42 protein-coding genes and 3 pseudogenes (1 of these 45 cut by a window edge) are annotated in these 57,671 nt (G+C 58.8%); 26 read left to right on the forward strand and 19 right to left on the reverse strand.

What is annotated here, in order from left to right; translation table 11 throughout:
* The 5 genes from ACZ1J6_RS25490 to ACZ1J6_RS25510 form a co-directional block, all read left to right on the forward strand.
* Positions 1–696, forward strand: partial view of a LysR family transcriptional regulator gene (locus ACZ1J6_RS25490; RefSeq protein ID WP_465128502.1) — the 3' portion only. The gene continues 267 nt to the left of window position 1, outside the view; the window shows 696 of its 963 coding nt (coding positions 268–963); its start codon lies beyond the left edge, outside the window; its stop codon occupies positions 694–696.
* A gap of 154 nt (positions 697–850) precedes the next feature.
* Positions 851–1,717, forward strand: coding sequence for a phytanoyl-CoA dioxygenase family protein (locus ACZ1J6_RS25495; protein WP_465128503.1), 867 nt, complete (start codon positions 851–853; stop codon positions 1,715–1,717).
* Complete coding sequence (locus ACZ1J6_RS25500; RefSeq protein WP_465128504.1) at positions 1,714–2,295, forward strand: cupin domain-containing protein; 582 nt, start codon at positions 1,714–1,716, stop codon at positions 2,293–2,295. Before ACZ1J6_RS25495 ends, ACZ1J6_RS25500 begins: the two co-directional genes overlap by 4 nt.
* 30 nt (positions 2,296–2,325) lie before the next feature.
* Complete coding sequence (locus ACZ1J6_RS25505; RefSeq protein WP_465128505.1) at positions 2,326–3,711, forward strand: MFS transporter; 1,386 nt, start codon at positions 2,326–2,328, stop codon at positions 3,709–3,711.
* Positions 3,712–3,890: 179 nt separating this feature from the next.
* Complete coding sequence (locus tag ACZ1J6_RS25510; protein WP_465128506.1) at positions 3,891–6,245, forward strand: TonB-dependent receptor; 2,355 nt, start codon at positions 3,891–3,893, stop codon at positions 6,243–6,245.
* A 73-nt stretch (positions 6,246–6,318) separates the two neighbouring features.
* Here ACZ1J6_RS25510 and ACZ1J6_RS25515 read toward each other — a convergent pair whose 3' ends face one another.
* Complete coding sequence (locus tag ACZ1J6_RS25515) at positions 6,319–7,803, reverse strand: flavin monoamine oxidase family protein (RefSeq protein ID WP_465128507.1); 1,485 nt, start codon at positions 7,801–7,803, stop codon at positions 6,319–6,321.
* Positions 7,804–7,884: 81 nt separating this feature from the next.
* Positions 7,885–10,197, reverse strand: a complete 2,313-nt coding sequence (locus ACZ1J6_RS25520; RefSeq protein WP_465128508.1) for a TonB-dependent receptor — start codon at positions 10,195–10,197, stop codon at positions 7,885–7,887.
* Between the two features lie 783 nt (positions 10,198–10,980).
* Here ACZ1J6_RS25520 and ACZ1J6_RS25525 point away from each other — a divergent pair.
* Together ACZ1J6_RS25525 and ACZ1J6_RS25530 are read left to right on the forward strand one after the other, a co-directional pair.
* Complete coding sequence (locus tag ACZ1J6_RS25525; RefSeq protein ID WP_465128509.1) at positions 10,981–13,119, forward strand: TonB-dependent receptor; 2,139 nt, start codon at positions 10,981–10,983, stop codon at positions 13,117–13,119.
* 372 nt (positions 13,120–13,491) lie between these two features.
* Positions 13,492–13,620, forward strand: coding sequence for a hypothetical protein (locus tag ACZ1J6_RS25530; RefSeq protein WP_465128510.1), 129 nt, complete (start codon positions 13,492–13,494; stop codon positions 13,618–13,620).
* A gap of 449 nt (positions 13,621–14,069) precedes the next feature.
* Here ACZ1J6_RS25530 and ACZ1J6_RS25535 read toward each other — a convergent pair whose 3' ends face one another.
* On the reverse strand, positions 14,070–15,293 hold the full coding sequence (locus tag ACZ1J6_RS25535; RefSeq protein ID WP_465128511.1) for a hybrid sensor histidine kinase/response regulator: 1,224 nt from the start codon (positions 15,291–15,293) through the stop codon (positions 14,070–14,072).
* Positions 15,294–15,928: 635 nt separating this feature from the next.
* Positions 15,929–17,815: a molecular chaperone HtpG gene (htpG, locus tag ACZ1J6_RS25540; protein WP_465128512.1), complete on the reverse strand. Its 1,887-nt coding sequence runs from the start codon at positions 17,813–17,815 to the stop codon at positions 15,929–15,931.
* A 222-nt stretch (positions 17,816–18,037) separates the two neighbouring features.
* On the opposite strand from htpG, the gene ACZ1J6_RS25545 reads away from it, so the two are divergent.
* Positions 18,038–19,252, forward strand: a complete 1,215-nt coding sequence (locus tag ACZ1J6_RS25545) for a DUF2252 family protein (RefSeq protein WP_465128860.1) — start codon at positions 18,038–18,040, stop codon at positions 19,250–19,252.
* 35 nt (positions 19,253–19,287) lie between these two features.
* Here the strand turns inward: ACZ1J6_RS25545 and ACZ1J6_RS25550 are convergent, their stop codons facing one another.
* Positions 19,288–21,144 carry an AsmA family protein gene (locus tag ACZ1J6_RS25550; RefSeq protein WP_465128513.1) on the reverse strand — a complete coding sequence of 619 codons (1,857 nt, stop codon included), beginning with the start codon at positions 21,142–21,144 and terminating at the stop codon, positions 19,288–19,290.
* 460 nt (positions 21,145–21,604) lie between these two features.
* Between ACZ1J6_RS25550 and ACZ1J6_RS25555 the strand changes: the two genes are divergently transcribed.
* Positions 21,605–23,146: an ArnT family glycosyltransferase gene (locus ACZ1J6_RS25555; protein ID WP_465128514.1), complete on the forward strand. Its 1,542-nt coding sequence runs from the start codon at positions 21,605–21,607 to the stop codon at positions 23,144–23,146.
* 27 nt (positions 23,147–23,173) lie between these two features.
* Here the strand turns inward: ACZ1J6_RS25555 and ACZ1J6_RS25560 are convergent.
* Both ACZ1J6_RS25560 and ACZ1J6_RS25565 read right to left on the reverse strand, forming a co-directional pair.
* Positions 23,174–23,380 (reverse strand): annotated as a pseudogene (locus tag ACZ1J6_RS25560) (transposase); the annotation flags it as partial.
* Between the two features lie 542 nt (positions 23,381–23,922).
* On the reverse strand, positions 23,923–24,279 hold the full coding sequence (locus ACZ1J6_RS25565; protein ID WP_465128515.1) for a hypothetical protein: 357 nt from the start codon (positions 24,277–24,279) through the stop codon (positions 23,923–23,925).
* A gap of 1,427 nt (positions 24,280–25,706) precedes the next feature.
* Here ACZ1J6_RS25565 and ACZ1J6_RS25570 point away from each other — a divergent pair.
* Both ACZ1J6_RS25570 and ACZ1J6_RS25575 read left to right on the forward strand, forming a co-directional pair.
* A complete protein-coding gene (locus ACZ1J6_RS25570) occupies positions 25,707–26,429 on the forward strand; it encodes a YegP family protein (RefSeq protein ID WP_465128516.1) in 723 nt (240 codons plus the stop codon).
* Positions 26,430–27,128: 699 nt separating this feature from the next.
* Positions 27,129–27,305, forward strand: a complete 177-nt coding sequence (locus ACZ1J6_RS25575; protein ID WP_165921562.1) for a hypothetical protein — start codon at positions 27,129–27,131, stop codon at positions 27,303–27,305.
* A 369-nt stretch (positions 27,306–27,674) separates the two neighbouring features.
* Here ACZ1J6_RS25575 and uraH read toward each other — a convergent pair whose 3' ends face one another.
* Both uraH and ACZ1J6_RS25585 read right to left on the reverse strand, forming a co-directional pair.
* Positions 27,675–28,073 (reverse strand): hydroxyisourate hydrolase, encoded by a 399-nt coding sequence (gene uraH / locus ACZ1J6_RS25580; protein WP_132270120.1) that lies wholly within the window; start codon positions 28,071–28,073, stop codon positions 27,675–27,677.
* A 282-nt stretch (positions 28,074–28,355) separates the two neighbouring features.
* A complete protein-coding gene (locus ACZ1J6_RS25585; protein WP_465128517.1) occupies positions 28,356–29,828 on the reverse strand; it encodes a phytoene desaturase in 1,473 nt (490 codons plus the stop codon).
* Positions 29,829–29,960: 132 nt separating this feature from the next.
* Here ACZ1J6_RS25585 and ispH point away from each other — a divergent pair, with 132 nt between their 5' ends.
* Complete coding sequence (gene ispH / locus ACZ1J6_RS25590) at positions 29,961–31,832, forward strand: 4-hydroxy-3-methylbut-2-enyl diphosphate reductase (protein WP_465128518.1); 1,872 nt, start codon at positions 29,961–29,963, stop codon at positions 31,830–31,832.
* 101 nt (positions 31,833–31,933) lie between these two features.
* Here ispH and ACZ1J6_RS25595 read toward each other — a convergent pair whose 3' ends face one another.
* Positions 31,934–32,512 carry a PAS domain-containing protein gene (locus ACZ1J6_RS25595; RefSeq protein ID WP_465128861.1) on the reverse strand — a complete coding sequence of 193 codons (579 nt, stop codon included), beginning with the start codon at positions 32,510–32,512 and terminating at the stop codon, positions 31,934–31,936.
* A gap of 519 nt (positions 32,513–33,031) precedes the next feature.
* On the opposite strand from ACZ1J6_RS25595, the gene ACZ1J6_RS25600 reads away from it, so the two are divergent.
* From ACZ1J6_RS25600 to ACZ1J6_RS25610, 3 genes are all read left to right on the forward strand, one after another.
* Positions 33,032–33,217 carry a DUF6771 family protein gene (locus tag ACZ1J6_RS25600; RefSeq protein WP_132270126.1) on the forward strand — a complete coding sequence of 62 codons (186 nt, stop codon included), beginning with the start codon at positions 33,032–33,034 and terminating at the stop codon, positions 33,215–33,217.
* A 667-nt stretch (positions 33,218–33,884) separates the two neighbouring features.
* On the forward strand, positions 33,885–34,094 hold the full coding sequence (locus ACZ1J6_RS25605; protein ID WP_465128519.1) for a hypothetical protein: 210 nt from the start codon (positions 33,885–33,887) through the stop codon (positions 34,092–34,094).
* 269 nt (positions 34,095–34,363) lie between these two features.
* Positions 34,364–34,660 (forward strand): hypothetical protein, encoded by a 297-nt coding sequence (locus ACZ1J6_RS25610; RefSeq protein WP_465128520.1) that lies wholly within the window; start codon positions 34,364–34,366, stop codon positions 34,658–34,660.
* A gap of 255 nt (positions 34,661–34,915) precedes the next feature.
* Here ACZ1J6_RS25610 and ACZ1J6_RS25615 read toward each other — a convergent pair whose 3' ends face one another.
* The 4 genes and pseudogenes from ACZ1J6_RS25615 to ACZ1J6_RS25630 all read right to left on the reverse strand — a co-directional run.
* A complete protein-coding gene (locus ACZ1J6_RS25615; RefSeq protein WP_132270128.1) occupies positions 34,916–35,284 on the reverse strand; it encodes a hypothetical protein in 369 nt (122 codons plus the stop codon).
* Between the two features lie 519 nt (positions 35,285–35,803).
* Positions 35,804–36,694 (reverse strand): annotated as a pseudogene (locus ACZ1J6_RS25620) (IS256 family transposase); the annotation flags it as partial.
* 293 nt (positions 36,695–36,987) lie between these two features.
* Positions 36,988–38,151 (reverse strand): IS110 family RNA-guided transposase, encoded by a 1,164-nt coding sequence (locus ACZ1J6_RS25625; RefSeq protein ID WP_465128521.1) that lies wholly within the window; start codon positions 38,149–38,151, stop codon positions 36,988–36,990.
* A gap of 78 nt (positions 38,152–38,229) precedes the next feature.
* Positions 38,230–38,452, reverse strand: a pseudogene (locus tag ACZ1J6_RS25630) (transposase); the annotation flags it as partial.
* Between the two features lie 82 nt (positions 38,453–38,534).
* Between ACZ1J6_RS25630 and tnpA the strand changes: the two are divergent.
* The 3 genes from tnpA (at position 38,535) to tnpC (ending at position 40,972) form a co-directional block, all read left to right on the forward strand.
* On the forward strand, positions 38,535–38,894 hold the full coding sequence (gene tnpA / locus ACZ1J6_RS25635; protein ID WP_465128522.1) for an IS66-like element accessory protein TnpA: 360 nt from the start codon (positions 38,535–38,537) through the stop codon (positions 38,892–38,894).
* A complete protein-coding gene (gene tnpB / locus ACZ1J6_RS25640; protein WP_429278417.1) occupies positions 38,891–39,238 on the forward strand; it encodes an IS66 family insertion sequence element accessory protein TnpB in 348 nt (115 codons plus the stop codon). Before tnpA ends, tnpB begins: the two co-directional genes overlap by 4 nt.
* 87 nt (positions 39,239–39,325) lie before the next feature.
* On the forward strand, positions 39,326–40,972 hold the full coding sequence (gene tnpC, locus ACZ1J6_RS25645) for an IS66 family transposase (protein WP_465128523.1): 1,647 nt from the start codon (positions 39,326–39,328) through the stop codon (positions 40,970–40,972).
* A 4-nt stretch (positions 40,973–40,976) separates the two neighbouring features.
* On the opposite strand, the gene ACZ1J6_RS25650 is transcribed toward tnpC, so the two are convergent.
* Together ACZ1J6_RS25650 and ACZ1J6_RS25655 are read right to left on the reverse strand one after the other, a co-directional pair.
* The gene (locus ACZ1J6_RS25650) at positions 40,977–41,237 is read right to left on the reverse strand and encodes a DUF6429 family protein (RefSeq protein ID WP_465128524.1); all 261 of its coding nucleotides are present in this window, start codon (positions 41,235–41,237) and stop codon (positions 40,977–40,979) included.
* 30 nt (positions 41,238–41,267) lie between these two features.
* Complete coding sequence (locus ACZ1J6_RS25655; RefSeq protein ID WP_465128870.1) at positions 41,268–41,417, reverse strand: hypothetical protein; 150 nt, start codon at positions 41,415–41,417, stop codon at positions 41,268–41,270.
* Positions 41,418–42,383: 966 nt separating this feature from the next.
* Between ACZ1J6_RS25655 and ACZ1J6_RS25660 the strand changes: the two genes are divergently transcribed.
* Entirely contained in the window at positions 42,384–42,692 is a 309-nt protein-coding gene (locus ACZ1J6_RS25660; RefSeq protein WP_465128525.1) for a hypothetical protein, read from the forward strand.
* Between the two features lie 452 nt (positions 42,693–43,144).
* Here the strand turns inward: ACZ1J6_RS25660 and sciP are convergent, their stop codons facing one another.
* Positions 43,145–43,453: a CtrA inhibitor SciP gene (sciP, locus tag ACZ1J6_RS25665; protein ID WP_132270138.1), complete on the reverse strand. Its 309-nt coding sequence runs from the start codon at positions 43,451–43,453 to the stop codon at positions 43,145–43,147.
* Positions 43,454–43,886: 433 nt separating this feature from the next.
* Between sciP and ACZ1J6_RS25670 the strand changes: the two genes are divergently transcribed.
* Entirely contained in the window at positions 43,887–44,075 is a 189-nt protein-coding gene (locus ACZ1J6_RS25670) for a hypothetical protein (RefSeq protein WP_465128526.1), read from the forward strand.
* A gap of 762 nt (positions 44,076–44,837) precedes the next feature.
* Positions 44,838–45,410, forward strand: coding sequence for an opacity protein (locus tag ACZ1J6_RS25675; RefSeq protein ID WP_465128862.1), 573 nt, complete (start codon positions 44,838–44,840; stop codon positions 45,408–45,410).
* A 2,012-nt stretch (positions 45,411–47,422) separates the two neighbouring features.
* Here the strand turns inward: ACZ1J6_RS25675 and ACZ1J6_RS25680 are convergent.
* A complete protein-coding gene (locus ACZ1J6_RS25680) occupies positions 47,423–48,343 on the reverse strand; it encodes an NAD(P)/FAD-dependent oxidoreductase (RefSeq protein ID WP_465128527.1) in 921 nt (306 codons plus the stop codon).
* A 388-nt stretch (positions 48,344–48,731) separates the two neighbouring features.
* On the opposite strand from ACZ1J6_RS25680, the gene ACZ1J6_RS25685 reads away from it, so the two are divergent.
* Positions 48,732–48,998 (forward strand): GlsB/YeaQ/YmgE family stress response membrane protein, encoded by a 267-nt coding sequence (locus ACZ1J6_RS25685; RefSeq protein WP_132270146.1) that lies wholly within the window; start codon positions 48,732–48,734, stop codon positions 48,996–48,998.
* A 608-nt stretch (positions 48,999–49,606) separates the two neighbouring features.
* Positions 49,607–49,981 (forward strand): Crp/Fnr family transcriptional regulator, encoded by a 375-nt coding sequence (locus ACZ1J6_RS25690; protein WP_243654480.1) that lies wholly within the window; start codon positions 49,607–49,609, stop codon positions 49,979–49,981.
* Between the two features lie 1,195 nt (positions 49,982–51,176).
* Here the strand turns inward: ACZ1J6_RS25690 and ACZ1J6_RS25695 are convergent.
* Positions 51,177–52,550 (reverse strand): replication protein RepA, encoded by a 1,374-nt coding sequence (locus tag ACZ1J6_RS25695; RefSeq protein ID WP_465128528.1) that lies wholly within the window; start codon positions 52,548–52,550, stop codon positions 51,177–51,179.
* Positions 52,551–53,263: 713 nt separating this feature from the next.
* Here ACZ1J6_RS25695 and ACZ1J6_RS25700 point away from each other — a divergent pair.
* The 3 genes from ACZ1J6_RS25700 to ACZ1J6_RS25710 all read left to right on the forward strand — a co-directional run bounded on the left by ACZ1J6_RS25700 (position 53,264) and on the right by ACZ1J6_RS25710 (position 57,461).
* On the forward strand, positions 53,264–54,445 hold the full coding sequence (locus ACZ1J6_RS25700; protein WP_279388353.1) for an AAA family ATPase: 1,182 nt from the start codon (positions 53,264–53,266) through the stop codon (positions 54,443–54,445).
* Positions 54,446–54,880: 435 nt separating this feature from the next.
* Positions 54,881–55,036, forward strand: coding sequence for a hypothetical protein (locus ACZ1J6_RS25705; RefSeq protein WP_465128529.1), 156 nt, complete (start codon positions 54,881–54,883; stop codon positions 55,034–55,036).
* Between the two features lie 1,408 nt (positions 55,037–56,444).
* Positions 56,445–57,461, forward strand: coding sequence for a ParB/RepB/Spo0J family partition protein (locus tag ACZ1J6_RS25710; RefSeq protein WP_132270555.1), 1,017 nt, complete (start codon positions 56,445–56,447; stop codon positions 57,459–57,461).
* The last annotated feature ends 210 nt before the right edge of the window (positions 57,462–57,671 follow it).

Raw genomic sequence — 57,671 nt, forward strand, 5'->3', positions numbered from 1 at the left:
GTGATCGTAATCGGCGTCCACCCGGTGCTGCTCAACAGCCAGTTCGCCCACACCATCGCCGCTTTTCGCGAGCGCGAGCCCGCCGTTACCCTGCGCGTGGTGGAAGCCTATAGCGCCGACCTCATCGCCCGCCTGCAACGCGGCGAACTGGACTTAGCCTTCTCTGCCGCGCCCCCCGAGGACGAGGAGGCCGACGAAATCGCCTTCGAGCCGCTGCTGCGCCAGTATTATTCGATCTTCGCCCGCCCCGATCACGCGATCTTCGAACAGATCGAAAGCGGCGGGCCGATCACCGAACACGCTTGGGCGCAGGCAGACGCGCCCAATGTCGGCGCGCGGCAGGTGACCGCCAGCAGCGGCGATCGCAATACCAACATAGTGCTGGAACTGCTCGCGCGCTTCGGAATGACCGAGAACATGGTGGCGATCCGTTCCGCCTCGATGCACCTGATCCGCCGGATGGTCATTGACGGCGGCCTGCTGGGCATGGTCCCTGAAAGCCAGTTCGCCACTGAATTGCAGGGCGGCACCGTGCGTCAGGTGCCCGGCTCCAACATCGAGGGTCCGCCGCTCGGCCTGCTGTGGATTGATGGCTGCTACGAGACACTGGCCATGCGCCGGCTGAAATCACTGCTGCGCACGATGCAAGTTCCCGATCATCCCAAGGCGCTGCCCGCCCCAAAGATCGCGGCATGATGGCCGCTACTGCCCGGGTGATAGAGGTGCTCTATCACAGGTCAAAATTAGTTCTCTGTTTCGCTTTGACAAGCCCAAGCAACATGCCGCCACTGGCTGCGCTGGGTTCCAGTCGCTCACCGTGGCCCCTTTTTTCCTCTCTGCGAGTCCGGCGATGAACAAGCATCCCCTCAACCCCATCACGCCCGAGCATATCGAGACCTATCGCCGCGACGGCGTGGTCTGCCTGCGCCAGATGTTCGACGCGGAATGGATCGAGCGTCTCCAGCAAGCCGCGCTCGAAGTCTCAGCTGATCCCGCAGCTCACGGCCTTACCGGCCCCTCGCACGGCGCCATGATCTCGGTTTCGCACCTCTGGCACAAGCCAGGCACATTCCGCGACTTCGCCTTCAACTCGCCCGCGGGGGAGATCGTGGGCCGCGTGATCGAGGCGGACAACGTACAGATGTTTCACGATCACCTGTTCCGCAAGCCACCGCAATCCCCCGCGATCATGCAGTGGCATGCCGATCACCTCTGGCCCTTCACCGGCACCATGATCCCCAACCTGTGGGTTGCATTGTCGCCGGTGAACGAGGAGAACGGCCGGATCGAATTCGTCGCGGGCTATCACCGCTTCTGCATCGACACGGGCTCTCGCTTTGGCCCGGCCGGAGACGGCACCTTCCGCTTCCCAGACTTCGAAGCCGAGCGCGGCAATCCGGATTTCCCGTTCCGTTTCGTCACCTGGGATCTCCAGCCGGGCGACGCTGTGCTGTTCCATGTAGATATCCCGCACTTTTCCAAGGGCAACGATTCCGATACGCTCGCCCGCACCGGCCTTGCCATGCGGATGATCGGCGACGACTGCTACTGGTGCCCGCGCGAAGGGCTGATGCCGGTCCACGGCATGGACCTGATGAGCCAGCCCGACGGTGTTCATCCCGAGCCCGGCGAACTGCTGCCGCTCATCTGGCACCGCCCGGACGACGAACCCCGCGCCTTTACGCCGCGCCCCGCCCCAGCGGCACGGGCAGCATGACCTTCGATCCCGGCAAGCGCGAATTCCTTGGCGGCGCGGCGCTGTTCGCGGCGCTGGGGATCGCCGGACCGGCGGTGGCGGGCAAGACTCCCAGTATTCTGGTCGAGCCTATCCCGGGCCCGAACCTGCCGATGGAATTTCCCGGCAGCGGCGGTACGGTTCCTTGGCTGAAGCGGGTTTTTCACCTCTATTCCGGCCCTGACGGGCTGACCCGGGCCGAACAACTTGAAGTGGTGGAGCCGCGCGGCCAGGCCATCGCTACTCTGCTGCGCCGCACCGCCGCGCGCGTCACCCTGGGCGGATCGCAGCCCGGTGCCGGTTTCGGCTTCCACGTCGCCAGCCAGCCGACCCTGCTGATCCCGATCTTCGGGTCGATGACGATCGGCCTTCATGACGGCACAGAATACGAATTGCGCCACGGCGACCTCGCCTATGCCGAGGACTGCAGCGGCAAAGGCCATATTTCGAAAGCCGGGCCGGATGGCTCGTTCATGGTCGCGGTGCAGCTTCCTGGCGATGGCTGCCCCCTGTCCGGCAGTTCCGACATGAAGAAAATCTGGTCCGACCAAGCCCGCTGAGCCCATAGCCCCTCGCTTGAAGGAAGACGCGTGAAGAAGACTGCATATCTCGGCTGGGCGATCGGCTCCTTCACCTCCTCGGCGCTGGTCAGCGCCGTGGGCTTGCTGCACTTGCGGTTCATGACGGATTCGCTCGGCCTCGCCATCGGGCTGGCGGGAATGCTAACCGTCCTTTCCAAGATCTACGATGCCGCTTGCGACCCGCTGATGGGCCACATCGGCGACCGCACCCACACCCGTTTCGGCAAGTACCGCCCCTATTTGCTGGGCGGCGGGCTGATGGCCGGGCTTTCCATGGTCATGCTGTTCAACGTGCCTGCGGCGCTTTCGGGCACGGGGCTCTGGGTTTGGGTGGGCATGACGCTGCTGTTCTTCTCCACCGCCTATACCTTGTTCCGCATTCCCTATCTGGCGCTGGGACGGGCGATCACCTCCAACTTTCAGGAACGCTCGAAGCTGATGACCTTCAGCGTCTACGGCTCCTCGCTCGGCAACATGGCCGCGACCGCCGCGGCGCCGTTCCTGCTTTCGCGCATTGGCAGCGACCGTGCCGGACACGGCATAGTGGCGATCGTGCTGGGCGTGCTCATCGCCCTTGGCGGGGCGGCCTCCTTCGCGCTGCTGCGCGAAGGCGAAGCGGCGCACAGCACGCCTTCGGGCAACGGCTCCCTGCGCGAGGCCGTAGATGCCCTGCGCCGCAACCGGCCGTTCCTCTGCCTGATCGGCTTTAAGCTCGTACTGTTCTCGGGCCTTACCGTTCACATGGCGGCGATCCCCTTCTACACGCGCCACGTCCTGGGCGTGGCCGACAGCACGCTGGGTTCCATCTTCCTCGTGCAGACGCTGGCGATGATGGGCTCCCAATACCTGTGGGTACGCCTTGCCGCGCGCCACGGCCGCCGCAACGCGCTGCTCGGCGCAAGCGCGCTTTGCGCCCTGGCCTATTTCAGCTGGCTCTTTGTTCCCGCTGCCCGGCCCGAACCCTTCGTCCATCTCTGCGCGCTGGTTTCCGGCATGGCCACCGGCGGCATCTTCCTCGGCCTCTACACCGTGCTGACCGACACGATGGACTATTCGCGCCAGGCACAGGGAGACAGCCGCGCCGGGATGCTCGCAGGCGTCTTCGTCATGGTCGAGAAAGGCACTGCAGCCTTCGGAACCTTCGTGTTCAGCATGACCATGGCCTGGGTCGGGTTCGTGTCCTCCAACGGCAACGGCGCGGATACGCAGTCCCCCAGCGTGCGGCTTGGGATCATCGTGGCGCTCTCCGTCGTACCCTCGCTCGCCGCGGTAGCCGCAGGCCTCATCATGCTGCGCTATCGGCTCCCCGGCGAGGCTGCATCCGAACAGTTCCCGAACGCCGCGCAGACGCCCGAAGCATCCAAATTAATTGTCCTGAAAAACACTGCAGCCTGAAAGTAATAATACAAGTTCCAATACCTTGGAGAGTGGGCGCGCCTAGCCCCACCACCTAAAGTCGTCTCCGCGATATTCTATTTATCCGTACATCGGATAGGATAAATACTTCAGACGAATACTCATCTGACTGCGACAGCATGCCCCCTCAAGAACAGAAAACATGAGGGAAAGTGTCCATGACCAGCGATTTGAAACGAAAAGTATTGACGACCAGCCTGATCGCCACCGCCGCCATGCTGGCGACGCTCCCCGCGCAGGCCCAGCAGGCCAATGACGCAGAGAGCGGCAATACCATCGTCGTCACCGCCAAGAACCGCAAGGAAAGCCTTCAGGACGTCCCGCTGGCGATCACCGCGCTAAGCGATCAGGATCTCGCCGGTGCCCAGATCCGCGACGCGCGCGACCTTCAGAAGATCACGCCGAACCTCAGCCTTTTCGCCGGCTCAGGGCGGAACGACCCCTCAGCCTATTCACTGCGCGGCCTCGCTCCCAATACTTCGGACGAGCGCTATCAGGGCATCTCGATCTTTATCGACGGCGTGGCCTTGTCCGGGCAGCTCGCCTCACTCGATCTGGAGAACCTCCAACGCGTCGAGATCATCAAGGGTCCACAGAGCGCCACCTTCGGCCGCGCGACTTATAGCGGCGCGATCAACTACGTCACCGCTGATCCCTCGGGCGACGCCGTGACCGGTTTCGCCAAGGCACGTGGCAGCCTCACCAACAACGCGCCGGACGCCAGCTACTACTTCGGCGGCACCCTCGCCGCCCCGATCGTCAAGGATGCGCTGTGGTTCTCCGTTTCCGGCTCGCTGATGCAAAACGGCGCCTTCGGGAAGTCGGTTGACGACAGCACCCCGATAGGGCGCGAGCGCACGCAAGTCGCCTCCGGCACTTTGTTCTTCAAGCCGGACGACAGCTTCTCGATCAAGCTGCGCGGCATGTACCAGCACGACCGCGATTCCCCGCCGGCACAAGCGGTGCAGCACCCGCGCGAATGGCTGGCGGCCGGCGTCGCGGTGGCGCCTTTCGCGCGCGGCAACGGCGCGTTCTTCCCCGCCTCCCTGCCGAACGGCGACCTTGACACCATCGGTACGCAGGGCGCCACCGGCTACGGACGCGACCGCTACTTCGCCAGCGCCGTCATCGCCAAGACCTTCGGCGACTACGAGCTGAGCTACCGCGGCGGTTACTTCAAGGAATCGCGCTGGGCCAATGTCGCCACCGTTCCCCGCGCGGTACAGCCCGGACAGGACCCGGTGTTCGGCGACTTGATAACCAACGGCACCGTGACCGTGCGCACCTCGGTGCTCGGCACCTTCCCCTCGACCGAGACTTTCGAGAACACAAGCCACCAGTTCATGTTACTCTCGCCCGGAAGTAACCCGTTCCGCTGGCGTGCGGGGCTCTATTACTTCTGGGAGAATGATCTCTCGGCCTTCTCTGGCTACGGCACCACCGCCAATCCCAAGGGCATGACCCGCAACGACCACCTCACCAACATGGCGGTGCTGGGCGGGTTCGACTGGGACATCACCGAGGCGCTGACTCTAAGCGGCGAAGGACGCTACGCCCGCGAGAAAGTGTCCTCCCCCGCCTGCCCGACTTGCGTGTTTTATCCGACCACGGTCGATTACAACAACATCTCTAAAGACTTCAGCCCGCGGATCACCTTGAGCTACAAGGTCACAGGTGAGAACATGGTCTATGCGCTGTTCTCCAAAGGCGTAAAAAGCGCGCGGTACAGCTTCGTGAATGTCGGCGGAGACTATGTCGGGCTCGCCGCAGAACCGGAGAAATTGTTCAACTACGAAATCGGCAGCAAGAACACCTTCTTCGGCGGCCGCCTGAACCTCAACCTCGCCGCGTTCTATGACGAAGTGAAGGACCAGCAGCTCGTCTCCACGCAAGAACGCACGGTCAACGGCAACATCGTCAACATCGCCACGGTGGGCAATGTCGGCGCCTCGAAGATACTCGGTTTCGAAGGCGAGGCGAGCCTCCGGTTAACGCCCCGCCTGACTCTGCGCGGCTCGGTCGGCTATGCTCACCAGGAGTTCACGACCAAGACCCCGCTCATTATCAGCACCAGTTCAACTTACGGCTTCCCCGCCAGCGCAGACAACTCGATCGTGCTCGACGGGCTCACTCAGGCTAACGTGCCGGACTGGAACGGCTTCATCGGCGGCGAATACAAGTTACCGGAAATGGGCGGTTTTTCGCCCAGCTTTCGCCTGGACGGCGCCTATCGCGGCAGCTGGTATGCCAATCTTGCAAATACCGTGAAAGGCCGCTCGGCCTGGACCGTGGACGGACGGATCAACTTCGCCAGCGATGCCATCGACTTCTCGCTGTTCGGTCGCAACATTCTCAACAACCAGCGCCCGACCGGCTCCGGCCTCGCCGGGGCCACCGCGACCTGCATTTTCGTGGAACGCGACACCGCCACCTATGGCTCCAACCAGCAGTGCCTCTATGCCTCGGTGCCCCGTCCGGCCGAATGGGGCATGGAAGCCATCCTACGCTTCTAATCCGGCCCACAACAAAAAGGCCCGGCAGGCACATCGCCTGCCGGGCCTTTTGCCGTTTCGTCACGCGCGAAAATCAGTCCCGCGCGCCGATCTCCACGGCAACGCGTTCACCGCTTTCCATCGCGGATTCCATGCCAAAATCGAGCCTCCGCGTATGCTCGCCCGCAAAGTGCATGACCTGCCAGGGATCGGTCATCTTGCGGGCAAAGCCGTTGACTTGGCCTGGCGCTAGGCTGAACCCGCAGCCGAGTTGGTTGGTATCGCGCATCCAGTCCTTGTAGGCGGCCAACCGCAGGAGCCCTTTCGCAGCTGGTCGGAGGCGGACGATCTCGTTCTGGATGAAGGCTTCCGCCTCGGCATGCTCCATCTTCGCGATGGCCTGCGCGACAAGGCCAACCATGACCACCATCGCCCGGTGGCGCCCCTCTCCGCTATGATTATCAATCGCCCAGAACATCCCGATCGGACCATCGGTGGAAAACGAGGGCGGCAGTCCGTCTTCCTTCCAGAACGGCTTCTCGGCCGTGAGGTACATGCGGGCGGTATTGGCATAGGGCATCGCAGAAATCGCCTGCCTTTGCAGGGGATTGTCCTTCCTCGCCACGATTTCGACACGGCGCAGCACCGAGAACGGAACGGCGGAAATCACGAACCGCGCCGAAAGGGCGCTGCCATCCGCGCAAGTCACGGTGGCGCCGCTGTCCGTCATCTCGATCCGCGCCACCTTGCGTCCGAGGCGGATGGCGTCACCCAGCTTCGCCGCCATGGCCAGCGGCAGCTGCTGGCAGCCACCCACGATGTTGTTGGTGGAGGCAAGGCCGTCGATCATGTTGTGGTCGTTGGCCTCCCCGAAAGGATGGTCCCGCGCCTGCGGGGCCGGCGACTGGCCCGTCCGGCGATCGACGCCCCCCCGCGTCTCCTCCTGCCACATGCGCAGCATCGAGGTTTCGTCAATGCCGATGCCAGGCGCCGAAAACCTTGCGAGTTCGATCGCCGCCTCGCTGTAGCCGTTACGCTTCATCAGTTCGCGCAGCGAGATGTCGTACTTGGAAAAGCGCGGATCGAGCCAGTCGTCCACTTCCTTGAGCGGGTTGAACTTCGCGGTGACGGCCTGTCCCATCAGGATCGGGTTGATCTTGCGCTCATCTCCGACGGTGCGGTTGAGCGGGTTCGAGTCCCACGTCTTGGGGTCGATCCAGGTGTCCTGGATATGACCGCCGAACGAAAGCAGGTCGCGGTCTTCCGAAACAAGCTTGAGCCCGTAGCGCTGGCAGGCGTCCAGCACACGGGCATAGCTGCGGCCGATCTGGCTGGCACCCACGTCGATGGGGCCGTCCACCGTCTGCACGGTCTGTACGCGCCCGCCAACCCGGTCGGACGCTTCGAGGATGAGCACGTTCATCCCCATCTCGCGCAGTAGCTCGGCCGAATGCAGGCCGGAAAGGCCCGCGCCGATAATGACGACATCGGCCTTCTCCGCAGCGAAGGCCATGCGCGGAAGCGCCAGCGTGGCAGCGCCCAGAGCGCCCGCGCCCAGAATCTTACGGCGAGTGAACATGAAAACTGTCTCCAGTCTGAAAAGGAAGTTTGGAACGGCCGTTGCCGGACGGACCAGCCATCCGGCAACGGCTGCCTGTCATCAGAAGCCCAGCTTGAGCTGCACGCCTGCGGTCCGCAGATCGGGCAGGCCGACAAGTACGGCGTTGTAGCGAGCCAGCGAATAGCCCGGCGCGATCGCCCAGTTATCGTCGATGCTGGTATAGGCCTTGTTGTTGAAGGCGTTGTTCACGAATAGCTCGATCGAGGCCTTCCCACGCGAAAGGCCGGTGCGCAGGTTTACCAGATGGCGGTCCTGCGTCTTGATGAGGTTCGCCTGGTCGGACCAAACGCCCGACTTGAAGCTGTAGTCCGCCCGCGCGAACCAGCCGGCATCGTCAATCCCGCGCAGGTCCCCGCCAAACTGCACGCCCAGGTTCGCAGACCACTTGGAGGTACGCGCCATGTCCTTGCCGCTGAAGTCGGTGATACCGGAATAGGCGGTTACGGAAGGATTGACGAAGCTGTTTATGTCCGTGCCCGTATAGGCGCCCGCCGCATCGATGGTGACGAGATCGCCCAGCCGCAGATGCGTCTCCCCCTCAAGCCCGAAAAGATTGGTGGAACCGGAGTTGGCAACGCCGGTGAACAGGGTGCCGTCGTCGAGCAGGAACGAATAGGACGTGATCTGCTTGCGCCATTTCGCGTAATAGCCAGCCGCCGTATAAGTCAGCCTGCCGTTCAGCGCCTTGCCCTTCACGCCCAGTTCGTAGTTGGTCAGCTTCTCCGGCTGCACCGTGAGCGGTACGCCCTGCTGCGCCGCCAGCGCCCGATCCCCCGAGTCCGTCGTCGAGGCCAGCAAGAAGGCGTTGAACTGCGACGGGTTCACCCCGCGCGAATAGGAGGCGTAGACCATCAAGTCCGGGTCGATCTGGAAGTTGGCGATCACGCGCGGCGTGAAGTTGCGGAACTTGTCCGAAGCCAGCTTGCTACCCGCCGTATAAGTGCCCGCCGGAACATAGATAGAATCAGCGATAGACAGGTTACTGTTGGCGTAAGTGGCGATCCGGTCGCTCTGGTAGCGGCCCTCCGCGCTTATCGAGAAGCGATCGGTAATGTCGTAAGTGAGGCCTGCGAAAATACCCAGGGTCTCGCTCTCGTTGCGTCCGGTGGTGCCGGGGCGGCCGCCGTAGATAGGCGTGCCGCTGCCCACCCGGTTCCACGCTTCGAGATAGCTCACCCCGGCCACGCCGTGAACGGCGCCGAAATCGTAATTTACCCGGCCTTCCGCCGAGTAGTCATGCATCTCGCGCTCAATCAGGTAGGGAAAGTCGTAATAGGCGGTGTTCCAGTAGCTCGTGCCGGTGAAGGACGAACTGTCGAACCCGTCGAGATCGACCAGAGTGCTCCATTTCTCCTCGTTGTGCCCAGCCAGCAGCGAGATCGAGAAATGGTCGTCGATCTCGTAGTCGGCGGTAAGGTGCGCGTGGATGGAATTGCGCAGCAGACCATAGTGATCGACCGTTTCGCCGCTTGAAAGCAGGCGTCCGGTGGGATTTTCGAGCCAATTGCTGAGCTGGCTGGTGAAGCTGGTGTTGGCGCTCACCGGATTAACAAGTCCTGGCGCGGTGCCGCAGATGAAGGCATAGCCGCCCGGCGTCGTGCAATTGCTCTGGCTGCTCTGGATCAGGGTGCCGCCCGGCGTCTTGATGTCCGTCGCCACGAGCCGGGTCTGCGCTGAGGGGCCGTCCTCGTCGCGCGTCCACATACCGAACGCCTTGACGGTGAGCCGGTCGCTCGGTTTGGCGACGAGCAGGAGGCTCGCGCTGCGCGTCGATTCATCGCCCAGCGTGCCGCCGTCATAGCGGTTCTTCCACGATCCGCCCTTGTCGAACGCATCCGCGGTTATCCGGAATGTCAGCACGTCGCCGATGATCGGGCCTTCGACCGAGCCGCGCAGGCGCCAATTGTCGCGCGTGCCGATCATTCCCGTCAATTGCCCGTGCCACTCGCCACCCGGCTCCTTGTTCACGAAGTTGATCGCACCGGCAAAGGTATTGCGGCCGAAATAGGCACTTTGCGGCCCCTTGAGGATCTCGATCCGTTCGGGATCGCTGATCGAAGTGAACGGCGAAGGCGAGGCGACCGGAACCCCGTCGATGAACATCGAGGTCGTCGTCGCATTGGTCGTCACCGGGGTGAAGCCGCGCAGCGAGATCTGCTGGAAGGAGCGGTCGGCATGACCGGAAGAGCTGTTGTTGATGTTGATGCCCGGCGTCGAACTCGCCAGCGACTGTATCGAGACGATGCCCTTGGCCTCCAGCGTTTCCGAAGTCATCGCGGTCACCGTGACCGGCGTTTTTAGCAGGCTCTCCTCCCGTTTGCGTGCAGTGACGACGATGTCGCCAGGAGCCATTTCCCCGGCCCCCGAGGTGGCCTGCGCCGGTGCGGACTGCCCGGATGCCGACTGGGCGAGGGCCGACTGGGCAAAGCCCGGAATAGCGCCACATGCGAGCGCAGTGGAAATCGCCGTCGTGAATCGTAAAATGTGACTGTTTCTGATCATGGTAGCCCCTCGATGTTGTCCGGACCGCGCGCTCTCACGGCGCGTACCCGAAGAAGTTCCCTGTCGAACATCGACATGCGGGAGGGACTGACCCGAACAGGTCAGGAGTTTCGTTCCAGACGAGCTTCCATCGAAAAAAGAACGGAACCGCTGGGAGGAAACCCTCCTTGGCATGTCCCAGTCTTCAAAGGTCGGAGTACTTGCGTATCCGGCTGCGGGGTGAACCGCTTCGCAAGCTGCTTCGTCGTAACGATCGAGCGCTTGTCCATGCCCATGAGGTTTACTTTTTCACCGTCGCATCGGCGCTGATTCTGCACCCTGTTCGCCTGTCGGATGAGGGGGTGAAAAAAATTTGTCCCACCGTGAACTCATGCGCGGATCGTCATGGACCTTGACGATCAATCGCGACATTCAGGTGCTGCACCGCTTCATGTCCGACCATCGGTGATCCGCATGGATAGCGATCGTCGCAGGGCATTCCTGCTGCATCCCGGCCCTGTCGGGAATTGCAGGAAGACATCGCAGGCAGGGGAACACCCGCCCGCGGCCCGGGAAGTAGGTGCCGCACCAAGCCGACGCAGAGCGGTCCGGTGACGCAAAGCAAGGTTCAGGGTTCAAATCGGAGTTTTTCAAATGAAGAAGTCTGTCATGCGGGTGCTGCTAGTCGCAACGGCACTCACAACGCTTCCTGCCGTATCCATGGCGCAGCAGGCACCGCAAACAGGGCCGGATCATGACGCTCCCCAACAGGGCTTCGGAGACATCGTGGTCAGCGCCCAGCGTATCGACCAGCGGCTTCAGGACGTTCCGGTCTCGGTAACCGCCATCACCGCAGAGGAGATCGAGACGCGTCAGGTGCTCTCCCCTACCGATATCGGCCGACTCGCCCCCAACGTGAACCTGAGTTCGGTGACCGGCGGCAGCGCCGGCCTCACTGCCTATATCCGCGGTGGCGGCGTGACGGACGGCGGCTACATCATGTCGGAACCGGAAGTCGCACTTTACGTGAACGACGTCTACAATGCCCGCATGCAGGCCGCCCTTCTCGACTTCGCCGAGATCGAGCGGATCGAGGTGCTGCGCGGCCCGCAAGGCGTGCTATATGGCCGCAATGCGGCGGCGGGCGCGATCAACATCATTACCAAGCAGCCCGCCGATACGCTGACCGGCAATGTGCAGGTCGGCTACGGCACCTGGAACGAACGCCGCGTGAAGGGCTACCTTTCCGTTCCCCTCAGCAAGGACGGCAAGTGGGCCTTCTCACTCAACGGCATCGTCCGCGCGCGCGACGGCGGCCGCCAGTACAATGCCACGCTGGACCGGGAGGTCGGCAAGGAAGACTTCCAGGGCGGTCAGTTCGATCTCGCCTACAAGGGGGACGTCGTCAAAGGCCGGCTCAATCTGTTCTATGTTCATCTCAACAGCGACGGCCAGTGGGCCAGCAACACCGTCACTGGCGAAAACGGCACGATCGTGCCGCTCTCCGGCTCATACCGCACCGTGCTCTCGCCCTTCCCGTCCTATACCACCGTCACACAGAAGGGGGGATCGCTGCGCCTTTCCGCCGATTATCCGGGCGGCACCATCACCTCGATCACCGCCTATTCGCGCCTGAACGACAGCTGGGGAGAGGACTTTTCCGGCGGAGTCTATCCTTCGATGATCGGCAGCAACGGTGACACGCCGATCTCGCTGTTCGAACGCGAGAGCCGCTCCAAGTCATGGCAGGCCAGCCAGGAAACACAGTTCGCCGGTTCGGTGGCGGACGATCTGGTGAACTATGTCGTCGGACTCTACTACTTCCACGAGCAGGGCGATCAGGACATGAACTCCACGATCTTTTTCGCCCCCTCGACCACCCGGTTCCATGCCGAAACGAATGCCTGGGCAGGCTACGGTCAGTTCACTTTCAACGTGACGGACAAGCTCGCGCTGGTGGCTGGCGGCCGGTATACACTGGAAGACAAGAGCCTGGACGCGACGCTGGCCGGCACGCCAGCGATAAGCCGCGACCACTACGAGAAGTTCACGCCCAAACTCGGCGTCAACTTCAAGCTTTCGCCCGACATGCTGCTCTATGCCTCCTACACCGTCGGCTTCAAGTCGGGCGGCTATAACGGCCTCGCCTCCACCGCCGTGCAACTGGCGACCGCCTATCGCCCGGAGACCACGAAAGCCTGGGAGGCAGGAGTAAAGGCCGATATCGGCCGCACCATTCGCGGCTCCATTGCCGGCTTCGTCAACAAGATCACGGACCGTCAGGAAACTGTGAACCTCAATGACGGCGGCTTCCTTGTCGAGAACTACAACGTAAGGATTTCCGGCATTGAGGCCGAACTGGCCTGGCGCCCGCTCACTGGTTTCCAGATATGGGGCAACGGCTCGATCAACCGGGGCAAATACCTCTCCACCGACTCCACCGTCGGTTCGCTGATCGGCAAGAACCCGCCTTCGCTGCCCAAATACCAAGGCACCATCGGCGTGGACTACTCCCTGCAGGTCGGTCCGGGTACTGCCAAACTCGGCGCCGACGCCGCCTTCCGCGGCCAGTACTTCTCGACGCCGGACAATCTGGAGGTCGGCCATGTAAAGGCGACCCAGCTGTTCAACGCCTATGCGGGATACGACGTGGGACCGTGGAACTTCCAGATCGCCGGTAAAAACTTGTTCAACCAGACCTACTGGACGACCGGCTTCGGCTTTTCAGTGATCAACCCCCGCATAATGGCCAATCCCCGCACGGTCCTTGGTACGGCAAAATACAGTTTCTAAAAAAGAGGCGCCTGTCGCTTTACACGTACAAATTAGGTGACAGGCGAAGAACACCACCTCGCGGTAGGAATGGATAACCCCTTCAGCCGACTGATAACTATGCCGACCAATTCCGTTAGGAGGCGTGAACAAATTCCACGCCGCCTAACGGAATTGGCACCACTCACGTTATAGTCTCATATTGGGAGCCCGTGAGTGGTGAGTGGTAAGCGTTCAGCTTCACCCTTCAATCCGTATCTGGCCGCCATTCTGCAGATAGAAAGTAGCCATATTCCCGGATCATTACATAGTCGCCGTACGACTTTCGAATAGTTTTGGCATCTCTCGTGTCCCTGCCTGCCGTATAGCCATGAAGTCTGGCGCGGTTGGCTGATGATCGCCGCCCAGCTCTATTTCCTTGTCCCGCCCATGCTGGCCCGCCGCAAGGAGCTGCCGCTCGCGGAAAAGCTGAATGATAGCTTCTGCACACCGATGAGCCCGGAAACGAGGCCAATTTACTGACCGGGGCTTGACCGGCGCTGCCGGCCTTGCCGGTATTGTCGGGCTCGGGTAGTGGCGGGAGGATTCCATTGCTTCTGCCGTTATCTCGACCGACATTATCAGCGACGGCGTGACGGGGCTTCGCTCGTCGAGCGCCGAACTGGTCGAGGGCTCGCCGAGGGCCTTGTCGAGCCCCAAACTTTCGCCAGATGCATTGAAGCTGGAGGAGCGGCTTTGCAGCGACTTGCCGCAAGCCAACGTTCGGCTCAGTGAAACCGGGCGCCTGATCAGGGCAGAGGGACACGGCGTTCGCCCCCGGCGGAACGCCGGCATCCACGCGGCTAAAGGCCCCGGGAAAAAGAACGATCCTGGCGCCTGGCGCAACTCAGCTTCATCCCCCCTGCCCAGCAATCATCCACTGACGGAACCGCCAGAGATATACCAGGCCTGGCTCCGAAGCTGGCAAATACTTACGCCGCAGGATCGACCGCAATCAAGGGATGCTTGGGCAAGGTCAGAATGAAGTTGGCACCCTTGCCCTCCCCCTCGCTTATAACCGAAATCGTTCCGCCATGCTGATCCACCAAGTGCCTCACCAGCGCCAATCCGAGGCCCAAGCCTCCCTGCAAGCTAGAGCCAGCGCGTTCGATTTGCGCGAATTTTTCAAAGATGCGCGACTGCATGGCTGGAGGAATGCCCACACCGTCGTCACTTACCGAGATGCTGTAAGCTTCGCCGGCATCCTGGATACTCAGCGAAAGGTTGCCGCCGGTCGGCGTGTACTTGGCTGCGTTGACGAGGAGGTTTGCCAGCACCTGGGCTAGTCTTGAAAAGTCCCCTGTCATCTCCAGCGGCCGATCCGGAATATCGAGCATCAGGCGGTGGCCTCCAGCCCTCACGGCATGCCCGCTGCCCTCGAGCGCGAGTGCGGCGACATCTCGCAGATCTAGCGGAGCCAATCGCAGGGCAAACTTACCCTCCTTGATCCGAGAGACATCGAGCAGGTCCTCGACCAGACGTCCAAGGTGAGAGACCATGCGCCGCATCTGCGAACGGATCTCGCGCGAGCCTTCCTCGGTGCGCGGCCGGTCGAGCAGATCGAGGCCGCTCATTAAAGCGGCTACCGGATTGCGCAGTTCATGCGCGAGAATAGCGAGGAACTGATCTTTGGCGTCGTCGGCCTCGGCCAAAGCCACGGCGATATCAGCCAGTCCGTCGCGCTCAGCCGCAACGTTGCGGCGTTGAAGGAAGAGATCGACAAAGACCTGTACTTTGCTCCGTAGTACATCGGGCTGAACGGGTTTGAGGATGAAGTCGACTGCGCCTGCCTCATACCCGCGAAACTGACGCCGACTGTCGGCGTCACCAGCGGTCAAGAAAATAATCGGCACCTGGCGCGTACGCTCGGTGCCTCGCATGAGCTCGGCCAGTTCAAAGCCATTCATTCCTGGCATCTGCACGTCCAGCAGTGCCAAGGCAAATTCATGTTCCAGCAGCAGCTCCAAAGCTTCTTCCCCGCTACTGGCCTTGCGGATTACAACATCGTCTCGCTTCAGCATTGCCTCTAGGGCGACCAGATTGGCGGGGACATCATCGACTGCCAGAATATGGGCAATCGTTTGCATCGACCCTTTCAATGCATCTGCCGGATTTGCAAACCCCTCGACTATCGCTGTTTTTACGTCCTGCTGCACTTATAATTGTTCCGCGCTTTATGCTCGAGATTGAGATGCCTGATTGGCTAGTGTCTCGAAGGCCCCCGCACCGATATAGGATGGACTGGCTTCGCGCAAATGCAGAGCTTTTGCTGGTCGCAGCAAGCGGCAGGAACCGGGCTAGCTCCTCATGGTGCGGGAGGATGCATCTTTGCACGGCCACAAGGGTCGCGGCCTGTGTTTGTCGTCGGGACCCCGAAGCTATTGGCGCTCTATCCATCCGGCGGCGCATGCGATCAAGGCCACGGCGGTTTCACGCTCGCATAGGCTATGTCTCAGCTCGCAGATCGCCAGTGAAGATGCTGCCATTTGCCGGAAAGGCCTAGATCCGTGCGCCGGGCACGCGCCGGAGATCTGGCCCGATTTCGCGCAGGGGCAGCGCTCAAAACGTGTTGAGGCAAGTTTCTTTCCGGGGGTGTGCATCCGAGCGAGGCCGGATGTGAGGCAATTTCCTGCAGCACCATATTCACTTCGCCCGGGCGCCGGGCGCCCGAGTGTTACATCCGGCCATGGCCAGGATCCGCTTTGCGTCTTCTCGCGTTGCCGGCTGCCATTTTACGTGCGCCGAACGCCAGGCGGACAAACGAGGGGAGCCAGACGGCTCCCCTCCCTCGTTAGCCCAGGGTTCTGGTCATCAGGCGCTCGAGTCGCTGCGCGAACGCTCGCGGATCGGCCGGCGCCTCGCCTTCCGCGATCCGTGCTTCGTCCAGCAGGAGAAACGCAAGGTCACGCCGTTCATCGGCGCCAGCGTCCGTCCGCGCGAGTTTCGCGATCAAGGCATGACCTGCGTTGACCTCGAGCACGGGCTTCGCCCTCTCGGGTGCCCGGCCTGCCGAGGCCAACATCTTCTCAAGCTGGAGATCCATTGCGTTGTCAGGTGCAACTATGCAGACGGCACTGGTGGTGAGGCGGTCCGAAACGCGCACATCGGACACCTGGTCTCCCAAAGCTTCCTTCGCAAAGGCAATGAAACCGGCAAGGTCTTCGCCAATATCCTCAGGCTCGCTGCTGCCCTGCGCCAGGGGAATGAGGCTAAGATCGGCCGCGCCCTGGGTAACTGACTTGAACGGCTTGCCCTTGTAGTCCGCGCCCATCGTTGTCCAGAAGCTGTCGACCTGGTCGGGCAAAAGCAGGACTTCGATGCCGCGCGCCTTGAAGCCTTCGAGCTGCGGGGAATTCGCGATCCGCTCAATATCATTGCCCACCGCGTAGAAAATCGCTGTCTGGTTTTCCTTCAGCGAACCGACGTAGTCCTCCAGCGAACGCCATTGGCCCTCCGAGGCGGTAGTCTTGAAACGGGCGAGACCAAGCAGCGTCTCGCGCCGCGCGAAATCCTCGTACAGCCCTTCCTTCAGCACGGATCCGAAATTGTCCCAGATTGCCTGGTAGCGCTCGGGCTCGGCAGCGGCGAGCTTCTCGAGTTCGGACAGGACTCGATTGCTTACCCCCTTCTGGATTGCAGCCAGGACCGGACTGTCCTGAATCATCTCGCGCGACATATTGAGGGGAAGATCGGCGGAATCAACAAGTCCTCGCACGAAGCGAAGATAGCGGGGCAGGATCTCCGCCTCGTCCGTAATGAACACCCGGCGCACGTAAAGTTTGATGCGTCCGCCTCGATCGGCGTCGAACAGATCGAACGGCTTGCTCTCCGGAATGAAGGTCAACACTGAATATTCGTGCCGGCCTTCGGCACGGTAGTGAAGTGTCAAAGCCGGCTTGTCGAACTGACCCGCCGCGCTGCGGTAGAAATCGATGTAGTCTTCCTCGCTGATCTCCGACCTGGACTTCGTCCATAGCGCTGCACCATCCGCGACCTGGGCTGCTTCCTCCTCGCTCCCGGCTTCTTCGATGAAGATGGGAACCGGAACGTGGCCGGACTGGGCCTTGACGATCCGCTCGATGTTGTAACGCTCTGCATAGGTCGCTGCGTCCTCGAGAAGATGCAGCGTCACCCGCGTCCCTCGCGTCGGAGCCCGTGCAGGATCTGCCGGTGCGATAGTGTAAGTGCCAAGGCCATCGGAAGACCAAGTGGCCGCTTGGGTTTCACCCGCTCGGCGTGATACCACCTCGACCTTGTCTGCCACCATGAAGGCAGAGTAGAAACCGACACCGAACTGGCCGATGAGTTGCTGCCCTTCAGCGCCCTTTTCTGCAGAAAGTCGGTCCATGAAAGCCTTGGTACCGGAGCGCGCGATGGTGCCGAGCGTCTCGCCCATGTCGGCGGCGGTCATGCCGATGCCGTTGTCCGCAATCGTCAGCGTGCCTGCTTCCTTGTCGAGCGTCACGGTGATCCGCGGCTGCGGATCTTCTCCAAGAAGCAATGGCTCCGCGATCGCTTCGTAGCGCAGCTTCTCGCACGCATCGGCAGCGTTCGAGATCAGCTCGCGCAGGAAAACGTCCCGGTCCGAGTAAACCGAATGAACCATCATGTGCAGGAGCTTGGAAACGTCCGCCTCAAAGGCGCGGGTTTCAGGGGCGATAGCTGAATCTGTGGTCATCGTATCCTTAGCTCGCATGTTTAAGACTTGCCCGCGCCAGATGGATCGAACGCTGCTCTCGTTCAAGGGGCGCTCGGTTATGCTGTTGCCAGGGGCCGAGGTCTCCGTGATTACCTGCGATCGGCGGCGTGCGTTCGGACTGCCGCCTTGAGTCAGCCGGGGATGAGCTAAATATCCCAGGTTCTCCAGCCGGCTCTGAGGCGAGCGGAACTAGCGGTTTTGTTGCTCGTTCATTGCGCGATGAAGAATTTTGACCCAGCACAACGCCTTTCCATCCTGCACGCCCGCAGGGATCTGAAGATGGCCCGCTCTGCACATGCATACGTTCGAGGAAACACGCTGCGGTTCTATGAATGGCTGGCGGACACAGCGTCTGCACGGGTCATTCCCGAAGGGCCACCGGTGTGGATCTGCGGCGACTGCCACCTCGGCAATCTGGGCCCGATCGCTGACGGCAAAGGCAAGGTCGCCATCCAGATCCGCGACCTCGATCAAGCGGTGATCGGCAATCCCGCCCACGATCTGATCCGTCTGGGTCTTTCGCTGGCAACCGCTGCGCGCGGTTCGGACCTCCCAGGCGTGATCACGGCGCGAATGATGGAAGAGATGATCGAAGGCTATGAACGCGCCTTTGTATCCCCTGACGATGAAGGAATGGTGTGCGAAGAGGAGCCGGAAGTCGTCCGCACGGTCCGCCGCCGTGCCATCAGTCGCAAGTGGCGGCATCTCGCGAAGGAGCGCCTGGAGGATGTCGAGCCGGCCATTCCGATCGGCAAGCGTTTCTGGCCGCTAGACGACAATGAGCGGGACGCTTTGCGCGAGATCGTGATCCACCCGCCAGTCAGCCGCATGATACTCTCGCTCGACCGCAAGGGAGAGGACCGTAAGCCGTTCATGGCGGATGCGGCTTACTGGATGAAAGGATGTAGTTCGCTCGGGCTGCTTCGGTTCGCCGCAATTGTCGGGCTCAAGGGGCGCGATACTATCGATTATTCGCTGATCGATCTCAAGGAAGCAGTCGATCCTATCGCTCCCGCGGCGCCCGGTGCAACGATGCCAAGCGAACCGGCCCAGCGCGTGCTTGCGGCAGCTCTTGCGCTTTCACCCCATCTCGGTGAGCGTATGGCCACGGCGCGGCTGCTTGGTCATTCGATGTTCGTCAGGGAGTTGATGCCGCAAGACCTCAAGATCGAGGTCGAGCAGTTCTCGCGGACCGAGGCGCAGAAGGCGGCACGCTATCTCGCGCATGTCGTGGGCAAGGCCCATGCGCGCCAGATGGACGATGGGGTGCGCAGCGATTGGCTGCATGTTTTGAGAAAAGGTCGTTTTTCGGGTCTTGATGCGCCGTCTTGGCTCTGGCGTTCCGTTGTCGAACTCGCCGCCCGCCATGAGGCAGGTTACCTTGAGCATTGCCGGGTCTACGCTTTGGCCAACTGAAGGGCCACTCCCAGGTCCGCGATACAGTTGGCCGTCTACTTTGCCAGTGCCGCGCGGATCAGGCTGCTACAATCGGCATCGGGCGCTATAGGCCCGGATTTTCCGCTGATCGCGCGCCCGATCATCTTGACGATTGCCCCCACCGATTTGGACTGCTTGGGCACGATGATCTCAGGATCACGGATCGTTCCGCTCACATTGATCGGGCCTGGAAAACGCAGCCCGGCATCGGTCTTGGGTGTGCCCTCCAAGGTGAGGGCAAGGCGCTCGTCGGGGAACGTAACCGTGCCGGTTCCACGCGATTGGCTTACGCTGGTATCGATCAGCAAGGGATTGGCAGTTCCTCGCCCGCCGCGCATATCCAGCTTGAGAATGCCGCAGCGCAAGGACGAACGGCCGGCATCGCTGCCCAGTATTCCTTTGCCGATATCGAAGCCGATCAAAGCGGCGATCTTGGAGGGAAGCGATCCCGATTTTGCCGCCAACCCGATCGAGCCATCGGCATTTCCCACCACTTCCCGGATCGTGCTGCCACTTCCCTCCAACCGAACCCGCCCGTCTATTCGTCCGGTCACCTCCGCGCTTCCCCCGCCTGCGAGCGCGGAAATGTCGCTGTGCTTCAAGTCGAGGGAGAGCGTCACGCGCGGGACTGGCCTGCCGTCTCTCTGATCGACGATCGCCTTGCCGGTGATCTCCCCGGTTTTCATGCCGATACGTAGCGGCTCGACTGTCAACAACCGGTTGTCCAAGGTCAGGACGGCCGAGAGATCGGTGATTGAGGATGGGCGTCGTCCGCCGACCACACGATCGATGTTGACCGCGATACGGCCATCGGTTTTGTCAATTTTCCGGATATTGACCCGCGTGTTCGGAACCAGCCGCAAACCCTGCGCCTGTTCAAGTTGCAGGGCCCTGGCATGACCTTCATTGCTTGCCAGATCGTCAAAGTCGAGGCGGGCGAAGCGCAAGCGACCATCGAGCTTGGTTCGCTCGTCTTGCTTGAGCGCGGTCACAGATCCGGTGAGCGTGCTCGTTCCGATAGTTCCCCGCAGGGAACGGACAGACCAGGTCTTGTTTCTATGAGTAACGTCCGCGGCGAGATCGACCGCTTGAGTACCGAACAGACCCGCCTCAATGATCCGGTCGATCCGCTTCAGATCGTCCGCCCGCGCCGTCATTCGAAAATCCATGTCATCGAAGCGAAGCGGCCCGGCCATCTTGCCTGAAGCATGGATAGCCAGCGCCGTGCCCTCGATCCTCGCATCGAAGGGCCATGGCTGCGCGGTATCCATTACCCCGCCCTGGATCGCCACCCGCACCGGCGCGCCGTCCACTTGCCCGGTGCCTTTTGCCGCGAGCCCCTTCTCTGGTGTGACTTGAACCGAAATGGAAAAACTGCGCTTTTGAAGACCATCGCGGTAGGTAATTAGCCCATCCTCGACGTTCGATACGGTCATTCCCGTGCTATTTCCCGCCTTAGCGCCCGACCCCGGCTGCTCCCAATTCTTTCGCCCATCCTCGCGGCGCACCAGGTTCATCCTGACGCCTCGCGCCGAGAGAATGTCAGCGTCGATCTTCCCGGTCAGCAGTGACATGGCATGCAGCCTAAGCCGCAGGAGGCCGATCGTCGCCATATCTCCAGAACCTGCCCATTGGGCCTGCGGCACGCGAATGTCTGCCATTCGCATTACCGGGTTCAGGGAGAAATAGTTTTCTCGGTCCATCGACGCGATTGTGACCGGCCTCCCTATCTTGTCGCTGAGCAAGTGCTCGACCGGGTTCTTGAGCCACGAGACCGGAAATGATGCAACCAACACAAGCAGTGCGATCAACGCGGCCAATGCTGCGAGGGAGATCTTGAAAGCGATGCGTTTTACAGAGCCGCGGGTCATCGTCTGTGGACGAGTGGTAGCGCGAAATGTTCCCGCGCGGTGCACACCGACCTTAAGACAGCACAGCTACCGAGAGCCTGAGCGAACATGACGGATGATCCCCGCTTGCCGCTGGCGCACGGCCCGGGATTGAATTGAGTATCTCGGCAGCGGGGACCAGTCCGGGCATAATATCCCCGCGACGATCACGATCTTCATGAATACTCAAGAACGCTCGCAGCTCGTTCCGAATTTTGCAGCGGCGCGCGTTGCACCCAAACCCGCCGCACCCTTTCGACGCATTCGCAAGCAGAACAACGCAATTGCGTTCACGTCCGAACCATCGGCAGGCCTCCTGAGGGGAAGCTGGCGTAGATGCAATGCATTACCCGAAGCTATGTTCGCCGTGCTCCTTGCCTGGCTCTTGAGATAAGCTGCTTTTCTATGCAATTCCGGGATATAGGTTGTTTCGGAAAAGGCAGTGCCCGAGGACATGGCAATAACGACTAAACCTGATCGGGCGCCTGTCGACCTGGCGGCCTGCGTACCGGCGCTGCTAGTGTTCTTTGCACATGCCGCTCTTGGCGCAAGATACGATCTGTTCCGTGACGAACTTTACTTCATCGTCTGCGGTCAGCACCCAGCACTGGGTTATGTCGACCAGCCACCGGGGGTGCCCCTGATGGCCGCAGGGCTGTTCAAATTGGGACTTGGCGCCTGGGGGGTGCGGCTTCCTGCCATGATCGCGGCCGGGCTGCTCGTGTGGCTTTCCGTGCGGTTTGTTCGGCTCCTGGGTGGAAATTCCCTCGCCATGGCGCTTGCGGCGGTTGCCTGTGCGCTTTCGCCTATGCTGATGGGTCTTACCGCCACTCTCAACACATCGGCTTTCGATCCTTTGGGATGGACCGCTATCGCCTACTTGCTCACGAAAGCGCTTCGATCCGGGGACGACCGGGCGCTCTTGCTTGCCGGGCTGGTCGCCGGTTCGGCGCTCGAGATCAAATACGCCATGGCGTTCTGGTTGGTAGGATTGACCCTTGGCGTGCTCCTGACACGAGAGCGGCGCATTTTGCTGCGCCCGGCGTTATGGAAGGGTCTGGCTCTTGCAGCAGCGATCGCAGCACCCTCCTTCGTCTGGCAACTGGCGCACGGCTTTCCCTTCCTTGAGCTGGGCGCGGCTGCCAGAGGCAAAAACGCAGATGTGGCCCTTCTTCCGTTCCTGGCAAACCAGGTTTTGGTGATGAACCTGCTGCTAGCACCCTTATGCGCCGCCGGGCTTGTCGCACCCTTCGTGCTGGGCCGGGTCAGGGACCTGCGTTTCGTTACCATAGCGGCAGTCACCGTGTTCATCATCGTCAGGCTTGGCCACGGGAAGGACTACTACCTGGCCCCCCTCTACCCTTCGCTTTTCATTATCGGCGCAGTCAGCCTGGCGCCTCTTGCAAAAGGCGGGCCGGGCAAGGTCATCGCAGGCCTCGGGATCTTAACAGCAGTCATCATTTCCGCCGCTCTGGCGCCGATGGCGCTCCCAATCCTTTCGCCAGCCGCACTCGCGGCTTACATGGGCAGAATCGGCATCGCCCCTCAGCAGCAGGAACGCAGCTTTAAAGGCACCGTTCTGCCGCAGGTTTTCGCGGACCAGTTAGGCTGGCACGATTTCACCGATCAGGTCGAGACAGCGTGGCACCACCTTCCCGCCCCGCTGCGCGCGCAAACGGGCATTAAAGTCGACAATTACGGCGAAGCTGCAGCGCTCGACCTATACGGCAGGCATTTGCCGCCCGTTCTCAGCGGTCATAATCAATATTTCCTATGGGGAATGCGCGGCCAGCGCCCTCGCCATCTGGTAGTCGTTCAGGACGATCTGGCGGGACTGGAACCGTATTGCGAAAAGGTAACGCTGCTTGACAGGACCTGGTCACGATATGCGATGGCCTACGAAAACGGTAAAGTTATTGCACTGTGCGAGGGAGTGAGGCCTCCGCTCGAACAGCTCTGGCCGGAGCTGAGGAACTTCAGCTAGCTATCACCGGATAGACGAGCACGAGACGCCGGCTCGCGTCTGCCAGTCGCGCTCGCGGTAGCCGTTGCGCTGGACCAGCCTCGCCGCAGATTTCTCGCCATGGCCGGCTCCGATCAGGTTGCCGACTTCCATCTCCATCAGCCGCTCGGCGGCAAACGAAATCATCTCGCGCAGAATATCTGCATCGGGGGCCTTCTCTACCAGCGAACGCAAGTGCATCATCGGATCGGTCATCGTGATTCCTTCCGTCAGGTTTGAGCTTCACAACCCAAACCTACCCGAAAATCACGGTGACCACCTCAGCCTTCAGCTACACCACGTCCTGGGACACGATCCTTCAGCGCCCCAGCTACTCTTGAATTCAGCCTTGCAGTCAGCCGTGCTATCGAGGTGCACCAATTGCTTAGCGGATCAAGAGCAATATTCGCCCATCAAAATGCGGCAAGCAAAGTTGGTTCTCCGGCAATCGTTTCGTTTTCGCCTACGCGCGTTGAATTGTGAAAAAACCGACGCGCAGCTACCCGCAGCGGCTGAGGCGTAAAGTCTTGCGGCGGCAGTTCGGCTGACAATATGCATTCTTCGAACGCAGCACTACCGCGCGCGGGGCGGGTAGCTCACCAATTGTCTTCTCCGCCGCCCTCTTAAAACAGGGTTACCTTGCGCGCTGGGCTGGCAGCGGTTTCGGGAGCATCATGGGAGCGACGGCCGGCGGCGCTGCTTCCGTACTCGAACCCTGCTTTGGGCTAGCAAATTCCTGCCCTGCGTGCCGCGGCCAACTATGGACGCCCGCTCGGTTTCCAGCCGGGGTCGCCCCCGCCGCCATGCTGGCCAGGATTTCGGCGCTCGGAGATCATGTCACTTCGCTCATTCGGATCTTTTTGATTGGGATCGTCTGCAGGCTGCGATGACACGGCGATATTGCCGCGTTGTTTCACGGACGGTTTGGCCTGGAGATTGGAATCCGCGTCCGCGTCGCGCTGCAACGGTTCGCCGCTGCTGCGATCGGGCCGGCCGCCATCCTCCGACTGGTCCGCGCCACGGGCTTCTGGGACGCTCGCGGCGTGTTTATCCTGTTGGTCTTCGCCCGCCGCCGCCTTGGGTTGCGAAGCTTCGCTCGGTGTTTGAACCTTCACGTTCGGTCTCCTTTAAAAGGAAACGGTCCCCGCCAAGCCAAAGTTCCGCCAGCTGAAAAGCCTTATCCCGCCGGTTATTCAACCCGTCCTCCAGAAACTCTTGCGACGGTTCTCACCCAGCCTCGGCTGTTATGGCTTGACCCAATAGTTTCAGGTCCCTGCAGGGTCATGCGACCCTTCCCCCCGATTGTTATGCGCAGCGGCCGGATAATTTCTGCTTCGAACGGTGTCACGGCCAGCAAAGAGGCCCTGCAGCTTCATCGCTGCAGGGCCTCGTCTCTTTCGTGAATCCGGCGCTCGGCACCGGTTTTCATCGACTCCTCGCGAAAGTGCGCAAAGCGCCGACACCTGCCGAACTAATCGCAAGCCTTTGTGAATAGTTCCAGCTGGAAACGAAAATTTGCGCTTTTGCCAAACTAAAGAGGCCGCCCCCACAAGAAGGAGCGGCCTCAAGAACCGGAGGGCACCGGTTGCCAAGCTACCGTGGGGACACACAGTCTAAGTTTCAACACCTCGAAAGCGAGATTGTTTCAGGCATCTGGCAATAAGGCGTGTTTGTGGAAAACTCGCCTCCGGTGAGCCGACCTTCAGTTCCCGAGGCGAGGCTGGCATCCGATATTCTTCGCAAGCTCCCGAACACCGGTGCCGGCGCACCGCGGCATTTGAGAACTCTGCATCTCTTGCGCCTTGAATATCCAACGTATTTTTGTACCGCACTAGCTCCTTTGGCGCAGTTGCAACGCCAGCCTTAAAGCTCAACCAGAAATCTCAAATTCAAGCCGAGAGCTCGTCACAGGTCCTGCCAACATCCAAAAAAACGTTCGTTTCGTGCCGGGCGACCGGGGAAAGGGGTTGCACCGGCGCCTCCATCGCGCTTCTGGCGAAGCTCGCCGTCATGAGCGGTCGGAAGTTCGCGCGCAGATGCTTGGAAAGGGGGTTTGGGGAAGCACCCGGTCTCTCGGGTCGCGGTACCGAGCGTTGCCGTCGAAACCGCCGTCGAGGGAGCATGTTACGCACATGTCCCTGTGGGCAGCACCGCGCTGGAAATGAATCCGCAGATTCGCCCTAATGGAAAGCGGTCCATAAACCCTTTACCCGTTGGGGGAGACTTATGTCGCCAGCCGCATAAGCTAAGCACCAGCCAGGGGGTTGGCGATGGCGCGCCGCAGCCGTAATGCTAGATCTCCACCTTTGCGAAAAGCACAACATTTTGAACTTACATCGAACAGTATGATGTTAAAATGTTGAAATTTTGTCATGAATAAAATTACTGGATAATGATTTATATATTCTTTTTTTTAGCGGCCTAGTATTTACGACTCATCTTGAAAATCGTTCCAAAACCCCCATATCCGAAACATCGCCATTTCCTTTTTTGAGCAAGAGGCGACCGAGAGTTGAGTGCTCCCGCTCAAGCGGTGACTCCAATGACCAGCAAATCTAGAAACCAAAGCAGCCCCTTTTCAGCTTTTTTTTCGGCAAGCGATGAGGCTGAGCAATTCGTACGCGCTCCCCGAGAGAAGGACGCTAAGGTAGTGAAATCGCCTGTTTGCGGCGCTAATGCCCAGCCAAGTGAAGAAACCACACTGGAGCGTCGCGTACTTGCTCATGAACGAATCCTACAAGCGCTTATCTGCGACTTGGCTGACGATGACCCTGCAATCTTCGAGCGATTAAACGCTCGCTTCGGAAATGGACATGATCTTGGAACTTACGAGCAAGATCACGTAACAACAGGCCACTACTGCGAACATTTCCTCCGTAGTATCGAACAGCGTCATGCGGCGCGACCTATGTCCGTACCTGACGTCGTCTCAGCTTCGAAGTCACATAACGTCGCCCGCTTGAACAATCACGGCGCGCTACAAATACCTTCGGATGGCAATCAGTGGGAGCGGTGGGAGAATGAGGGCGGCTCCTTCACTCTTTCTTTGACGCCCCCAAGAAAGGCCTGTTTCAGTATTTTCCGAGCTGAACGCGTCATGCTAACTTCTACCCGGCTCGCTGGGGGTGATTGGCGATGGAACCTCCGGGCGAGTAACGGCGTATTGATAGCCCAGGGGTCTGGCTTTCGGACTGAAACAGAGTGTCTAACAGCAGTGAAATTTCTAAAAGAGAACAGTCAAAACGCCAATATCTTCATCGACTGATTTCTCGAATATTAGTTAACATCTGCAGCATCTGCTCTTGGTCATCGAACGCTTTGGCTGGGCGGGCATACTGTTCTAACTCGATCCGGCCACTGAGGGTGGCCGACCGGCTACGGCGCCGACGCGTTCGATAGAGGTGACTTCGAGCGCCTGGCGGCGATCTTGGCCGGCGCGCGCGGTAACTTCCTTCTCTCGATTCAAATACGTTGGCGGTGCGCGAGATCTTCTCGGCATTCGAGATCAGGGACATTTAGACGACGAGGACGATCTCGAGCGAGGCGAAGAAGTCAATGAGCTGATCATCGGCAATTTTGCGCCTGTTTGGCGGAGAAACCGAAGGGGCCGGGGAAGCGGGGCGGAATGGCACGGCCGTAGGGCAAATGTTCAGGCACAGGGCCATGCAATTGCCGGCTCTTCGAAACCTTCCTGCATGAAATCTGCCGGAGGATTGGGTCCGATAGAAACATCAGGGAACTGCAGAAGGGTCTACCCTGCGCTCGCCGTCTATTGACTTGCGCGCTCCGTTTAACCCCTTGATCGTTCAGCCTTCCACGCAATATTCCGGGCAGAGGCTTGCCTCGAACTGCGCATTTCAAATCGGTTCCGGTGCCCGGATCATAGCTTTACGGGAACCGTTGTTGAGGCTGGTGCGATATTCAAGGATAGAACCGTATCATCACATCAGCAAAGGAGAGGATCATGAGCATCGAAGGCAAGGCAAAAGAAGCCGCCGGTTACGTCAAGGAAGAGCTCAACGAGCATGGCAAGTCCCCTGAGAGCCAGAAGAAGGCGCAGGAAGGCCGCGATCTTCGCAACGAAGGGCGCATCGAGGACGGCAAGGCTCCCAAGGGCTCGCAGCCCGGCACTGGAAATTAAAGACAATCTCCGCTTCGGCGGAGGTTTCTTCTTTAGAAAAGGATCATGCCGCAAGCGGCATGATCCTTTTCCGTTTTTAGCGGCACCGACAGATAGGGGGGCATCAGGCCGCACGGGCGTCTGGTAAGGCCGCTTCTGCGACAAACAATCGTGCGGCCGCTCAAACGCACTGCCTGTGCGGCGGACGGAAGAGGGCTGCGGCCTCGAACTCTCGCCCAACCTGGTTTCTGGGAATGGAACCGGGCTCTTCGCCGTGCACCGCTGACTATGGCCAGCAGGCCCGGTTTCGTAGGCACTGGCGGCAGCTCAGCATCGGCGCGCTTTATTCTCGGAACAGCGCCCTAATGTTAGAGCCGCTTCTAGGAACGGTCAGTTCCCCCGGTAGGTCGAATACCCATAAGGGCTCACCGCCACTGGCACATGATAGTGGGCGGCTGCATCCGTAACGCGAAACACGACGTCGATTTCCGGAAAGAACGGCTCTGCGCCTGCGGTCCTATAGCCCCGCATATCGAACTGGAGCTTGTAGACGCCCGGTGCGAACTGCTCTTTGTCGCCAAAGGAACGCACCCTGCCATCGCTGTCCGTTTTTGCCTTACAAGCTTCGACCCATGTCCCCTGCCGATCGGAGCGATAGAGCACGACTGGTACATCCGCGCCCCCTGCCCCGCGGGTCAAGTCCAGAATGTGCGTCGAAATTTCGGCGGCGAGCCCCGGCAATGGTGTCAGTGCTGCTCCCATGATCAGGACTGAAAATAGGGCTTTCATTATTCGCGATCCTTTTTGTTCTCAGCAGGCACTGGCGCATCAAGCTCGAAAGCGGTTCGCGGTCAGCTGTCACTATCATGCACGTCATCTTCCAGCGGCGCTGACAAAGCCCATCCTGGCCTATCGGCGGCGCGGTATCCGCTGTTCCTGTGTCCCAAAACTTCCTGCGTGCCCATCCTCGCCCATTGTTTCTGCAGTATGGAGCTACTCAGACTGCTTCAAGCTATTCGATGTTCGCCGTCTGCAGGGCAGCCCCTGTGTCAAATATGTCTTGGCAAAAACTTACACCATCAAGGAGGCCGTGGCCTTAGCGCTTCCCACGACCCCTGGAATGCCGGCACCGGGGTGGGTGCCAGCTCCCACCAGATAGAGGTTGGGAAAGTGATCGTCCCGGTTGTGACCGCGAAACCAGGCGCTTTGGGTCAGGATCGGTTCCAAGCTGAAAGCACTTCCCATATGCGCTCCCAGGTCATCGCGGAAGTCGCAGGGGGTATAATGGAAGCAGAGCTCAATCCGCTGATCGATGTCGGGAATGAGAGTGGCCCGCAAGCGATCGATGATGATACGGCGGTACTCGTCTCCTTCAAGACTCCAGTCGATTGGCGCGGATCCCAGATGCGGCGCCGGCGCAAGCGCGTACAGCGCGGATTTGCCGGCAGGAGCAAGACTTTCGTCACTGGCCCCCGGATTGTGCAGATAGATCGATGGGTCCTGCGGAACTTTGCCCTGGCAGTAAATGTCCTTCAGCAAGGGGCCGTAGCGATCCGAGAACAGGATCGAATGGTGCGCAATGTGGGGAAACGTTCCTTTTAGCCCCAGGTGGACGACAAAGAGGCTCGGCGAAAAACGCTTGCGCTTGAGGGATTTCACCCGGCGAGCGGCGTAGCTGGAATCTGCGATCAATGCGTAAGTGCCCACCACATCGCCGTTGCTGGCGATCTGGTCTGCTTCGAAGCAGCGCCCGGACTTGGTAACTACACCGGTGACGCGGCCGCCCGAATGCGTGATGGTGTCCACCTTCTCGTTCAGCACCAGCCTCCCCCCTAGCTTTTCAAAGAGCACTGCGAGCGCGTCGATAAGCGCATTGGTACCTCCCTGCGCGCACCAGACGCCCCCCAGCTTTTCCAGGTGATGGATGAGGGCATAAACGCTGCTTGTCGTCATGGGATTGCCGCCGACGAGAAGGGTATGAAACGAAAGGGCCTGGCGCAGCTTTTCGTCATGAACGAAGCTGGAAACTGCCGAATATACCGAACGCCACGCCTGATAACGGGCAAGTGCGGGGGCTGCCTCAATCATGCTCTTGAAACTCAGGAACGGGACCGTTCCAAGCTTTACGTAAGCTTCGTCGTAAACGGCGCGCGAATAGGCAAGAAAGTGCTGGTATCCTGCAACGTCATTGGGATTCAGCTTGGCTATTTCGGCATCTAGAGCAGCTTGATCGCTGGAATAGTCGAAGCAGGTCCCATCGTTCCAGATCAACCGGTAGAACGGGTCGACGGGCCGCAGGACCACGTCATCGCTCATTGAGCGGCCCGACAACGCCCATAATTCGGCCAGGCACGACGGATCGGTTATGACAGTGGGGCCTGCATCGAAGGTGTACCCATCCTGTTTCCAGCAGTAAGCCCTGCCCCCTGGCCGGTCCCGCGCTTCCACGATTGTGGTTGCGATGCCGGCACACTGAAGCCGGATCGCCAGCGCCAAGCCGCCGAAACCCGATCCTATGACAATAGCTGAAGTCGCAGCAGGCATTAGTGAATCCGCCGTATTCTTTTCGATTGCCAGGCAGCGCTACGCAGCTGCATGCATTCGGCAACCTGTCCAAAAGGGAGGGTGGAAACACTTTGAAAAAGCAGGGATCATAAATTGTGATAGGATCGAAAAATGCCAGCTGACCAGCACGACGAGATCTCGAAAGGCCTCGCCGGCGCTCCGCGTACCGTGCTGCTTGCAAATCCCCGCGGCTTCTGCGCGGGCGTTAGGCGAGCGATCGCAGCTGTAGAAGATGCAATCGCAACATACGGACCGCCTGTTTACGTTCGCCGCGCCATCGTTCACAACCGGCAGGTCGTGGAGCGACTGGAGCGAAGGGGCGCCATCTTCGTGCAGGGCATCAGCGCCATCCCGGAAGGTGCGGTGACTGTCCTTTCCGCGCACGGCAGTGCTCAGGGCGTCAAGGATGAAGCGCAAAGGCGCAGGCTGCGCGTTGTCGATGCTGTTTGTCCGCTGGTCGCCAAAATCCATTCCGAAGTAGCGCTCTGGCACCGCCTGGGACGGCATATCGTTCTTGTCGGCCATCTTGGACATCCTGAAATAACCGGAACCTTGGGGCAAGTGCCGGCAGGGTCGATATCGGTTGTGGCGACACCGCAGGAAGTCGAAGCCTTGTTGCTGGAGAAGGATACTGCAATCGCTTACGCTATCCAGACTACCTTCTCGGTCTCGGATGCCGCGGAAATTGTCGGTGCCATCAAACTGCGCTTTGCCGACTGCCAAGGCCCGCGGTCGAGCGACATTTGCTATGCCACGACCAACCGGCAAGCCGCCGTCGTGCAAATCGCATCGCGCTGCGATATCATGCTCATCGTGGGAGACCGGACCTCTTCGAATGCCCGGCGTCTTACCGAGACAGCCAGAGGGGCTGGCGCAAAACAATCCTATCTAATCGAAGACGCAGCCGATCTCACCGGTCAGATGATCGATGCTGCTACTGTGGTGGGGCTGAGCGCGGCCGCTTCGGCGCCTGAGGAGGCCATCACGCAGGTCTGCCGTTGGCTTGAGGCAAAGGGCTTCTCGCTGGTGGAGACGCCCGGCGTTGAGGAGCATATACGCTTCAAGCCTGTCTCCCTGGCTTCGCTGGAGACGGACGTGACCAAATCTTTCGCTGGCGCATTCGCCGCGGCGCGAAAGCAAATCGACGCGGTCCTCGAGGATGCGATAGGCCGCGCTCCCGGGCGCAGCCCCAGGCTCGCTGAGGCCATGCGGCTGGCGGCGATGGGAGGCGGCAAGCGTTTTCGAGCCATGCTCATTCTGACGGTTACGCAAATGCTAGGCGGATCGCGCGAGCAGGCACTGCGCGCCGGTGCCGCTATCGAATGCGTCCATGCGCAGTCACTGGTTCACGACGATCTTCCCTGCATGGACGACGACGATTTTCGAAGAGGACGGCCGACCCTGCACCGCCGCTTCGACGAGGCTACCGCCGTTCTGGCCGGCGATGCCCTGCTTGCGCTTGCCTTCGAGACATTGGCCGATCCAAGAACGCACGAAGATGGCGCCGTGCGCGCCGGTCTGGTCCTCTCACTCAGCCGCGCCATCGGGCAGGATGGCCTAGCCGGAGGCCAGATGATGGATCTCTATCCTGGCGGGACGATCAGCCGGAAGCAGCTTACCGAGTGCCAGTCCCGCAAGACCGGCGCCCTCTTTCGGTTTGCAGTAGAGGCAGGAACGGCTCTGGCGGGCTGCGGGGAGGAGGAGCGTCGACGCCTCGACTCATTCGCGCAAAACCTGGGAGTTTTGTTCCAGTTGCAGGACGATATTCTCGATGAGACCGGCGAACCTGCTGTTGCCGGAAAGGCCTTGCACAAGGATGCGGCAAGGGGACGGCAAAATGCCATGTCGGTAATGGGTTTGGAGGGGGCCGCCTGCGAAGCCGAACGGTTGCTAACACAATGCGCGGAGGCTTTGGCTCCATTTGGCCCCGCGGCAGCGCCGCTTCTTGAAATTGCCCGATTTGCCGCGCGGCGCGATCACTAGCTCACTTAACTATCCGATTGCGGGGGATCCCCTGCTCAAGCGTTCCGATTGATCGCAATTTTTTCGAGCCGGCAGGTAATTTTACCGGACGGGAAGATGCTCTAGCAGCCTGCCTCCACAGCGATGCGGATAGCTTCGGCGGCAGTGCGAACGTCTAGCGCTCGCAACATGGCGGCGCGGTGCATCTTGATTGTACGCTCCGTCAATTGCAGATCAAACGCTATCTGCTTGTTGAGTTGGCCTCGCGCCAAAGCTTCCAAGATCTGCCGCTGGCGAGGCGACAAGCTTTCCATCAGGTCCCGCGCTCGCTCCAATCGGCTGCCACTTGTACCGTCGATGGCCATCTGAGAGCCCAGGAAGTACTGCAAATTTCCCGATGCATCGAATAGCGGCGCAACCATGACCGCATTGCAAAAGGCAGACCCATCCTTCCGATAGTTCGTGAGTTCGACCATTACCGGGCGGTGGGCCGCTATCGCATCACGCAAGCGCTGGGTTTGTTCAGCCTCGGTGCCAGCGCCCCTCAAAAAGCGGCAGTTGCGGCCCACAACCTCCTGGCGGCCATAGCCCGTCAAATCCAGGAAAGCCGCATTGCAAGCCACGATCGGATTGTCCGTCAGGCGGGGATCACTGACCACTGCCGCCACCCGGCTGTTCGATATAAGAAAATTCGGATCCATAGCCTCGGGCAACATCTTTCGCTTCACATTAGGCCATATCGCAATGGGCATCAGGGAAACCTAGAAGAAGACCTGCAGTTTCCCTCGGATTTCCTAGGAAGATCCTTGTCCCTACGCCATCGCGAAAAGCTGCGAAACAATCATCGCCTCGCAATGCCTTGCGCGACATGGGACCGCCAGACTGTTGAAGACCAAGCCGCCACCATCGAACAAGCCAGCCGGTTTCTGGCGGACCTCGATCCAGGTTAACTTTTGCCAATTCGCCCGCCGCGCCGGCCCTCTTCTTGCGGACGCGATCGTGGGCATGGATGCGAACCGTCTTGCTTCGAGGCCCTCCCGTTGGCTCGCGGATATCCCTGCAGGCCTTGAAAAAAATGCGAGACGTCTCCACTTGCCGGTCCTGGCGCTGGGAGCTGCGGCAACAAAAGCCGAGATTTATTGGACCAGGCTGGCCGCCGGGCACCGCCCGAAAAAGCACCAAATCTGGACATGCGATTCTGACTTCGCCATAGGCGCGGCATGGACAACGATATAACATTGATCATTTCGCAGGTCTTGGAACGGACACCCCAATGGATCCGTCACGATCTCGAGGCGAAAGACCCTGCAATTCGTATTCGCGCTGAAGAAACGCTTGCCGCGATGATCGCCAGAGCCCTGGAAGACCGTGCTTCGGATGCCGAAGCGAACCGCGCAGCCGAGTAGGCAAATACGCTTTCTCGCTGGAGCGACAGCGGGTCCGCTTACCATGCCTGTTCACCGCCAGCTATCAATTCGGCCTACAAAGCGGCTCGCGGGCGGCCTTTCGTCCGAGGAAGCCCTGGGCGAAAAAGCCAAGGCATGATCATTGTTCCTTGTGAATGAAAGCCGTCGTGTACATGCACACGCAGTACGGGATGGACAGCAAGACCGCTACCGCCCAGAACGGCAGCGCGGCTATGAACCTAAGCGCCGAACCCACGGCGGCGATCTCCCAGCTAGCCAATAGGTTTTAAACTGGCTGAAATTGCCTTGGTCCCTGGGACATTATCATGACCCACAAAATGAAACCGACGATGCTTTGTTCGAGAGAACAATAGCGGACAGTTGCCCGGCTATAGCCTCCACGCGAAATCCTGCTCGAAGCGAGGCTGCCGCGATGCCCTCACGCTTAACAAAGATCGGCGGCGACGCCTGCAGGCCGCAGGTCAACAGGAAATTTCAGATTCGCCAGGCCGGCTGCCACGGTATCCGGCGCCTATCGGTCGTTGTCGGCGCCGCGCCGAGCTTGGCGCCGAGCAATGACACCGCCGGCAACGAGACAAATGATAAGAATAGCCGGAATTTTTACCAGCCATAGCTGATCGTCGCTATTAAGATGCCAGGGGTAGCCATGGCAACCATCGGCGCTCGGCGCGTAGCCGCACGCAAGACTGGTCAGAAAACCGTAACCCAAGACTGCGCAGCCTGCCACGAAGGTGGCGGCGGCAAAGAGAAGGTACGACAACATTTTCACAGCTTCGTCCTTTCCGCGATTACCGCTGCAACGCTCAAGCTAATAGAATGCGAGACAAGGGTTCAGTTCGTCTGGCCGGGCGTTTGAGACCAGCACGTCCTCGTATTTGCCGGCATTCAGCGAGGCGGCGGCTCTTTTTGCGCTCACGCCGCACCGCCAATGCAGAGACAAACGTGAACCTTTTCGATCTTCGCGGGCGGCAAAATCGTGTCCTGTCTGACCGGTGCGATCAGGAACGTAAAGCCGGGTAGCAAGGCCGGGTTCCCTGATCGCGGGCTCTTCAAGCAATGATTAGGGGAAACCTGCGGACGCCACTTTGGCGCTTGAAAACTCGGTGCTGCGCAAATTTGGCACTCTTGTGCCTGAAAATCATTTTGAATCCATCCAGTACAGATGGACCGATGCCGGTCGCCTTGCGCTGCCCTGCGGTTCTTCAGAACGATCATTCAAAGCCGGGCGAGGCTCGAGGCCAGGTCGCTTTGTTTGAAAGGTTTGGTCAACCGCGCAACGTCCGGCGGAAGGCCGATGCTATTGGCGTAGCCGGAAATAACGAGAATGCGGATGTGGGGCAGCGCGTCCCTTATTCTATCGGCAAGATCGGTACCCGTAATGCTTGGCATGAGATGATCCGTGCCTGCAAGTCGATACTCTGATCTTCGTTCAGCATCCGCACGGCATCTTCGCCCGATGCCGCATCCACGACGCGGTACCCAAGCTCGATCAACATGTTGGCCGAGCTTGCCCTCACAAGGTCTTCATCGTCGACCACCCATGACTTCGTGTCTCAATCGCCGGCAAACGATCGACAAGCTGTCGAGACTGTTCCATTGATCGGGCAAGCTGCGTGACCTCTATGCCCGTCGCTTTGAGCAAGGTGGCAGGACCGTAACACTGAAGCAAAGATGCAGCTACTGACGCGCGCCCGACTTAAGCTTGTCCGCCTGCTGTTTTAGAGCATCTGCCTGCGTCTTTGCGGCAGCCCGGAGTTCATCCGCCTGGTGCTCTAGTTTTTTGGCATCCGCGTCCGCCTTGGCCCGCAGAGCGCGGCCCTGATCTTCAAGAGCATCCGCCTGGGATTTCCTGGCCTTGCTCTCCGCGCGATTTATACGGTCTTCCGCCGCTCCGGCGCGCTCAGCCGGGCCATCCCCCTCGTACACTTGCCCAGCAGCTTTGGCAGCCTGCTCATCTTTTGTAGCCCCGGCCTTTTTTTGCGGACCATCGCATGCAGCGCAGGCCAGCGCCACCACGAGGACGGTCGTAAGGTACATCGTTTTCATGAATGATGAACATCTCATGGCCTCGCCCGTTCCTTGGACAGAACGAAATAAGGCTCTGAGGCGTAATTTATGGAATCAGGCACGTGAGCACTTGCCGCCCCCTGGCGTCCCCTCTCACTTTCATACATTTCTTATCGCGCAGATTTGCAGCTGCCACTGCCAGGCTCGCCGAAATTTCCGTCGAACAACCACACGCTGCGCGGGCAAATCTTTTGGCAACTGCGAGTCTGGCCGGCTTATCTCCGCAAGTTCTACCGAGCATTGCGGAGCTATTGGAACGGCAGGCTACTTCGCCGTTTCCAGGACGACATGGTGAGCCAGAAGATGGAGCATGGCAGTGCCATGGCGGCCAACCAGGTGGGTCGGTTCGCGTGAGCTAAAGCCGGTAGGTAATGACGAGGGCTCGGTCACGAAGAGCTCAATGAGCGGATGGAACAAGAACCCCGCGCCTCGATCGTGTCCCGAGAGGTGGTGTAGCTTTTCTGGACCACCTTGCTTTTCGGCCTCAGCCTGAGCCGATCATGAGCCGGGTACTGCCGACAGCATGACAATAGGATTGTCGCTGAGCGGGGCCATCGTTTCAAGCGTCATGTACCGCGCGCGCTGGACGGCCCATTCGTCGGACTGTTCCATGAGGATGGCTCCGACTAGGCGGGTGATGGCGGCTTCGTTCGGGAAGATGCCGACGACCTCGGTCCGCCGTTTGATTTCGCCATTAAGGCGCTCGATGGGGTTTGTGCTGTGTAGTTTGGCGCGATGCTCGCGCGGGAATGTCATGTAGGCCAACACATCGGGCTCAGCGTCGTCCATCAGCGTGGCTAGCTTGGGTAGTTTGGGCCGCACTTGGTCGGCGATCGAACGCCACTGCTGGCTCGCAGCTTCTGGAGTTTCCTGGGCGAAGGCGGTGGCGATGAAGGCGGAGACGACGCGCCTGCCGCTCTTGCCGGCATGGGCAAGTGCATTGCGCATGAAGTGGACGCGGCAGCGCTGCCAGGTCGCGCACAGCAGTTTGGAGACCGCCGCCTTAATGCCTTCGTGCGCATCGGAGATGACCAGCTTAACACCGCGCAGTCCTCGGCGCGTCAGTTTGCGCAGGAAGGCGGTCCAGAACGGCTCGGCCTCGGAAGGACCGATATCCATGCCTAGCACCTCGCGGCGGCCATCGCTGTTGACGCCCACCGCGACGATCACCGCCACCGACACGATACGCCCGTTCTGCCGGACTTTCACGTAGGTGGCGTCGATCCATAGGTACGGCCAGTCGCCTTCGATTGGGCGCTCGAGGAAGGCACCGACCTTCTCGTCGAGTTCCTCGCACAGCCGGCTGACCTGGCTCTTCGAGATCCCATCCATACCCAGCGCCTTTACCAGGTCATCTACCGAGCGGGTGGAGATGCCCTGGATATACGCTCACATGACGAGGACGTCGGTCAAGGTTTAATGTCGTGACAGCATTGGCCGTCTCCTTGGCAATCGGATCCAGGCTTTGCCCGTTGTATGACGCGGACCGACGAATCGACCCATATCCAGCTCACATGCGGTCGCCGTCCGGAACGGCTGCACCATTATCCCGCTTACGGCGGGACGGGCTGAGGTAAGCGAGACCAGTCTTCCTGGCGGCGGTGAACGCCAACTTATATCTCGGTTCGCTTCCTGGATCCGCGGAGCTGATCAGGCTCCAGGGATTGGTGTAGGGTGTTGCGTCAGGCGGCCTTCACTATGGCTCCCTCGATCACCACGCCCGCAGTCGCATATTTCCACAAGGCGACGAGGAGCTTGCGGGCGAGTGCTACAATCGTCGGCTTTTTGAGACGGCCGCCGTTGTGTTGCACGCGTTCATGGAACCAGCGCGCAAGCGCGGAGTCCGGCTGGTATCGCAGCCAGAGCCAAGACAACTCGACCATGGTCGATCGCAGCCGAGCATTCCCGGTCTTGGAGACGCCCTGCTCGCGTCGGATTGATCCGCTCTGCCATGGTGTGGGCGCCAAGCCAGCATAGGCAGCAAGCTGTCGTCGATTGTCAAAATGCCGGAATAGACCTTCCGAACACAGAACGGCGGCGAACTCCGGTCCGATGCCCTTGACGTGCATGAGCATCGTGACCGGAGTGTCGGTTGCTTCCTCTTTGATCAAAGCATCGCGTTCCACCTCGACGGCTTTGATCTGTTGCATGATCAGCTCGAGGCGATCGAGTTCGCGGTGAATCTGCCCTTCGACATGCCGAGCGAGGGGCCGGCCATCGCCCGTTTGCATATCCTTGAGCCGATCGCGTCGATCGCGACGCATCGGCTCGTAACCCGTGATGCCTTGCGTAAAGAGCAGACCTTTGATCCGATTGACGTGGCAGGTGCGCTCGTTGATCAGAACCTTGCGCTCACGACAGACGCGGCGCCGGTCCTCCTCTTCCACACTCGGCGGCCGAACCATCGCGCACACCCGTGGTTCGCCTCTCTTATACGCGAGCAAGGCGCGCACCAGCGCTTCGCCGTCGATCTTGTCGGTCTTCGCTCTCCGCCGTCGCCGTGACGTCGCGATTGATGCGGGATCGACGACATGGCTTTCGATGCCCTCCCGTTCGAGTACGCGGTGAATCCAGAATCCGTCGAGACCGGCCTCTTGGATGACGATTACGCCAAAATCCTGGCCAGTCCTCTGGGCCGCCTTCGTGCGAAGCTGCGTGAACCGGTCCATCAGGCCGGCGATGTCGCCAGCGCGCACGACATGTTTCGACATCCGCTCGCTAGCACCTGGTGACAGCGACGTGATTAGCCACGTCGATTTACTCAGTTCCATCGAAACGAAGATGGCGCCAAGATCAATACGGATAGCGGCCGGCGCATGGGGTCGATCAGTTGTAGCTGCAAGCATGGTTGCCTCCACGGAGTTAGGGTCAGCAACCGCACTCTGCCAGAGCGCCAGCCGCTATCCACCTCTCGCCATGGGATCTTCCTGGATCACTGCGGTCAGCGCCCGCTCGGCCATGCGACGGGGTTCGAGGAAGCCCGGGGAAGTAGCTTCCCTTCCTGAGCTTGGGGATGCGTAGTTCGACCGTCCCCGCTCGCGTCTGCCAGTCGCGCTCGCGGTAGCCGTTGCGCTGGACCAGCCTCGCCGCAGATTTCTCGCCATGGCCGGCTCCGGTCAGGTTGCCGACTTCCATCTCCATCGTACGCATCCGCTGAGCGGCGCCTTGCCGGTGGTGTGATGGATCGGTCTTAAGGTCGCAGTTATTTGCGAACTTAGGAGCGGTGTTTGTGGGACGGATCACGGTTTTCGGTGGGCCTGAACGCCGCCGTCGCTGGAGTGCTGAGGAACGGCGGCGCATTCTGGAAGAGGCGTTTGCGCCGGGTGCGTGTGTCGCGCAGGTTGCTCGGCGGCATGACGTCTCCACTGCGTTGGTCTATACCTGGCGGCGCAAGTTGAACGCGGCGCTCGTCGCTTCGCAGGAAGACCATGGCTTCATCGAAGCGGTCGTGCTGGAAGACAAGAGCTCCATGCCCACGCCCGTGCAGCCGGCGATCATGGTCGAGCTTTCCCACGGCGCCCGGGTGAGCATCTACAATTCGGCATCGCCGACCATGGCAGCGGCCGTCATCAAGGCCTTGGCCCGATGATCCCGATCCCGAGTGGCGTGAGGGTGTGGCTTGCGCTGGGTCACACGGATATGCGGCGGGGAATGCGCTCGCTGGCCCTGCAGGTCCAGCAATCCCTGAGCAAAGACGTTCATGCCGGCGATCTGTACGTCTTCAGGGGACGAAGCGGATCGCTGTGTAAGATCTTGTGGCATGACGGCCTTGGGATGTCGTTGTATGCAAAACGCTTGGAAAGAGGGCGTTTTGTCTGGCCATCAGCAAAGGATGGGACGATCGCGATCTCGGCTTCCGCGATGGCGTGCCTGCTTGAAGGCGTGGATTGGCGCAACCCACAGGAAACCTGGCGCCCAACGCAAGTCGGGTGATTCCTTACCTCGTAGAGTAGCAGCAGGATCGGCATAAAAGTGCTGTAAATGCTGGGTTTCTGGGAACGCGCGGGTTATAATCCGCGCATGGTCTCCAGCGACGCACCCGATGAGCTTGTGCAGCTTCGCGCTGAACTTGCCATCGTGCGTGAACAGGCGCTGGTAGCAGAGGCTGAGGCCGCCAAGGTCTGGGCGATCAACGCCGATCTGCGGGCTCGCAACGCCCATCTCGAATTGATGAACGAACAGATGCGCCGCGAGAAATATGGTTCGCGCTCCGAGCGTAGCCGGCGCCTGCTTGATCAACTCGAGCTGACATTCGAGGAACTGGAGGCCAATGCCAGCGAGGCCGAGCTGCTTGGCCAGATCGCAGCTGCCAAGACCACCACGGTCCAGGCGTTCACCCGCACGCGATCCACCCGCCGCGACTTCCCCGCCGATCTCCCGCGCGAGCAGGTAGTTATCCCCGCGCCGGACCTTTGCCCGTGCTGCGGCTCGGATGATCTGAGCCATCTTCCCGCGGCGGTCACCGAAACGCTCGAGCGCGTTCCGGCCCGCCACAAGGTGATCCAGACCGTGCGCGAGAAGGTCTCCTGCCGTAAGTGCGAGAAGATCAGCCAGCCACCCGCGCCCTTCCACGTAATTCCGCGCGGAATGTTCGGGCCGCACTTCCTGGCAAATCTCGCCTTCCAGAAGTACGGCCTGCACCAACCCCTGAATAGCCAGCGGGACAGGCTCGAGGCCGAAGGCATCCCCTTGAGCCTCTCGACCCTTGGCGATCAGATCGGCGCAATCTGCGTAGCGGTAAAACCCCTGTTCCTGCTGCTGGAAGCCCACGGGCTTGCCGCAGCCCGCCTGCATGCCGACGACACCACCGTTCCGCTTCTGGCCAAGCTCAAGACCAGCGTGGCGCGAATATGGGACTATGTGCGCGATGACCGCCCGTTCGGCGGTACGGCTCCGCCGGTGGCGCTATGCTATTACTCGAGCGATCGTAGAGGTGAGCACCCTCGCGCCCATCTGGCAGGCTATGCCGGGATTCTCCAGGTCGACCGGTATGCCGGCTTCAATGCCCTGTTCGAGGAAGGCCGGACGGACAAACCCATGATTCGCGCCAATTGCTGGGTTCACGCACGCCGGGAATTCTTCAAGCTCGTCGATATCAGGCAGCAACTCAAACGCAGGAAAATGGGCGCTACGCCTCTTGTCTCGCCGCTGGCGAGTGAAGCGCTCGAGATCATCGACCGGCTCTTTGCCATCGAGCGCGACATCAACGGCAGGCCTGCCGCCGAGCGTCTGGCCGTACGCCGGGAATTGTCCGCGCCCATCGTTGCCGAACTCGAGACCTGGATGCGCGAGACACGCAGCAAACTTTCTCGTCACGATGCCGTGGCCAAGGCCATCGCCTACCTCCAGAACGACTGGGACGGCTTCACCACCTTCCTTGCCGATGGCCGGATATGCCTCTCCAACAACGCCGCCGAGCGTGAGCTGCGCAGCGTGGCTCGGGGAAGAAAAGCATGGTTGTTCGTCGGCTCTGACCGTGGCGGCCAGCGCGCCGCGATGATGTTCAGCCTCTTCGGTACCGCGCGTCTCAACGACGTCGATCCGCTCGCTTGGTTCACCGACGTCCTCGCCCGGATCGCCGACATACCCCAGAGCCGCCTTCACGAACTCCTCACATGGAATTGGAAGGCCGCTCAGGAGCAGCTCACACAGGAAATCGCTGCCTGAACCGTTAGACCGAGGGCTTGCGGAACAGTTCATGAAATAGCCGCTCACAGCGCTCACGGCCGGCTGAGGTCAACACTACCGACTTCGCCTTGCCCACGGGATTGTTGATCAATCCTCCCTCGTACAAGCGTCCTAGCGCATCCCAATCAAAGGACTTCCAGGCTCGACAAGTCCCTGACGTCCGATCCAGGTCGTGCAGCGTCAAAAACATCAGAGCCAGAACAGCCTCATCAATCCGGTCGGTATCGATATCCTGCTCTTCCATAGGCAGCTCCTCGCGGCGCTGCCGATAGTCTCACATCTTGGCCCCTCGCTCCACTGCGTCCGTTATCGGATGCGTACTCTCCATCAGCCGCTCGGCGGCAAACGAAATCATCTCGCGCAGAATATCTGCATCGGGGGCCTTCTCTACCAGCGAACGCAAGTGCATCATCGGATCGGTCATCGTGATTCCTTCCGTCAGGTTTGAGCTTCACAACCCAAACCTACCCGAAAATCACGGTGACCACCTCAGCCTTCAGCTACACCACGTCCTGGGACACGATCCGCGCCTCAGCGCTTAAAAGCACAAGCCTTGGCCTTGCCGGAAGCAAGCAGTCTATCTTTGTCGGTTTCGGAAAAGTGAGTACGGCGATTCCAAAAAACGGTCGCAAAAGCGTTGAAAGATACGCCGCACTCAAAGACCCCCTATCAATCATACCACCGGTTTGAAAGTAAAATGGTTGGAAAACGAAACCCATGGAAGATTGAGCCATCGGCGCGACGTACCCAGAAGATAAGGATTCGCTGAAAAGACGCGGTCCTTTTGCCCGCCGCCCCGCGCGCTCTGCCGTTTATTGCCTGCCTTTACGCTGGCTTGTCCCTGCCTTGCCAGGCTGGGCAGGTCGTACAAGGCAAACAAAACAACGCGAGAATCAAAATTGGGGGCCTGCCGCGCAGCCGGGAGTAATCCCACGAGTGAATGACCGCTTGAGGACGACTGGCCGGACAGCGCCTACTTCGTGTTCGTTTGGCTGCATGATGAGCAACGATGACCTTGGGATCGTGGCCAAGCCATTTGGGAAGTTGTCTCGATCACAGGACTACCTATTGTTATTTATTGTGACGACACTTCATTTTCGATAGACTGCCGGCTTCACGGGGGTGGAACTGAGCATGCAAAAGATGTTCCGCTGGCCGGCGGCAATTCGGCTCTTGCCTGCTGCCGCCGGTCTTTCGTACCCACCGGTTCTCAGTGAATCCCGGCGCTTTTGTGTCGCCGGTTACCGCGCGGTTTTTCGCTTTTCATCTCAGGTGCCCTCTTCCGAAAGATGGCGCACAGCCTCGATCAACTGAGGCACTAAGTCGCGGACGAACACATGGTCTGCGGGAGTGCCGCCACGGAAAATTGCCAGCCGGTGCAGCAGCGCGCATGTTCGATAAGTTCGCCATAGGTCATATTTCACTGATAAGCGCCTCCACGCCGCATCACTGGAGATCAGCAATATCGCAAAAAGCCGCTTCTCAAACGCGGCAGTTTTTCACCCAAGACAAAACAATGGTCTCGACAAGAACCAAACTACTGATCCGAAAAAAGCAGATTGCGCCGCCAGCGCCTACGCCTCTCGAGATTGAACGCGTGCCGCTTGTTTGCGGAAATGCGCCTCGCTTTGCTCGGCTTGTTCGATTTTTCGCCGGTGGATGCCTTTCAGAAAGTCAACCGGTTCAAGTGCGAGATTGATCCGGTGTGGTTCGGCCTGCCAGCCGGCCTCCTCCGCCGATTGGTCGTACGCGTGGGCCGTTCCCGATTCCGCTGAATTGCTCTTGGTCCGGGCAATTCCACAAACGTTTGGGCCTAGCAACGCCAAGCATTCTGATCCGTACCACAAATCCAAGTATGGGGTCATCCTCGGATCACAAACGGGCAACCAATTCGAAGTCTTGCGAGCGTCTTCCGGCAGCTGCGAACGCGCTACCCACGGCCGGCTGCGCTCTACAGACTACGCGAGAAACGGCACGGCGGACTTTTGTAAAAGTCCGCTGCCCCGTTGGAACAGGAAAATACTTAGGAGCGATTGGGGCAGTTTCCGTTGGCGCAAAGGGGGCTCTTTCCGATGTCGCTTGAGACAATGGCGCCGAGCTCTCGATCGGAGGCTGCTCGGTTTGAACCGCCACTGCTAGGCGACGCACCCATTAACCATGGCGCCGCTGAGATTGGCCGTACTTATCTCGGTAGAATTGTATCCTAGATACGAGCAAGCCCCTGAGACCGGATCGCTCAACGCTGCGCTGCCACGTCACGAATTCTTCGATCGTAAGACTGTACCGCTCGCATGCCTCGGGCATAGTTAGCAATCCTCCGTCGACTGCAGCTACGACTTCCGCTTTCCGGCGGACAACCCAGCGGGCATTCTTGGGAGGAAGCGTATTAAGGGTCAGAGGTTCACCTAACGGTCCGATAACACTTTCCGGGCGACCATTTTTCAATTCGGTGATTATCATCTCAATCTCTAAGCAGGCGGGGTCGTCAAAACGCTTTCGAGCTCAATAGCTGATCATTGTTAAGATATTGTATGAATTTGATGGTCTTGGCCATATTGCCGCACTTCCCAGTTGTTCACTCCCTCCTGCGCCTAACGGTTTTCAAGAGCCGGGCATGTCGAGATGTACCATCCGCACGGCAGGCTATGCATTCGATTGCGCGCATGAGCATGGGCTAGCGATCTCTTGCCGCCAAACAATCAAGTTTCGCTTTGACCGAACGCACACGGCGGCTCGGCTGCCGCCACTTCTCCCGTTCGCATTCCTCCATGCTTGAGGATCGCAGGGCGGCACGCTCGTCGCAGGGAACAATCAGCCGATCACAGCCTTCACGATTGAACAAGACGCAGCACGCTGCAGTTCGTGCGCCGTGGCAGAGGAAAGGAATAGGACGATGCCGCAAAGCCAAAAAGGACCGGATGAGCCAAGCACCAAGCGGAAGAGCAAAGCCGGATTGGTCGTGGTGGCCGCAGTCGTAACGATGATTGTGGCTATATTCGCGGGGTACAACATTTCCCATGTCGACGAGATGAACAAGGAAAAGACTGGCGCTCAACAGCGCAAAGGCCTGATTGGAGACTGACCCGTCTGAAGTTACCCTCTTCGTCACCTTATCAGGCCAAGGCTAGGCTAGGAGGCGGATTGTCTCTCGATACCCGCGCCGCCCGGCTCCGTTGGCCGAGCGTAATTCCTTGAACGATACGCAGTGGTGACTGCCATCGGACAAGCCGGCAAAACACGCGCCGATGTTTGGTTCATCTCCTTGTACGATGAACTTCCCTCAGCCGTTACGCCTTAATCGTGTGCTAGATCTAAGGCGGCGGCATCTTGCCTTTTTCGCATATCGCCCTTCGCCAGAGTTTGCCAAATTCTCTCGCAGGACCCTGAAGGCATCACCCCCAGCAAAGCAAGCGGTGGCATCCTTTTGGTAAAGCGAAGACCTGCCGCGCAAATCACAGCACCCTGCACGCATCTGCACACAATCTTCCCGCGGTTCATGGTTTGGATGGCCGTAGCGGCAAAAGCTCAAGCTGATTTCGCAATACGCGATGCCCAATCGCCCGTCATTCATCCTGCCCCAACGCGTCAAACGGATGCTTTTGATTTCGCTCGTCCCCCGAACCTAAGTGTCACATGAATGCCACATAGATTTTATGATCGCTTTGACGCTGGAACTCTCCTGCCAGCAAATCACTTTTGAACGCGAAATAGACAGAACTTCAGACAAGCGCCCAAATTCGATATGTAAATAAATCTTGATGAAACGGGCGATATCGGCGCTGAAGATTATACCATTGTAGTATTATTTTTTATAGATATTTCTTTTACAGGACAAAACCAAATGATTAAGAAAGCCATCTTTGCTGTAGCGCTTGTTGCAGGCATGCCGGCGATTGCACACGCTCAGGACACCACTACGTCGTCTGAAACCGCGACTGCCCCAGATGGAACTCCGGCTTTCGGTATTGAACCGTATATCGGTGTGATGGGCGGTTACGATAGCTACGATCGCCGAAGCGAATTCGGCTCCCCGCGTGGGGGCAAAATGAACGGCGGACTGGTTCAGGGTGTTGCAGGTATCAACGTGCCCTTGGGTCCCGTCTTCGTGGGCGCTGAAGGTAACGTTGCGAAGGGCTTCAACGACATTGACTGGGAGTACGGCGTGAAGGGCCGCCTCGGCGCCCGTGCGGGCGACAGCGGCATGGTCTACGCGTCGGCCGGATACGAATGGGTCAATGGCCGCAGGGCCTATGCAGATCACAGCGACTGGATTTACGGCGTAGGTGTGGAAGTTGGCCCCAAGGACATCGGCTTGGGCGGCGTCACTGGAAACAGCGGTGTGCGCCTTCGCCTCGAGGTAGACACCTACGACTTCGACAGCATTCGCCCTATGGCCGGCGTGATCATGCATTTCTAAATTGAGTTGAACGTTTGATCGGGTTTCTCGGTCTTTCGAAATGCCGCCCTGTTTCCGCGAAGAAGGTCTCTTCTCAGCGTGGAGCAGGGCTTGGCATTTTAAACCTGCGGCCGCAGCATCGCTGTCCACGCACAATGTGGTGTGGACTGAAATGCCCTATCGCGGTCAGCGGCTCCTTTATTCTTCCAGTCCGCCATCGGCTTCGCTGCTTCCGCAGCAAAGATTAATGCATGCGCCCTCATCGCAAATAGAAGCGTCCGGTCCTGAAAGACAGCTCGCGCAGTTATCTCCACGGCATCCGCGAAAATCCGGCGATCTTTGGAGTAGGTTTGCCTCCTTCGTATCTTGGACTTGTGCCGCACCGCAGTTGAGACCCTGCTCCGCAACGGGAACGTTCGTCTACCCCTGCCCGCTCGGGATCATGATCCTGATTATCGTTTTCGTCAGTTGGATCTCCCCTGGCCTCAGATACAAGGTGACCCCTTCGATAGGATGCCTGCTCCTCTGTTTTTTGGTTAGCTGATACCTGAGGGAACGGCGCCATGGTGCAATAGTCGCACATGCCCCTAACTCTATATTTCAGTTATAGATGTAAGACACCGCCCGGTACTCCCCCGTCAGCTTGCCAGGACTCAGGCTCTACAATTGGAGCCCGTTCATTTTTTTAGAGGCTGGGGACAGAACAGCCGATTGCAAGCGCGGTCCCGACGTACATAGTCGATTTTCGACATGAGGCGACCCATCTCGCATTCACAAGGGCTCGATTGTGTCCACTCTTCTGGAGGGTCGCGGGGGCAGCTTCCGATCACTACACGGCATCCGCAGGTAAGCAGGATCACCTGAGTTCCCGGATCCCGCGGCATAATGGCAGTCAGCGGCATGGATCAAGCGACAGCGCGTGCTCTAAAAGAAAAGGAGGCCCGCTCCGATAATCGCGAAACCCACAAGTCCGCCGATAATTCGGATCCATCTATAGAATAAACCGTCCGATAATATGCTGGCGATGACCAGCAAAAAGCCGCTTATAAGCAGGGTGACAAGCGGCTGAGACGTTGCTGGGTCCATTACGCAGAAACTGTAAGAATACCCGGGTCCAGCAATAACTTATGTTATAGAACGGCGGTCTGGCCTGCCAAGTTCCTATCGCCGCGATTGCTAATGATCGGCCATAGACCAGCGGAAGCAAAGCGATAGGCCTGATCCGCCACATTTGTCTGCCGTAAGGGAACTGACAAATCCGGGTAACAAGCGGCGCACCCCACAGATCATTGTCCGAAGCGAGACGCCCGGATCTGTAACACTCTCTCGGGCTTTGTCTCGCAATGCGATCTCACGCGGGCCCCACGGGTGTAAGTTCTCGACCCGGTTAAATGGGGTCAGGTTACCACCGATCCATCACATGGCCGGACCTGCTCCATGGTCATGGAAACCGGCAGACCAGGAAGCGCTTCGAGATTTGTTCCGGCCCCAGGGCCGTCTATAACGCGGTAGGTGAATGCAGGTTCCCTATGCGGCATTACCATTTGAATTTGCGCCAGGCCCCAGGATAGATCGAATATCGGTGCTTTCATCTGTGCTTGGTGTCCATATGGCATGAGGATGAGGTCCCGCGGAAACTGCCGCAGACCGTGGGAATACGCATGACGGGGTCGCAAGTTTCGCAGAAAAAGCCGAAAGCAGGGATTTGGACCGGTCCAGCCCTTCAGTCGAAGGTTATGGCCAGTGGGCGATGTTAAAGTTCGCGCTTACCACCCGTCCGCGATCGACGCGTTTGCCTCCGAAAAGACAGTCTTTTATGATAAGGACTCTCGCTTGCCATCATTTTACCCTATGCGCGTCAAGGCGTTCGATTTGACGCGGTGAATGCACCGCGGCTGGGAAATGCAAGGTGACTTGAGAAAGAAGGATTACCAGGCGCTGGGATGCTGTGTCTCTCTCAGAGTCATGTATCAGATGATGCCATTTACCGGCTTGTGGATGAATGGCTTGCTGGGGCGCTTGGGTCGCAATGGCTATGAAGGCCGAAGCAAAGGGCGGGTGCATGCCAGATCGTTGCGCATAGCCGTCGCCGCGACGCCGGCCTCCCCCATCGCATGACTGATTTGATCCAGCCCCTTTGCAACATCTCCAGCAGCATAAAGACCAGGTATAGTCGTTCGCTGATGCGGATCCACGATGATGCAACCTTCCGGACTCGTTTTCGCGCCCAGAAGAACAGCGAGCTCGGATCTGATGACGGAGCCAAGCGCCGGGTAGACAGCATCAAAAGCGAAATCACCTTCGGGTATAGAAACAGCAAGCTGCTGATTTCTTATGCCGAATGCCAAGCACGGCCCTTCATGAAGAGCGATATTGGCATTCTCCAGCGTTTTACGCTGCTCTGCGGTCAGATCATGCGCGCCCTCTAAGGAGATCAGGCTGACATCGCTAGAGTACATCCGGAGGAAAACTGCTTCCTTCACGCCGCGTTCCCCCGTACCGATTACGGCTATTCTCCGGTCTGTAACTTCATAACCATCGCATATGGGACAATAACGAAGCAGTCCTAGAGCCAGAGCCTCGTCGTGAAGCTTCTTGGGCATATTGGGGCAGTTATTTACCACGCCTGTTGCCAAGAGAACAGATCGTGCGCTCCAACGGTTATCGCTGCTCCGTGCGACAAAGAGATCCTTCTCTCGGCGCAAATCCTCGACAATGCCTTTGACGAAGTGAGTCCCGAATTCACTCGCCTGCGCCTGCATTCGTTCAAGCAAATCTGAGCCGGCGATCCCACCAGGAAAGCCTGCATGATTTCGTGTGCGCGGGATCAGTGCAGCACGGCTGTCATTGCCGTGGACAACTTCAACCGTGAGGTGAAACCGGGCAAGATAGATAGCCGCGGTAAGTCCCGCAGGGCCCGCTCCAATCACAAGGCAATCAAGAGGTGCTGTCATGTTAAGCACAAGACAATCGGTACCATCCGGTTCCAATTTGCGACGGAGAGAAGGTCTCGAGTGGACGCTAACATGTCCGTCTTTCCCGAGTGGATTATCTCGAACGTATCCGCAATGCCCCAAAGAGCCTTTGCGTCATAACCCTGATATCGTGAAAGGGGTTATGAGATCAGATCGGGAGACATATGCCCCCGTCGGCCGGTCTGGTCTCACAACCAGTCCTGGTCATGATAAAGCCTTTGCTCAAGCACAGATCTGGTAGCCATGTCGGGGGTATCCTGCCGCCGTTCTTCATCGCTGGCCCGTCAATTTCAACAAGAGGATCTTTTGACCGATTGATGAATTGTAACGCGTGAACACGCCCCCTTAAATTACACGGAGACAGAATATGGGTTGGATCGTCGCGCTTATCGTCGGCGGCATCGCTGGCTGGTTGGCCAGTTTGGTGATGAACCGAGATGCATCTATGGGCATTTTCCTCAACATCGTAGTCGGCTGCATCGGTTCCGTTATCGGCAATGCCCTTTCCGGACCCTTATTTGGTATCCGTGGCAGCGTTCAGGAATTTTCCGTCACTGGCCTGATCATTGCTTTTGTCGGTGCTGTCGTACTGCTGGCGATCGTCAATTTCTTTCAGCGTAGTCGCCTGCGTTAACCAGCAGCCAGTGAGCGCACTTCGGCAGGGTATCCTCGCCGAAGTGCTCCGGCCGCCGTCAGTGACGCATTCGCAATCTGGCTGGCAATGTGCTACGCAATATGGGCGCCATATGGGCGCCCCGAACAGCGCTCGTTGCTTGTGACCGCAAACATAAACACAACCAGGTTAGGCAGAAAATACTCCTAGCCTTGCAATTAGTTAGATATCCGAAGCCGACTTATATTTACCTAAGCCATTCCGGTTAAGGCATTACAATGGATTACCTTTCAGCCGTTGAATTGTTCGTTCGGCGCCTTACCTCACGGTCGAAATTGGAGAGGCCCTCCATCTCTGCTCTTCTGGACCTCGACGGCCGCTTGGTGCCTGTCCAGCGAGGCGAGGACCTAATTCTACCTGGGCACCCAGTCTCATATTCAACTCTAGTAGTTCGCGGCGTTCTGGGTCGCTTCGATCAGATGCTGGACGGCAAACGTCAGATAACCGCCCTTCACATTCCCGGCGACATGGCTGATCTTCATTCGCTGCCCATACCAACCCCGTCATGGGGTATCCAATCACTTGTACCGTCTACAACTCTCCAGATTCCTCACGAGCGATTGCGCCGTGTGCTTGACTCACATCCGGACGTTGCCATCGCCTTCTGGCGCGACACCGTGGTCGACGCCTCCATACTCGCGAAGTGGACAGCTTACATTGGACGAGCTGATGCGACGACGCGCATAGCGCACCTTTTTTGCGAACTGGGCGTTCGCATGGCTTTTCAAGGGATGGCCGCCAAAGACGATTTCCCCCTCGCATTCACCCAGGCGCAGATCGCCGATGCCGTCGGTTTGACCACTGTGCATGTCAATCGGACGATGGCAGTGCTTCGAGCAGCTTGCGGCCTTTCCATCGAAAAGGGGCGTGTCATGGTCAGGGACTGGAATGTAATGGCGTCTTACGCGAATTTCGACGACAGCTATCTTCTCATGAGCCGGTAGCGGCTCATCGAGTAGCCACCGTTCAGCGACGTCAGAGCCGGACCGACTAAAGCCACCGCTTTTATTCCCTGCCCAAAGCCGCGATGTTACTCTGCCGAGCCGGCGTGCTCTGCGTGGCTGGATTCGAAAAGATGCTTCGCCTGCGGCGTGGCTTTCTTGTTTCCCACATCGATTGCAGATTGATTTCGCTCAACAAGAGGTAGCGCCGGGAACAAATTGCCAAGAATTTGCCTTAGTTTCCAGGATAAGGACAGATGACCGGGCCGACTCGTTACCGAGACATATCCCGCCTGGAGGACCAAGATGGAAGTTTACACGTTGCGATTCTCCGACGACGCGTTTGGCGTTGCGCGCCGCTTAGAATTCAAAGCGCGAGATATGAGTTCTGCTCTCGTAATCGCTCATCGCGAAGCAGGTAGCCGGCGTGTTGAACTATGGCATGGAAGTCGAATGCTCGGTGTCGTCGAAAGGCAAGCTAATGTCGGGCGAGTTCGCCTGCCCCCGCACAAATACCGTGTCCCGTCCAAACTCGTGGATAATTACGGTTTAGAACTACCGTGCACGCAATCCCACACGAACGCCGCGAGCCCGGAGCGGTGTCACGTGGCACACTGATACGCACGTCCAGGGCTTTCTCCCTCAAATTCAGATCACTGCCCCCGTGTGATCCCTTAAGGCTGGTGCTTTGCTTAACAGGGCGGGACCGACCTTTTTTACCACCTGCGGAATTTTTTGGCATCTCAGCGCAGGCGGATCGCGCGATCGCGCAAAAACCTCGTAATCCTTATCGCTGTTAAAGGTACGCCACCGCCCGCAAACTTGAAGAATAGCGCATTCGCTATCGCGGCTAATACCTGGCGTACCGTAAACAGCGAGGTCCCAATGACCGCAGTCAGGACATCCGACATCATCGCTGTTTAAGGTACGCTGTCTAGACATCTCCATGACATCAGACTGAAGCAGTAGCTTCCCCCCGCCCACTATCGTACCTCAATCAGCGAAGCCGAGAGGTCTCACTCAGGGTTGGCGCGGGGTTTACGAAGCGGCCTACTGACGGTTGATTGAGCACGGAGCGGGATATGCATTGTCGCTGATTAAGGTACGCCAAGGCGTCCAGGGAGGCGTTAGCGATCCTGCCGGTCCGAAGGCACCCTCAAGATGAACATTAACCGAGTCTCCAATGGAGACAGTCCACTTAAGACGGCGCTTTCCAACGCTCGACGTACTTTTTCCAGCGATCCTTAAGCACATCGCCTTCCAGGGTGTCGATCTGACCTCCCAAAGCTCGCCTGAAAGCATCGGCCATTATGCTCACCGAGTTGTTCGAACCATAGTCACGGCCGATGCGATAGAGTTCAGGCTCAGAAAATTCCAAAGAACCCGTTGCCGGGAACCTGATTGGCTTGCTGGATTCGTCAGTTTTTCCTGAACTGTATAAGCGGAGCATTCCGGCTTCTTCGATCAAGCTTGGCACGGTCTTTTTTGCCTTTTCCTGTTCAGCTTGGACAAGAAGCATTCCCTTTATAGGCTTTTCAGCATGCCGCAGCTTGATGATTAGATCGCTGAGATCAACTGAGTGACGTGCCTGCTGATAAACGCCTGATACTTCCTCCCATGCAGCGCGCACAGATTGCCTGAACTTTGTCATTGTGCTGGACTGATTGCCGAGGTGCTTGGCGAGATCCTGCCAGCTGAGCCTGACCTCCGTTCCCTGAGGTATTCGAGGCAGACGGTAGGCCAGCCAAGTGTAGAGATCCAGCTTGGTAGCACTGTCTTTAAGGGCGACGATGGCCCGTTCATTGAACGGCACCGAATGTTTGAGGAGTTCATTGTAGAATTCTTCGGACAAAACAAAATGCGAGACAAAGGATCCCTCGCCGGTTCTTAAGCCAGCATATTGGTTCACAATGCGCATGTCATTGACAGCGAATGCCCGCATTTGATCCTTTTGAACGGCCGCTTTTCGGCCATCGTTTCGCTTGCCCCGCCCGTCGGCCACGTCATCGTCCCAACGGATGGTCCACTGGCAGTTCAAGATTCGATCAATCTGATCCTGAACGCTCGTACGGGTACCACGCTTACCGCCAGACGAGGTATTCGTGATGCCCATTCGCCGCAGCCAGCTCGAGAAAGAACTTCCTAGATAGATCTCGCGTGTTCTCGTCCGGACAGCCTCTGTCATGATATAGATCATGATAAGACGCGCATGTCTGCCATACGGCACACCCCGGTTAACGGACACAAATTCGCCGCCCGGGCCATTTGGCTCCTGTCTCTCCATTGGCTGAATGATCAAGGAGATATTGCCGTCTCGCCGAATGACGGGCGCTGTAGGGTCCTTGGGTGCTTTAACCGGCAAAGACATGGCACACAAAGCCGAATGCATGAAGTTGGGGAGAGATTCCTCTTCCATCACGTAACGCACAGCGTCAAAGATGCGCTTTGCTTCGGCGGTTTCGGCCAGCGCGCGAACTTCCTCCGCAGGGCTCGCTGTGAGAGCATCGACGAAGCGAGCGCCAAGCGGCAACGCTATCTGAGCGTCTGCATCTCCTGTTTTCCGCCTGGCCACAGAATCACCCCTGGTTGATATCGTCCGCCGAGGATTGTGGCGAATTTGAACCGGAAAGCAAGACATTGGCGATTTTTTGGCTCGACGAGTGCTAAAAGTGCCAATCAGTCGCTGGTAAAGGTACACATCGCAAATTCTGGTGTTCTAAAATCATTTTTTTGACCCATCCTTACCGAAGGAAGGTTCTCCCAGAGGGAGTAGGATTCTTTAGTAGGTTAGATCGCCTACCTTAATCAGCGACCGAACATACCTTCGCCAGCGACCTTTCGTACCGTTATCAGCGACAACCCGTACCTTAAGCAGCGCCTCCAGGTTATCATCGAACCTCCGAGATGCAGGACAGTGCGATCGGAAATATTCCTTTCGCTTTTTCTCGTTCGCGCGTCGAGATTTCGCGAATGGCTCGCTGATAAAGGTATATGTGAAAAAAACCTCTTACACAGCAGCGGTGCGATCCCTTCCATCGCTGAGCTCCGTACTTTAATCAGCGACACGCGAAATCGACTCGCCCAGCCTGTCGGATTTTCCGTAGTATGCAGCAAAATACCGCCAACCGGTCGCTGATTGCGGTATCGATGCCAGAAATCGACGGGCAGGAAGTCGCCAATCGATGAGACAGGTGAATTTTTGGTTGTCGAGTTTTCGCGTTCTATCTAAGGAAAATTGACAAGTCTGCCAACTGAGGCAGCAAACTGACAGGTAGAAGGACTATCATGGCGTCCCTCCCATCCGAGCTGGGCAGTAGCACCAAGGATCTGATCACACGCTATTATCAAATGGCGAGCATGGTCCTGAGGAAACTGCAAGAGCGCAACATACAGCACACGCCGCCACGTACGGGACCTATGTTCACTATATCGCAGGCAGCCGCATTAGTTGGCCGCTCGGCCTCGGCTATTCGAATAGCCGAAGCAGAGGGCCGCCTGCCTCATCAAGAGCGAAACATGGCGGGGCGCCGAAAAGGTTATACCCTTAGAGACCTCGACACCATGCGGCAGGTTTTCGATACCCGTCCGTGGCGGCAAGAAGGTGATCCGCCAGCAGTGATCGCTTGCCAAAACTTCAAAGGCGGCGTGGGAAAATCGACGATTGCAGTCCATATGGCGCAATATTTGGCTATTCACGGGTATCGCGTCTTGCTCGTGGACGCAGATGCCCAAGCTTCCGCTACTATGCAATTTGGTTACATACCCGATCAGGATCTCGATGAATTCGACAGCATCTACGCTTTGCTCCAAGGTAAGCCGGAGCGCGGAATAGCACAGATCGTTCGCAAGACACATTTCCACAATCTCGACCTCATCCCGGCCAACCTGAAGCTTTATAATGCGGAATATGAGGTAGCGGCACGCATAAGTGTCCATGGTTTCAGCGTCCTCACGACGCTCGCGCGTGACATTCATAAAATCGCTGACAATTATGATGTCATCATAATGGACCCTCCACCAGCCCTCGGCATGGTGTCGCTATCGGTTATGTATGCCGCCAACGCGCTGTTGATACCAGTACCACCCAGCATTGTAGATTTTGCTTCGACTACGGCCTTTCTCAGCATGCTCGATGAGACGATGGGCGCTCTCAACGAACATAACATTCAGCCGGAGTATGGCTTCGTCGGAATGGTCATCTCAAAGAGCGATGCGAATATTGAATCGCAGCGGCAGATCGTGGATATTACCAATACGGTTTTCGGCAGAAGCGTGTTCGCTCAGGAACTGAAAACGTCCGCTGAATTCAACAATGCGGCAAGCCAGCTCAAGACCGTTTTTGACATGACATCATCGACCACGAACCATGCGGTACGTACACGTTGTTTGAATCAGCTTAACAACCTCGGCCGCGAGCTCGAGCAGAATATTAGGAAGCTTTGGCCCTCCAAAGCGGATGAGATTTAGGAAGCCTGTAGTTCCTACCGTTGAATTAGCCCTGATCGAAAGATCGGGGCTTTTTTTTGGGCGGATCAGCTCCGCTTGCAAACCAAGATGTAGTTTTTCGATCCTGCCATCGGGAACAACTCTTGCCGGGGATTGACAATCGGGCAACCCTGCCCTGCCCTGCCCTGCCCTGCCCTGCCCTGCCCTGCCCTGCCCTGCCCTGCCCTGCCCTGCCCTGCCCTGCCCTGCCCTGCCCTGCCCTGCCCTGCCCTGCCCTGCCCTGCCCTGCCCTGCCCTGCCCTGCCCTGCTCTCGCTAAAAAACGCGCCGATTAAAGTTGGGATGAGGATCTTGCAAAACTCGATCGCTGCACCGAGGGACCGATCCCTGCAGGTCTAGTAGAGACGTTTAGGCGCTGCATACTGGTACGCACCGACCCGTCGAATTGTCGCTATCCATGTTTGAAGTCCTGCGGTTATGGGGGCAAAGGCTTGGTCAGCACATCGGCCGGAATGCTGCTGAGCAAAAAGCAATAACAGGCTTGGTCATGTCGGAAGGCTTGGCACCAATTTTATTGATGTCTCTAAAGCCCGTAGCACCGACGAACCCATGACGCATTCCACAAGATTAAGCATGGCCTTCCAAGTCAATCTGGTCCATTTTTTGCGCCTCGTCCGAACGGCAACCAAGGGCTTTCGCGCACAAATCTTTTCCGATTTATGGCCGTCTCCACTGGAGACAACGTTGTGCGTAATATGCAGCGCGCTCTATGCGCCCCGGTTCATGGCCATATCCAGAGCCTAAGCAAGGCGATGCGCCATCCCTTTCCATCGATTCCACCCGCATGGACTGGCTGTCTCCAGTGGAGACAAGATTATGCATCTCCGGTCGCCCGCAATCTTCTTGCCAACAGGCGTTTTTTTAGTCTGCTCGAGAAGCCTTAAGGAATGCGCGAATTCCATGAGTCTCCAGTGGAGACAAAGACAACCTGTCGTGTAGAGGACCCGCGTCTTATCATGACGCCGCAGCGATCTGCGGAAAGTCTCCAATGGAGACAAGCTTGGCTGGGCGCCTGTAGTCTCTGCAGACCGATGGCGGGCCGGCGGTGCTGGAAGGTCGACGCGCACGGCAAGCACCACACTTAATCTCAACTGCGCAAACGGCTCACTCGGTTTCGTAATGCGTTCAGTTTGATGGTGCATGGGGCCTAGACTTGCGCCGAGGCTCAAAAATTTAGGCTGAATTCCTCTAAGGCTTGCCCGTCTCGAAACCCTTTTCCAGTGAGCTAAGATTTGATGACCGCAGCTTTGATAAACCCGCTCGATTGGCAAGATCCCAAGCGCCGCTTGTGACTATATTCGCAACCGATCCACCTGTCAGGTTTGGTGTTGGCATGCCTAAAATGAACTCGGCCCGCTCCCGCTAATTAGGAAAGAGGATGCGCTTCAACCCGCAGCGCGGGAAAGAAGGTGCTGGTGAGCTAAGGAAAGCGGCATCAGCGATCGGATTGCTCATTCAGGTAGGATGAACGCGTAAGGGGTACGATTAAAGCAGGGCTCGAAAGACAAGTGGACCGGGCGTTAACAAGGGATCGGACCCCAAAGCTGCGTTAAACAGGCGAGCCGGCGCGGGCGGGCAGAAGCCAGCGGAGCGAGACCAAGCCGACCATTTCGGACTCGGCGTGCCCAGCCACGCAGGGCAGGGCAGGGCAGGGTAGGGCAGGGCAGGGTAGGGTAGGGTAGGGTAGGGTAGGGTAGGGTAGGGTAAGGTAGGGCAAAGGGCGGAGAAGGCATACATCAGCAAGATGAGATCGCCTGGCAAACAGGAATATTCGACATTTTGCTTGCCCGCTGTCCTGGCGAGCCCAGCCCGTTTTCGAAAGCCTTTGCGATTGCCCTGCGCATAGCGCTAGGCGAACGGTTGCAATCACACAGCATGCTCAAGTAAGTTTGTGGGAATCTGCAAACAAGCGTCTTGGTTCGCATCGATAGGCAACCAAGTTCAGAAAAAGGTGAACTTTGATGGCTCGTAAACCTGGCTTCGGCGCCTCGATAGCATCGGAAGTCGTGGATGCTTTCGATAGCGGGGAAACGCCGGAACTTCCGTCTGGGGACGTTCTCGCGAGCCGCGGAAAAGCTATATCACGCCTTGGCGCCGACGTCCTGTATGAGCAGTTTGAGTGGATTGATCCCGCTCTTTGCCGACCGTCCAAACAAAACGCTCGGCATTACGATGATCTAACGTATAGCGAATGTGCTGACCTCATCGAGTCGATAAAATCGGAGGGACGCCAGCGCATGGCGGCGGTAGTGCGCCGCACCGACGATCCTGCGGTACCTTATGAAATTGTAGCTGGATCCAGGCGGCATTTTGCAATCTCCTGGCTGCGAGCAAACAACTATCCCGAATTCCGGTATCTCGTCGACGTTCAAAAGCTCGACGACGAAGCCGCGTTTCGTCTCAGCGACCTTGAAAACCGCGCCCGGGAGGATGTCTCCGACCTTGAGAGGGCGCGTAGCTACGCGATGGCCTTGAAGACACATTACAAGGGCGATGTCACATCGATGTCCGAGAGGCTGGGAATGGCGCGCGCCACCGTCTACCGTTATCTTGCGCTGGCCGATCTTGATCAGGACTTTATCGCCGCGTTCGGCGATTCGAAGGCAATCACAGTATCGCATCCAAGGACTATCGCTACGCTGATCAAGGAGGGTGGTGAACCGGCGGAACGAGTTCGGGTTGAGGCTTCGAGGGTTGCGGAAGAGCAGGCGCGCCTGCGCCGAGAAGGTCAGCCGCTGCTCGCGCCAGCGGAAGTTTTGAGCAGGTTCAAAGAGGCTGCAAAACCCCCCCGGCCTCAGATAGTCGAAAATACTTCCTACACGTTGTGCGCTGCCGACGGCAGCCAAATTCTCACCTATACGCGAGCTTCAAAAAAGCGCGGGATGACTGTCACTCTCCCGGTAAAGCTGTCTGCAAAGCGAAAAGAGGTTGAGGATGCTTTTGCAATCCTCATCGACGAAATATTCGAAAACTCATAACACCCCAAGGTAGAACAAAGCGGGAAACCGCTCAATTATCGCCTAGAGCAGCCCTTACAGCGCAAGCGCCAATATTGCGGGGTTTGGCTCGTTGATGGTGCTTTTCTCCCCTGAGAAAGCTTCTGAGGGGACTTTTTTTACGGCGAAAATGCGTCCCATTTTCTCAGATTCTAGCAGCGCATCGAAGAGCGCGACCGTCCTATCCCGTAA

The sequence above is a fragment of the Novosphingobium sp. BL-S-21 genome, from assembly GCF_055521655.1.

Bases quoted from the DNA above. Each gene is read 5' to 3' on its own strand.
- htpG (WP_465128512.1), bottom strand. From the start codon at position 17,815: ATGACCACAGATTCAGCTATCGCCCCTGAAACCCGCGCCTTTGAGGCG.
- ACZ1J6_RS25670 (WP_465128526.1), top strand. From the start codon at position 43,887: ATGCCGCAAAGCCAAAAAGGACCGGATGAGCCAAGCACCAAGCGGAAG.
- ACZ1J6_RS25595 (WP_465128861.1), bottom strand. From the start codon at position 32,512: ATGGATCCGAATTTTCTTATATCGAACAGCCGGGTGGCGGCAGTGGTC.
- ACZ1J6_RS25495 (WP_465128503.1), top strand. From the start codon at position 851: ATGAACAAGCATCCCCTCAACCCCATCACGCCCGAGCATATCGAGACC.
- tnpB (WP_429278417.1), top strand. From the start codon at position 38,891: ATGATCCCGATCCCGAGTGGCGTGAGGGTGTGGCTTGCGCTGGGTCAC.
- ACZ1J6_RS25660 (WP_465128525.1), top strand. From the start codon at position 42,384: ATGTTCGATAAGTTCGCCATAGGTCATATTTCACTGATAAGCGCCTCC.
- sciP (WP_132270138.1), bottom strand. From the start codon at position 43,453: ATGATAATCACCGAATTGAAAAATGGTCGCCCGGAAAGTGTTATCGGA.
- ACZ1J6_RS25625 (WP_465128521.1), bottom strand. From the start codon at position 38,151: ATGCTTGCAGCTACAACTGATCGACCCCATGCGCCGGCCGCTATCCGT.
- ispH (WP_465128518.1), top strand. From the start codon at position 29,961: ATGCCAGCTGACCAGCACGACGAGATCTCGAAAGGCCTCGCCGGCGCT.
- ACZ1J6_RS25710 (WP_132270555.1), top strand. From the start codon at position 56,445: ATGGCTCGTAAACCTGGCTTCGGCGCCTCGATAGCATCGGAAGTCGTG.
- ACZ1J6_RS25615 (WP_132270128.1), bottom strand. From the start codon at position 35,284: ATGAAAACGATGTACCTTACGACCGTCCTCGTGGTGGCGCTGGCCTGC.
- ACZ1J6_RS25515 (WP_465128507.1), bottom strand. From the start codon at position 7,803: ATGTTCACTCGCCGTAAGATTCTGGGCGCGGGCGCTCTGGGCGCTGCC.
- ACZ1J6_RS25550 (WP_465128513.1), bottom strand. From the start codon at position 21,144: ATGACCCGCGGCTCTGTAAAACGCATCGCTTTCAAGATCTCCCTCGCA.
- ACZ1J6_RS25525 (WP_465128509.1), top strand. From the start codon at position 10,981: ATGAAGAAGTCTGTCATGCGGGTGCTGCTAGTCGCAACGGCACTCACA.
- ACZ1J6_RS25605 (WP_465128519.1), top strand. From the start codon at position 33,885: ATGGCAACCATCGGCGCTCGGCGCGTAGCCGCACGCAAGACTGGTCAG.
- ACZ1J6_RS25600 (WP_132270126.1), top strand. From the start codon at position 33,032: ATGGACAACGATATAACATTGATCATTTCGCAGGTCTTGGAACGGACA.
- ACZ1J6_RS25500 (WP_465128504.1), top strand. From the start codon at position 1,714: ATGACCTTCGATCCCGGCAAGCGCGAATTCCTTGGCGGCGCGGCGCTG.
- ACZ1J6_RS25680 (WP_465128527.1), bottom strand. From the start codon at position 48,343: ATGACAGCACCTCTTGATTGCCTTGTGATTGGAGCGGGCCCTGCGGGA.
- tnpC (WP_465128523.1), top strand. From the start codon at position 39,326: ATGGTCTCCAGCGACGCACCCGATGAGCTTGTGCAGCTTCGCGCTGAA.
- ACZ1J6_RS25705 (WP_465128529.1), top strand. From the start codon at position 54,881: ATGTTTGAAGTCCTGCGGTTATGGGGGCAAAGGCTTGGTCAGCACATC.
- ACZ1J6_RS25685 (WP_132270146.1), top strand. From the start codon at position 48,732: ATGGGTTGGATCGTCGCGCTTATCGTCGGCGGCATCGCTGGCTGGTTG.
- ACZ1J6_RS25650 (WP_465128524.1), bottom strand. From the start codon at position 41,237: ATGGAAGAGCAGGATATCGATACCGACCGGATTGATGAGGCTGTTCTG.
- uraH (WP_132270120.1), bottom strand. From the start codon at position 28,073: ATGAAAGCCCTATTTTCAGTCCTGATCATGGGAGCAGCACTGACACCA.
- ACZ1J6_RS25530 (WP_465128510.1), top strand. From the start codon at position 13,492: ATGATCGCCGCCCAGCTCTATTTCCTTGTCCCGCCCATGCTGGCCCGC.
- ACZ1J6_RS25520 (WP_465128508.1), bottom strand. From the start codon at position 10,197: ATGGCTCCTGGCGACATCGTCGTCACTGCACGCAAACGGGAGGAGAGC.
- ACZ1J6_RS25570 (WP_465128516.1), top strand. From the start codon at position 25,707: ATGACCAGCAAATCTAGAAACCAAAGCAGCCCCTTTTCAGCTTTTTTT.
- ACZ1J6_RS25575 (WP_165921562.1), top strand. From the start codon at position 27,129: ATGAGCATCGAAGGCAAGGCAAAAGAAGCCGCCGGTTACGTCAAGGAA.
- ACZ1J6_RS25655 (WP_465128870.1), bottom strand. From the start codon at position 41,417: ATGACCGATCCGATGATGCACTTGCGTTCGCTGGTAGAGAAGGCCCCC.
- ACZ1J6_RS25585 (WP_465128517.1), bottom strand. From the start codon at position 29,828: ATGCCTGCTGCGACTTCAGCTATTGTCATAGGATCGGGTTTCGGCGGC.
- ACZ1J6_RS25510 (WP_465128506.1), top strand. From the start codon at position 3,891: ATGACCAGCGATTTGAAACGAAAAGTATTGACGACCAGCCTGATCGCC.
- ACZ1J6_RS25700 (WP_279388353.1), top strand. From the start codon at position 53,264: ATGGCGTCCCTCCCATCCGAGCTGGGCAGTAGCACCAAGGATCTGATC.